The following is a 57,671-nucleotide window of genomic DNA, read 5'->3' on the forward strand; positions in this document are numbered from 1 at the left end:
CGGTAGCTGCGCGCCTGCAGCGCCGCCGACACGTCGAGCACTCGCAGCCACCCGTGGTCGTGCACCTCGGTCTTCACCGCCCGCTGATCGGCGACCAGCCACGTCAGCGGATCGTCCACCGGGCGCAGGTCGACGCTGGCGCGGTCGACGAGGTCATGCTGCACCACGAACTGCCAGAGGGCGCGCAGCGCCTCGTCCGTCGTCGCCTGCAGGGTGCGGATGCTCAGCTCGGACCGGAAAGCCCCTGGGATCTCCGAGAGCGTGTACGCGATCGCCCCGCGCACGACGCCCTCGGCGTCGAGGTATCGGATGCCACGCACAGCGGCAGCCTGCTTGTCGCCTTCGGCGAGACCGGCCATGCGCTGCCAGCGCCCTGGCCACGCGGCCACCTGTCCCGATCGCGCCGGGCGCGACTGCTCGTGCAGGGCCTCGAGATCTTCGGCGAGAGTCTGCTTGTCGACATACGCGATGCGTCCTGGCACCGGCGCGCCGACCCAGCCGGCGCGCGCCGTGTCGATCGTCAGTCGCGCTGCGGGAACGGCCGGGGCGAAGCCGTATCGGCCGTAGATGGTCGCCTCCGAGACGGTGAGCCCGGCGAGGGGGATGCCGGCGGATGCTGCGGCGCGCAGCTCGCCCTCCAGCAGCGCCCGCGCGATGCCGCGGCGACGGTGGGTGCCGGAGACGGTCACCGAGCTGATGGCCCACATGTCGATCTCGCCATCGGGCACGGTCATCGGGGTGACCCAGGAGTTGACCGTCGCGACCGGAAGCGTGCCGGCTGCGGAGTCGTAGACGCCGATGTTGCGGCGCAGCCGCATGGTCTCGCGCATCTGCGCGACACCGGCATCCGTCGGCTCGTCGTCGAGGAAGCCCCTGGCATCGGCGCGCATGAATCCGTCGGCATCCGCATCGACCGTCATGTCGGCGATGCGGTAGTCCAGACCGCTCTCGCGCAGACGGCGCTGCGAGTCGGGGTCGACGGGAACGATGGTCTCTTCCGGTGCGGTCATCCACCCAGCCTACGGGTGCGTGCGATCCGGCGGAGGTCAGTGAGACGCGCTCTGAGCGACGCGCAGCCGGGCGAAGACCTGCTCCCGCAGTTCCTCGGGTGCGGTCTCCTTGCAGGCGCGTGCGACGACCTCGGTCAGGGTCCGCGCGACCAGCGCCTCGTTCTGGCATGACGCGCAGTTGTCCAGGTGCTCGCGGATCTCGGAGTGCTCGGTCATGCAGATCTCGTTGCGGAGGTACTCCTCCAGGTCCTGGCGGGCTTTCTCGCAGCCGCAGTCGCTCATTTCCTGCTCCTAGGTTCAGCCACGGCGATTCCTCGCTCTGCGGCATAGTCAGCCAGCAGCCCCCGAAGCATTCGCCTGCCACGGTGCAGACGGCTCATCACGGTGCCGATGGGGGTCTTCATGATGTCGGCGATCTCCTGGTAGGAGAATCCCTCGACGTCGGCGAGGTAGACCGCGAGGCGGAAGTCCTCTGGCACCTCCTGCAGTGCATCCTTGACGACGGATGCCGGCATGTGGTCGATCGCCTCGGCCTCGGCCGAGCGGCTGTGCGTCGCGGTGGTCGACTCCGCGCCGCCGAGCTGCCAGTCCTCGAGCTCATCGATCGTGCCCTGGAACGGCTCGCGCTGCCGCTTGCGGTAGATGTTGATGTAGGTGTTCGTGAGGATGCGGTACAGCCACGCCTTCAGGTTCGTGCCCTGCGAGAACGAGGACCACGCCCCGTACGCCTTCACGAAGGTCTCCTGCACCAGGTCAGCCGCATCGGCGGGATTGCGCGTCATGCGCATCGCCGCCGCATAGAGCTGATCCATGTAGGGGATCGCCTGCTCCTCGAAGTCGCGTCGAGGGTCGCCAGGTGCTGTCTCGTCCATCACCGGCCAGTCTAGGCGGGCGAGATCGACGATGTCTGTGGTGTCGACGCTGTCGCGTGTCAGAATCGCCGTCATGTGTCGCACTCCTCTCCCTGTGTCGCAGGCTTCACTAGGCTAAGAACCGATGAGCACACAACGGTATTCCCCCGCCCCGGCACGAGGCTCCTACCTCGCGCCGAGTATCGACCTGCCCGTGCACGCGTCCGTCACCATTCCGGGGTCGAAGTCCCTGACCAACCGCGAGCTGATGATCGCCGCGATCGCCGACGGTCCGGGTCGGCTGATCCGCCCGCTGCACTCCGACGACTCGCGACGGATGGTCGACGCGCTGCGACTGCTCGGGATCAGCATCGAGGAAGTGCCCTCCGGCGGCGAGTTCGGTCCCGATCTGCTCGTCACCCCCGCACCGCTCGGCGGCGGGGTCACGATCGACTGCGGTCAGGCCGGCACGGTGATGCGCTTCATCGCTCCGCTGGCGGGCATCGCGCACGACGACGTGCATCTCACCGCCGACGAGAACGCACTGCACCGTCCCATGGGCGCCATCATCACCGCACTGCGCGACCTCGGCGTGGACGTCGACGACGAAGGCAACTGGTCGCTCCCCTTCACCGTGCGCGGCCGCGGCCGTGTGCGCGGAGGACGCGTTGAGATCGACGCCTCCGGCTCCAGCCAGTTCGTCTCCGGACTTCTGCTGGCCGCGCCCCGCTTCGACGTCGGGCTGCACCTGGTGCACACCGGCGCGACGCTGCCGAGCCTGCCGCACATCGACATGACCATCGAATGCCTCAGCCGGCGCGGCATCCGCATCGAGCGTCCGGCCGTGGGCGAGTGGCTCGTCGAGGCGGGCACACCGCGGGGCAAGGACGTCACGATCGAACCGGATCTCTCCAACGCGGCACCGTTCCTGGCGGCGGCACTGGTCACCGGCGGTGAGGTGACGGTCGCCGGATGGCCGCTGCACTCCACGCAGCCCGGCGCACTTCTGCCTGACATCCTGCACGCCCTCGGCGCTCACACCAGCCGGCATGCCGGCGCGCTCACCGTCAGGGCAGGCGACCGCATTCGCGGCCTCGACATCGATCTGTCCGCGGCCAGCGAGCTCACGCCGACGATCGTCGGGCTCGCAGCATTCGCCGACGGCCCCACCACCATCCGCGGTGTCGGCCACATCCGCACCCATGAGACTGACCGCATCGCCGCACTGATCGCGAACCTGCGTGCACTGGGCGGCGAGGCCGAAGAGCTGCCTGACGGTCTCCGGATCGTCCCTCGACCGCTGCACGGCGGTGTCTGGCCGGCGCACCACGACCACCGGATGGCCACCACGGGCACGCTGATCGGATTGCGGGTTCCCGGCGTCGAGGTCGATGACATCGGAACCACGGCCAAGACACTGCCCGAGTTCACCCAGCTGTGGGAGCGGATGCTGAAGGGCGCCATCGCGTGAGCTGGCTGGGCGACGATGACCTCGACGACGTCGATGACTTCGACGAGAACAGCATCCGCACTCGCCCGAACCCCAAGGCCAACCGCCCGCGCACCAAACGCCGCCCCGCCCACGAGGATGCCAGGATCGGACGGATCCTCGGCGTCGACCGTGGTCGCTACAGCGTGCTGATCGACGAGGACGGCGCGGACGAGCGCACCATCACGGCCACCCGTGCCCGCGAACTGCGCCGCACCCCGATCGTCACCGGAGATCGCGCCCGCGTGGTGGGCGACACCTCGGGCGATGAGGGCACACTCGCTCGCATCGTGGGCATCGTCGAGCGCACGTCACTGCTGCGCCGCAGCGCCGACGACACCGACCAGGTCGAGCGCGTCATCGTCGCCAACGCCGATCAGATGCTGATCGTGGTCGCCGCGGCTGATCCCGAGCCGCGCGCGCGTCTCGTGGACCGCTACCTCGTGGCGGCGCTGGACGCCGGCGTCCGACCGCTGCTGGTCGTGACGAAGACCGATCTCGCCGATCCGACCGATTTCCTCGCCCACTTCGACGGCCTCGACCTCACCGTGTTCACCAGTGCGCGGGCAGAGATGCCGACCGACGAGATCGGCGCGGCGCTGATCGGACATTCCACCGTCTTCGTCGGCCACTCGGGGGTGGGCAAGTCGACCCTCGTGAACGCGCTGGTGCCTGATGCCAGGCGCGCCACCGGACACGTCAATGAGGTCACCGGTCGAGGGCGGCACACGTCGTCCTCGACCGTGTCTCTGCGATACACCTCCCCCGCCGGTGCCGGCTGGGTGATCGACACCCCCGGGGTCCGCTCGTTCGGCCTCGGTCACGTCGATCCGGCGAACATCCTCGCCGCGTACACCGAGTTGGCCGAGATCGCCGAGGAGTGCCCACGCGGCTGCACGCACCTGGCGGATGCCGAAGACTGCGCATTGAATGAGGCCGCCGTCGCCGGCACTCTCAGCGAGGCGGGGCGCGCACGGCTGGATTCGCTGCAGCGCCTGCTTGCCACCTTCAGCGGCTGATACGAACCGGATCAGCCGCGAGAACCGGGATAGTGTGAAGGGGTGACGAACATGCGCCTGGAACCCGGTACTCCTGCCCCCGACTTCTCGCTCCTCGACCAGGACGGCAACACCGTCACGCTTGACGGGCTGCGCGGGCGCAAGGTGGTCCTGTACTTCTACCCGGCGGCCATGACACCGGGCTGCACCACTCAGGCGTGCGACTTCCGCGACAGCATCGCGTCGCTGCTGGGCGCCGGGTACACGGTCGTGGGCGTCTCCCGCGACACGCCGGAGAAGCTGCGCGAGTTCCGCGACCGCGACGAGCTCCCGTTCGAGCTGCTCAGCGACCCCGATCATGCTGTGCACACCGCGTATGGCGTGTGGGGCGAGAAGATGAACTACGGCAAGGTGATCGAGGGCGTCATCCGCTCCACCTTCGTGCTCGACGAGCAGGGCGTCATCACCCACGCGCAGTACAACGTGAAGGCGACCGGCCACGTCGCCCGGCTGCGCAAGACACTCGGCGTCGACGCCTGAGTCGCGTCAGTCGTCGGTGCCTGCCGGCTTCTCGTCGGCGGCGCTCGGCTGCAGGCGGGGATCGGATGCCCCATCGCGGCGCGTAGCCGCGATCAGCAGCACCAGCCCGAGCACTGCGATCCCGCCGACGCCGATCGTGAACAGCCAGATCTTCGGCTCGACGGTCAGAGAGGCCAGCGCGAGCGCGATTCCGAGCACCTGAACGAAGATTCCGCCGGAGCGCGCCCATGAGGCGCGGCGCAATGTGCCGAAGGCGAACGCGCACAGAGCGAACGCGGCGATGAGTGTGAGCACGATCAGCGCGATCGCACTCATCATCGACGCGGCTGCGCCTGAGCCGAGGGCGAACAGCTCCATCAGCCCCATGACGGCGACGGCGACCCCCTGCAGCGCCAGGAGGGTGGCTGCGGCGACGGCGGGCACGGAAGGACGCAAGCGAACTCCTTCTACGAGTTGTCTGGAAAACCCTTGATTTCAGATTGTTTCTGTAACAAAATAGACAAAGCCATGTGCTCCCACATCGGAGTGGGGCGGGCAATTGCCTGCATGACCAGGGTAGCTGACCCCCGATCCGCTCCCTAACTCGCCGCCGCAAATGCGGCAACCACACCGAACCCTATCTGAGGAGCCATCTATGGACTGGCGCGACAAAGCCGCCTGCCTGACTGTCGACCCCGAGCTGTTCTTCCCGGTCGGGAACACCGGCCCGGCCGTCGACCAGATCGAGAAGGCGAAGGCGGTCTGCGCCACCTGCACCGTCACCGAGATCTGTCTGCAGTACGCCCTGGAATCCGGTCAGGACTCGGGCGTCTGGGGCGGTCTCTCCGAAGACGAGCGTCGCGCTCTCAAGCGCCGCGCTGCGCGCGCCCGCCGCGCCGGCTGACACCACAGATCACGAAAGCGCCGGCTGCCACCCCATCGGGAGGCAGCCGGCGCTTCTGCATGTAAAGGCGATGATCCGCGTCAGGCGATGATCCACCGCATCGGGATGTCGATGGTCACCTGAGTGCCCTCGCCCTCGGCACCCTTCCATTCGATGGTGCCGCTGAGCTCGCCCTGGATGAGAGTCCGAACGATCTGTGTGCCGAGTCCCTGACCGACCCGCCCCTCGGGCAGGCCGTGACCGGTGTCGGTCACGGTGACGCGCAGGTGGTCCGCCGTGCGCTTCGCCTCGATGCTGACGACGCCCTCGCGACCCGACAGGCCGTGTTCGACAGCATTGGTGACCACTTCGGTCAGTGCCAGCGCGAGCGGGGTGGCGTACTCGCTCGGCAGCACGCCGAATCGTCCCTCGAGGTGTGTGCGCGCTCGTGTGTTGGGTGCGGCGGCGACCTCGGCGACGAGCTTGAGCACGCGGTCGAACACCTCGTCGAAGTCCACGGTCTGAGCCAGGCCGCTGGCCAGGGTGTCGTGTACGACGGCGATCGCCTCAACCCGTCGCATCGCCTGTGTCAGCGCGTCACGGGCCTCCTCCGAGTGCGTGCGACGAGCCTGGATCCGCAGCAGCGAGCCTACTGTCTGCAAATTGTTCTTGACGCGATGGTGGATCTCGCGGATCGTGGCGTCCTTGGTGATCAGCTCCTGCTCCTGATGCCTCAGCTCCGACACGTCGCGGCACAGCACGATCGCACCGATCCGGTTGCCGTGATCCTTCAGGGGGATCGCGCGCAGCGAGACGGTGACTCCGCGGGCTTCCATGTCCGTGCGCCACGGCGCCCGCCCCGTGACGACGACAGGGAGCGACTCGTCGACCTGGCGCGCGGGGGGCACGATCCGCGTCGTGACCTCGGCGAGGGACTCGCCCTCGAGCTCGTCCTCGAAGCCCATCCGGTTGAAAGCAGAGAGCGCGTTGGGGCTGGCGAAGGTGGTGATGCCATCGACGTCGAGTCTGATCAGGCCGTCGGATGCCCGTGGCGCGCCGCGCCGCGGTGCCGTCGGTGCCGCCAGATCGGGGAACTCCCCGCTCGAGATCATGTGGAACAGGTCGTTCGCGCACTCGTCGAAGCTGATCTGCTGCCGCGAAGGCGTACGCACCTCACCGAGGTTCGTGTGACGGGTGAGCACGCCGATGATCGCGCTCTCGCCCGACTTCTGCGCCCGCACGATCGGCACAGCCCGCACGCGCGTCGGTGTCTCCTCGAACCAGTCCGGCGAAGACGAATCGACGATCGCGCCGGAATCGAACGCGGCCTGCACCTGCGTGCGCCACTGCGGCCGCACCTTCTCGCCCACCAGGTCACGATAGAACAGGGTCGCGGCCCCACTGGGACGCGAATGCGTGACAGCGATGAACGTACCGTCCGCGGTCGCTATCCAGATGACCATGTCGGCCGAGGCGAGGTCGGCGAGCAGCTGGCCGTCTCCGGCGAGTCGATGCAGCCATTCGACATCGGCGTCGGTCAGACGCCCCTGGGCGTGGACGAGATCACTGAGTGTTGACACCTGTCCAGCCTACTGGGACGGCCTGGATCGCCTTCGGATCCACGCCCGTCACAACACGGCGAGTGAGGCCGCGCGCCAGCGTCCGTCGAGCCCTTCAAGCCGGATCGCAACCGCCCTGGTGCGACCGGGGCCGGCGACCACCACGGCCGCCTCGATGGCGTTCTCACACGGTGAGCTCTGGTGGATCGACAGGATCCGGAAGGCGGGGCGGGCTGGTGCCTGTCCACGCGCGCTGCGGGCCCGCGCCGAGAGGTTGGCGCGGGCGACCAGAACGCGGAACGCATCCTCGCTGAACCAGCGAGCCAGCTGATCGACTTCTCGGACGCCGGCGAGGACTTCGAGAACGCCCTGTGTCAGGCTGCGCAGCAATGGCTCGGGATCGGGCAGTTCAGCGGCAGAGGTGGGCTGTGGAGCGAAGTACTCACTCAACGTCGTCGTCATTCCGGGATCCCCCGATGCAGCTGGTCATCGATGCATTGATTGCGTAGCGAACTTCCTGAAAGTAGAACATGCGACCGCGGCCCGCGGAAGAAGCGTCGGCACATCTGTGGATAACTCGACTGTGCGCTGCGCTTTTGGCCTACTGTCGTTCGGGTGGAATGGCAGCATCTCTTCGACGACCTGGAAGGTCAGCTCGCGGCCGAGTGGGAGGCCGAGCGCGCCGCGCTGGATGCCGAGTCCGAACGGCTGCGGATCTCGAAGCTCACTCTGCGCGACCGCCTGCAGGCGATGGTCGGCTCGGAGAGCACTGTGCTGCTGGAGCTTCTCAGCGGCGAGCGGTGGGAGGCGCCCTTTCGGGTCGTCGGCGCCGACTGGATCGGGGTGAGCGCGAGCGGTGATGCACGGCTGCGCATCGTGCCGCTGACGGCCATCTGCTCATTCGGCGTCGACCATGGCATCCTGCTTGCCAGTCTCACCTCGGCCCCGAGCGACACCGACCTGCGCGGGCGCATGTCCTTCGGATTCGTGCTGCGCGACATCGCCCGGCGACACACACCAGTCACGATCGGCATGCAGAACGGCGACCCGCTGCAGGGGTCGATCGATCGCGCCGGCGCCGATCACCTCGACCTCGCGCTGCACGATGCGAACGAGCCGCGACGCACGCGCGGGGTGCGCGGGTTTCGCAGCATCCCCTTCACGGCCGTGTCATGGGTGCGGGTCGAGGGCGCCTCGTCGGCCGCGTGACGCGTACGTCCGCCGGAATCAGTGCTGGCAGCGCAGTCAGTCGCGGTGCAGCGGCGTGGTGCCCCACACCTCGGGGAAGCTGGCCTCATTCGCCTGGCGCCACAACGCCATCCGCCGTGCGTGTTCGGACTGCTCGGCCAAGTAGTCGGCGAGGCTCGACTCCTCAACTCGCCAGCGTGGTGGGGAGCCGAGCTGCGATCCGCGCAGGCGCCCCTCCTGCACGAGGGCGATGACTTCATCGACCTCGATGCTCAGCAGCTCGGCCACCTGCGCTGGCGCGAGGAAGCGCGGAGCCATCTCGGATGCTTCGGGCATGCTCTCATTCTCCCCGACGCTCCCCCGTCAGGACGAGGTGAACGCGGCGCTGTGGATAACTTTTCCGCCACATGCACGCAATCTGTGACGATTGCTGCATGACGCACTCTCGTGCCCGCAGGCCGGTCTTCGGCGACATCCGCTTCGTGATCGGCATCGTCTTGGTGATCGCCTCCGTCGCCGGCGTCTGGCTGCTCGTCTCGTCATCGCGGCAGACCGCGCCGGTGCTGCAGGCCACCCGCACGATCGTGCTGGGCGAGCCGATCAGCTCCGATGACCTCCAGGTAGTCGATGTCGGACTGGGTGCGTTGACCGACACCTATCTGGCGCCCCAGGATCTGGCGCCGGGCTCGATCGCGACGCGGACCCTCGCCGACGGCGAGCTGGTGCCGCGCTCGGCGGTCGGCACGACAGAGCAGGCCCGCACGACGACCGTCGTCGTGAGCAGCACCGCGACGCCCGCCGGGATGTCGGCCGGAACCGTCGTGGAAGTGTGGCACGCACCGCTGAGCAAGGACGGCCGCTCGTTCGAGGATCCGCGCATCCTCGTGGGAGACGCCGTGGTCGTGAAGGTGGCAGAGGCCGACGGAATGCTGGCGCAGACGCGCACGGATGTGGAGCTTGCGATCGATCGCGGCGACGTCGCCGATGTTCTCGCCGCGATCACGGGTGGCGACGCGATCTCGCTCGTCCCCGCGGGTGGCGGCTCATGACCTCGGTGATCCTCGCCCTCAACGCTGAGGATGCGTCGATGCTGGCATCCGACCTCGAGCTCGAAGGCGTCGATGTCCACGTCATCGCCCCTGAAGCGCTCGATGGCACCTCGCTCGCCGGTCACGACGCCGTGCTGCTCAGTCCGAGCCGCGCGGTGCTCACCCCTGACCTGGTCAGCGCGTGCGACCGTGCCGGCGTGCGGGTGATCCCAGTCGGCACAGCGGATTCGCGCATCGCGTCGCGTTTCGGACTGCCCGCCCCACTGCCGTACGACACGCCCGCCTGGCGCATCGTGCAGGCGCTGACGGAGAGCCCTTCGGTCGCGCCGGACGCTGACACCGGGCGAAGGCCCTCTCGCGTGATCGCCGTCTGGGGGCCGCACGGGGCACCAGGGCGCACGACGCTCGCGATCCAGCTGGCGGTCGAGCTGACACGCGCCGGGCGGCGCACCGCGCTCGTCGACGCCGACAGTGTCGCGCCGTCGGTGGCATTGCAGCTCGGTCTCGGCGACGAATCACCTGGGCTCGCGGCCGCGTGCCGTCGTGCGGAACTCGGCAGTCTCGATGTCGCCGAGCTCTCGCGCCTGGCAACGGCGGTGGAGACCTCCGGCGGCACGATCGATGTGCTGGGCGGCCTGAACCGTCCAGCACGATGGCCCGAGCTCACTGCCGGACGCCTGCGCACGACCCTGGCAGTCTGCCGCGACTGGCTCGATGAGACCGTCGTCGATGTCGCCGCGGCATTCGACGAGGATGACGACCCGCTCGATCCGGTCCCGACCGCCAGACATGCAGCAACGGCCGCAGCGCTGCTGGAGGCCGACGAGGTCGTGGCGGTGCTGTCGGCCGATCCGCTCGGTGTGAGCCGCTTCTTGCGCGGGCACGCCGAGCTGCGACATCTCATCGGCGGCACTCCCGTCACCGTCATCGCCAACCGAGTGCGACCAGGGCCGCTCGGAATCGACGCGCGAGGTCAGGTGCGCCGCACACTCGACCGGTTCGCCGGCATCGACGACGTCGCTTTCCTGCCGTACGATCAGCGCGCGGCGGATGCGGCGGCGCTGCACGCCAGGGCGATCGCCGACGTCGCACCCCGTTCGCAGCTCGTCTCGGCCGTGCGCCGGATCGCCTCGAGCCTCGGCACGCGCGCACAGGCGCGCGAGCAGGTCACTGCCGGTAGCTCGACAGGAAGTTCCCGAGCCGCTCGACGGCCTCGCTGAGCACCCTGGCCTCGGGCAGAGTCACGACGCGCAGGTGATCCGGGGTCGGCCAGTTGAAGCCGGTGCCCTGCACGAGCAGGATCTTCTCCGACACCAGCAGATCATAGACGAGCTTCTCGTCGTCGCGGATCTCGTGCACGTTCGGGTCGAGTTTCGGGAACGCGTACAGCGCGCCTTCGGGCTTGACACAGCTGACCCCCGGGATCGCCTCCAGACCCTTCCACGCGATGTCGCGCTGCTCATGCAGGCGCCCCGATGGCCCGATGAGCGCATCGATGGACTGAACACCACCCAGCGCCGCCTGCACGGCGTGCTGGGCGGGCACATTCGGGCACAGCCTCGTCGAGGCCAGCAGCGTGATCCCCTCGAGGAATCCCTTGGCGTGCGATTTCGGTCCGGTGATCACGAGCCAGCCGGAGCGATAGCCGGCGACTCGGTACGTCTTCGACAGTCCGTTGAAGGTGAGGCACAGCAGGTCCGGCGCGAGGGTGGCGGTGGGGATGTGCTCGGCACCGTCGAACAGGATGCGATCGTAGATCTCGTCCGAGAGCAGCAGCAGCTGATTCTCGCGCGCGATCTGCACGATGCCCTCGAGCACCTCGCGTGAGTACACCGCCCCGGTGGGGTTGTTCGGGTTGATGATGACGATGGCCTTCGTCTGCGGCGTCACCTTCGAGCGGATGTCCTCGAGGTCGGGCTGCCAGCCGTTCTCCTCGTCGCACAGGTAGTGCACAGGCGTTCCACCCGCGAGCGAGGTCATCGCCGTCCACAGCGGATAGTCCGGCGCAGGGATGAGCACCTCGTCACCCTGGTCGAGCAGCGCCTGCATGACCATGGTGATCAGCTCGGAGACGCCGTTGCCGAGATAGACGTCATCGGGATCGAAGCGCGGGAAGTCCGGGGTCTCCTCATAGCGGCTCACCACGGCGCGCCGTGCCGAGATCACGCCCTTGCTGTCGCTGTAGCCGTGGGCGCTGGGCAGCGCGGCCAGCATGTCGCGGACAATCTGGTGCGGCGCCTCGAACCCGAAGATCGCCGGGTTGCCCGTGTTCAGCTTGAGGATCTGATGACCCTCGGACTCCAGTCGCGCCGCCTCGACCAGTGCCTTGCCTCGGATCTCGTAGAGAACGTTCTTCAGCTTGGAGGACTGGTCCAGTGTGCGGCGGGTCATGCGCCAAGGATACCGGGGCGCATGGGCGCCCCGGTCCACTCGGCAGCCGGCTCAGCCCTTCTTGCGCTGCTGAGCGCGACGCTGCTGACGGTTGACCGGAGCGTCGTCCTGCGCAGCATCCGTCGGCTGTCCGAACGCGCCCCGCGTCTCGCCACCCTCGTTCGCCTTGCGCAGCCGCGCAGTGGCGGCCTGCTGCACCTGTCCGCGGTCGTTGCGCACCTCGACGTCGCCGGAGTCATTGGGAGCCGAGTACTCGAGCTTCTGCTCGGGCTGCCCGTCGACGAGCCCCTTGGCCTCGACCTGAGTCTGGTCATCGCCGGCGCGACGCACCTCGACCTCGAGGTTGTAGAGGTAGCCGACGGACTCCTCCTTGATCTGTCCCATCATCGCCTGGAACATCGCGTAGCCCTCGCGCTGATACTCGATCAGCGGGTCGCGCTGTGCCATGGCACGAAGGCCGATGCCATCCTTCAGGTAGTCCATCTCGTAGAGGTGATCACGCCAGCGGCGGTCGAGCACCTGCAGCACGACGCGACGCTCCAGCTCACGCGTCGCCGCCTCGCCGAGGGCCTCCTCGCGCTTCTCATACGCGATCAGGGCGTCCGAGAGGAGTTCGCGCTTGAGCCCCTCCGCGGTGATGCCGCCCTTGCGGTCGCCGGCTTCGGCGACGACCTCATCGATCGTGACGCCCATCGGGTAGAGCGTCTTGAGCTCGGTCCACAGTGCGTCGAAGTCCCAGCTCTCGGTGTGACCCTCAGATGTGTGGTCATCGACCACACCCCCGATGGCGTCCTCGATGAAGTGGTGCACGCGATCGGCGATGTCATCGCCGTGCAGGATCTGCCGGCGGTCGGTGTAGATGGCCTCGCGCTGACGATTGAGCACATCGTCGTACTTGAGCACGTTCTTGCGCATCTCGGCGTTGCGCGCCTCGACCTGCGACTGCGCGCTGCGGATCGCGCGGCTGACCATGCCGGATTCGATCGGGATGTCATCAGGGAAGTTCGTGCGGGACAGGATCGCCTCGGCGGCGCCGGACTGGAACAGACGCATCAGGTCGTCCGTGAGGCTGAGGTAGAAGCGGCTCTCGCCGGGGTCGCCCTGACGTCCGGAGCGTCCGCGCAGCTGGTTGTCGATGCGGCGCGACTCGTGACGCTCGGTGCCGAGCACGTACAGGCCGCCCGCCTCGGTGACCTTCACACCGTCTTCGGCGACCTTCTTCTTCATAGCCTGGTAGGTCTCATCCCACGCGGCCTCGTACTCTTCTGGCGTCTCCTCGGGATCGAGCCCCTTCGCCTTGAGGTCCTGCACGGCCAGGAACTCGGCGTTGCCGCCGAGCATGATGTCGGTACCGCGACCGGCCATGTTCGTGGCCACTGTGACTGCGCCGAGCTTGCCGGCCAAGGCCACGATCTCCGCCTCACGCGCGTGGTTCTTGGCGTTGAGCACCTCGTGCTTGACGCCCTTCTTCGCGAGCAGGCGCGACAGGTACTCGCTCTTCTCGACGCTGACCGTTCCCACCAGCACGGGCTGACCGTTGGCGTGACGCTCGGCGATGTCCTCGACGACCTGCGCGAACTTGGCCTGCTCGTTCTTGTAGACCAGGTCTGGCTGATCTTTGCGGATCATCGGGCGGTTGGTCGGGATCGGCACGACGCCGAGCTGGTACGTCGACATGAACTCGGCCGCCTCGGTCTCGGCGGTACCGGTCATGCCGGCGAGCTTCTCGTACAGGCGGAAGTAGTTCTGCAGCGTGACCGTGGCCAGGGTCTGGTTCTCGGCCTTGACCGGCACACCCTCCTTCGCCTCGATCGCCTGGTGGATGCCCTCGTTGTAGCGGCGGCCGACCAGGATGCGCCCGGTGTGCTCATCGACGATCATGACCTCGTCGTTCATCACGACGTAGTCGGTGTCCTTCTTGAACAGCGCGATCGCCTTGATGGAGTTGTTCAGGAACGAGATCAGTGGGGTGTTGGCCGACTCGTAGAGGTTGTCGATGCCGAGGTAGTCCTCGACCTTCTCGATACCGGGCTCGAGCACGCCGACCGTGCGCTTCTTCTCGTCGACCTCGTAGTCCTCGCCGACTTCGAGCGTGCGGGCGATCTTGGCGAACTCCGTGAACCACCGATTGGCCTCGCCAGACGACGGACCCGAGATGATCAGCGGCGTGCGCGCCTCGTCGATGAGGATCGAGTCGACCTCATCGACGATCGCGAAGAAGTGCTCGCGCTGAACGAGATCCTCCTGGCGCCAGGCCATGTTGTCGCGCAGGTAGTCGAAGCCGAACTCGTTGTTCGTGCCGTAGGTGATGTCGGCGGCATACTGCTGGCGACGCACCTCTGGTGTCTGGCCCGAGATGATCGTGCCCGTGGTCATGCCGAGTGCGCGGTGGATGCGGCCCATCAGCTCGGACTGATACGAGGCGAGGAAGTCGTTCACCGTGATGACATGCACGCCCTTGCCGGCGATCGCATTCAGGTACGAGGGGAACGCGGCGACCAGGGTCTTGCCCTCACCGGTCTTCATCTCGGCGATGTTGCCAAGGTGCAGGGCCGCACCACCCATGATCTGCACGTCATAGGCGCGCATGCCCAGGGTGCGCCTGGCAGCCTCGCGCACGGCGGCGAAGGCCTCGGGCATGAGCTGATCGAGGGTCTCGCCCTTTTCGAACCGGGCGCGCAGCTCGGCGGTCTCGCCGCGCAGCTCGTCATCGGTGAGCTTCTCGAAGTCGTCTTCCAGCGCGTTCACGGCTTTCGCGACCTGCTTCAGTCGCCGAAGGATGCGTCCTTCACCGGCGCGCAGCAGCTTCTCGAGAGGATTCGCCACGGATGTCTCCCTTGGGTATTCGGTCCAGCACAAGGATCTGCGCCGAAACATGCTTTGCCATGTTACCGGCCTGTGACAAGTGGATGCTGTGCACGAGCGAGTTCGACGACGCTGAGCGCGAACGGACTCGCCGATTCGAATGATCGCACCCCGGCGCATTTCCGCCTACGTGTATACATAGAAATGCAATACCGGGAAACGATCGGAGTGCTTCATGTCCGTCCGCCAGAGCCTGCTCGCCATCCTCGATCAGGGCCCGTGCTACGGCTATCAGCTGCGCGCCGAGTTCGACCGACGCACCGGATCCACCTGGCCGCTGAACGTCGGTCAGATCTACAACACGCTCGAACGACTCGAGCGCGACGGCCTGGTCGTCAAGGGCGACACCGACGACCACGGTCACGTGTATCACCAGATCACGGAAGCCGGGCGCATCGAGGTGAGGGCATGGCTGGACTCCCCCGTGCTCAGACAGTCCGGCACCCGCGATGAGCTGGCCATCAAGCTGGCCGTCGCGGCAACCCTGCCGGGGGTCGATGTCGCGTCGGTGATCCACCACCAGCGCGAGGCATCGCTCACCCAACTGCAGGAATTGAACCGCGCGAACGACGGCGGCGCCGATCCGGACGGCGCGGAGGACCTGGCCCGGTCGCTGGTGGTCGACTCGATGATCTTCGCCGTGCAGGCAGAAGTGCGCTGGCTCGATCACATCGAGCAGCGGTTGACCACCCACCCGCACCACGCCATGGGACTTGAGCTGTCCACCGAGCGACCCAAGCGCGGTCGTCCGGCGAAGGTGCACTCCTGACCGCCCTCGCCCACGGTGGCGGCAGAGCAGAGATGCGCCCGCTGTTCGCCGCAGGCGCATCGGATGCACAGCGCAGCCTGAGACTGCGACCGTAGGATCGAGGAATGGCCGGATTCTGGGGCAAACGCAAACGTGAGCAGGAAGCGCTGGCGGCGCAGGACTCGGGTCTCGCGCGCCACGCCGAGAAGGCGCTTGTCGCCGCGGATGAGCGCATCCGCACGACAGCCGATGAGCTCGCCTTCGCCCAGGCCGAGCTCGGCGAGTCGCTGACCGCCGATCTGAAGGCGGCGCTCGACGGCGTGCGCACCCACCTGCGCGAGGCGTTCCAGTTGCATCAGCTGAACCACGACGAGATCCCGGACACCGCTGAGGAGCTGCGCACCCGCAACGCGCGCATCCTGCAGCTGTGCGAGTGGGCAGAGGGCCTGCTCGACGAGAAGACCGGCGCGCTCGCAGAGGTGGTCGCGAAGGTGCGTCGCGCCCCCGAGGTCATGGCCCAGGTCCGAGCGGATGCTGAGGCGCTGGCAGCCCGCGTGCCGCAGGCACGTGCCGCGGTCGAGCGTCTCGCCTCTCGGTACTCCGAGACGGCGATGCGGCGGATCGCGTCGGCCGGCGACGAATCCGAGCAGCTGATCGCCTTCGCCACCCACGGTGCCGATGTCTCAGAACGCCGGCGTGCCGCCAAGCAGAACGAAGAGGCCAACCTGGCGCTCGAGACCGCGACCGAGGCCGTACGTCGTGCCGGAGCGATCCTCGACGCTGTCGAGGACTTCGAGATCGAGGCCCTGCGCGCCGAGTCGACCCTGGCCGATGTCGTGGCAGACTCCCGCGGCGACATCGTCGCGGCCCGCAATGCCCCGCAGGTGCCGGAGGTCGTCGCCGCGACCGCTGAGCTGGAAGCGGCGCTCCGTGAGCTGACCCCGGCCGCCGAGCGCAACGATCCGTTCACCGAGCTGAGTCGCCTGCGCGCCGCGAACACCGCCCTGGATGCGGCCATCGACAAGGCGAACTACCGAGCCCAGCATCCACTCCCCTCGCTCGAGCACGTGCAGCACGCCATCGACGACGCCGATCGTCAACTCGGCGTCGCCCGGGGTCTGATCGCCGGACACCGCGGCTGGATCGGCGCCGACGCGCGCACCCGGCTCGCCGAGGCGGAGCGGCTGCGCGTGGATCTGCCGGCGCTGCTGCCGGCGGAAGACACCCGTGAGCAGGCGCTCTCGTCCGCCCGTCGAGTGGCCCAGCTGGCATCCGAGGCTCTGCAGCTCGCGCAGCGCGACATCGACTCCTCCCGCCCGCAGGACCAGAACTGGGGTGGCGGCGGAGGACAGGGCTGGGGTCCGGGTGGACGTCGTGGCGGTGGCGGCAGCGACATCGTCAGCGGTGTGCTCGGCGGCCTCGTGATCGGCAGCATCCTCGACGGCATCTTCGACTGACATCCACACGTGAGAGGCGCCCTCCCCGTTCATTCGGGAAGGGCGCCTCTCATCGTTGTCGGGTCAGGACGCGAGCGCCTCAGCGGGCGGAGCCGCGGTCGTCAGCGAGATGACGCCGTAGTCCCAGCCCTTGCGGCGGTACACGACGCTCGGGTGGTCGCTGCGGGCGTCGACGAACAGGAAGAAGTCGTGTCCGACCAGTTCCATGCGGTCGACGGCCTCTTCGACCGTCATCCACTCCGCATCGAAGTTCTTGGTTCGGATGACCACCGGGGAGTAGTCCTCCTCGTCGTCGGTCTGCACGGGGATGGCCCCGGTGGCGACAGCCTGCAGCACGTCGGCGGATGCTGGCTGCACGTCGATTCCGGCCAGCGCTCCGCTGCCCTTCTCGAAGTGCGCACCGCGGCCCTGGTTGCGGGCGTCGATGCGCTTCTCCTTGGCTCGACGCAGCTGTTCGGCGAGCTTGTCGAGAGCCATGTCGAGGGCTGCGAACTTGTCGGGATCGATCGCCTCTGCCCTGATCACCGGCCCCTTGCCGAGCAGCGTGAGCTCGACCGTCTCGTCGGGCAATCGCCCGTTGCGATAGGCACGGTGAGTGACCTTGACCTCCAGTCGCATGGCTCGCGGTGCGAGCGTCTGGATACGGGCCGTCTTCTCCTCGACAACCGTCCGGAACCGATCGGAGATGCTCACTCCGACGCCGACGATGCTCGTTTCCATCACTGCCTCCTTGTCCCGGTCCTCCCGGCCAAGGGCGGACCGTGGTCGCCTTGTGACCCCCTACGCTAGTCGCCGAATGGGCGGATGTCACTACCTTCGGGCCGTGTCTTTCCTCAGGTACTCACAGTGACTTCGGAGGCGCCGAGATGACGCGGAGTGGCTGCGAGCGTGACGGCGCAGATCGGCTGCAGCCCGGCCGCGCGCAGCGCCCGCGCAGCCTCGTCCAGCGTCGCACCGGTCGTGAGCACATCATCGACGATCACGACTCTGGCATCCCGTGGGAGTGTGCGCCGAGCGCGCATGCTGCCTGCGACGTTGCGTGCACGCGCGTCGCGGCCGAGACCGCGCTGGTCGCCGGTGCGGCGTGCCGCGACCAGCATCCGCTGTGAGCGCTGCGCGGCCCGGCGCACGAGCAGCTCCGGCACGCGGTAACCTCGGCGCCGGAATGCCGCCCTGCTCGTCGGCACCGGCACGATGACAGCCCCTGACGCCACCTCGTCGAGGATGTCCTCCATGGCGGCGCCCAGCGGTCGGGCGAGCATCGTCGCGCCGTCCTCCTTGAGACGTCGGATGCTGCGCGCCACCACGCCCTCGTAGACGAGCGCCGCATGGACGGGAAGCCCCTGTGGGGTCGTCAGACGCTGCGGTCTCGGCGCGAACAGCATCCGACATTCGGCGCACAGCAGCGTGCCAGGGTGGTCGCAGCCAGGGCACGTCGCGGCCAGCAGGAACGCGAGCGCCTCGCGTGCGAGCCGCAGCCAGTGATCCGTGCGCATCCGTCGATCGTGCCGCACGACGCGCACCGCACAGAGGCTCGAGCCCACCATCTGTGCAGAACCTGACTTCTGCGCCTGATGTGCAGGGCGGTCAGTATCCGGCGCGCGTGCCGAGCACGACCACGTCGTCCACGGCCTTCTGCCACGAGGATCCGCGCTGCGCATAGACTGCGCCGTCGGCCGACAGCACGCGCAGCCCTGTGCTGGTGCGCGCGCCGGCGAGCGCGGTGGCATCCGTCGGCGCCGGTGACGCTGACCACGGCCCGCCGATCACGTAGGTCGTGAGGGTCGGGTCGGGGTCGGCGGACAGCACAGCCACGGAGTCCGAGCCGACCCATGAGAGGCCGCGGGCAGGGCCGTCGAGCACCGCGATCTCGGGAGTCTCCTGGCCGAGAGCTGTCGGCAGACCTTCGTCGTCGCGGATGATCGCGGCCACGACCAGCAGGTGCTGACCGCCGGACGTGACGATCGCGGCGACCCGTGCGCCATCGGCCGACACGCGCACATGGCTGATCGCGTCGGCCTCCGGCCACGCATCCGCGATCTGGTGTCCGACGACAGCCGGCGTCCACGCCTTGATCTGGGCCGGTTCGCCGGACGGCACCGACCAGATGTACCCGAACGGATCCAGCGACGGAGTGATCAGTCCCGCTCTGCCGTCCACCTGATCGCCGGCACCGTCGCTCACCGCCCAGACATGCCCGTCGGTCAACTGCACGGCGGCGAGCCGCGCATCCAGGGACATGTCGATCGACCTGATGGGTGTGGAGATCTTCGCGATCTGCTGCGTGAGGCCAGGCACCGGCGTGATCTCGCCGGCCGACGCCGTGCCGAAGGTCGCGCCGTCGTACACGAGCACGCCCGGATCGACGATCACCGGCTCGATCGCCACGGTGTCTGCGGGCAGCGGCGAGCCGTCCACGACGAATTGCACCTCGGCGACACCGGCGCCGGCCAGGCTCGCCTCCAGCTGCGTGCGCATTCGCGCCAACACAGTGGATGAGGTGGACAGCGCCGTGCGAGTGAGTGAGACCGAAGCCACCTGGGCTGGATCGATCGGCACCGCGTCGCCGACCAGCGAGACATCTGCCGGGAAGGCCGTCTGCACCGCAGGCGCGAGCCAGTCGCTCGGCACACCGGAGACCAGCGCCCTGGCGACCGTGGTGGCCATCGCGGTGCCTCGAGGGAACCAGCGCACATCGGGAACCAGGTGCGTCCAGGTCTTGTCGAAGTACTTCAGCGAGAACTTCTCGTAGACCTTGCTGAACGTGTCGATGTCGAGGGTGATGCCATCCTTCGCCTCCGAGATGCGCCACTCTCCGCCGGGATCGCGCGCAAGCCGGTACGTCGCCTTGGCGGTGCCGACGCCGGCGCTGTACTCCCCCTCGGCACTCACACCGGCGATCTGGTCGAGCTGCACCTTCACCTCGGCCCGAGTGGCCTTCTCGTCATCCGCGTCGACGCTGGGGTCGAAATCGCGATCCAGCACCGAGGAGTCGATCGCGACTCCGACATCCGGATCCCAGTCGTGCGAGAAGTCCTCGGTGAGGAACTTGCGCGCGATCTCCCAGTTGTTCGCCGGTGTCATCGATGCTTCCAGGAAACCGGCGACGATCGCCTCGGGTCCGGCGCCGGGTTCTGGGTCCCTGGCGATCGGGGTGAAGTCAGGCAGCTCGATGTCGCCGCCGATGGGCAGGCCCGCCTGCGGCGGGCCAGAGGTGGGCAGGCCTGTGCATCCCGCCAGCAGCAGCGCTGCCGCGGCGAGGGCGAGAACGCGGATGCCCGCACGCAGCTTCATGAGCGCTCCCCCTGCTCGTGACCGGCTGCCAGGTCGGTGTACACCGTGATCGGCTGGGTGACATCTCCGAGATCGATCAGGGTCTCCTGCGGCTCGAGCGGCACCGGACCCTGACCCTGCGGCATGGAATCGACGCGAGGAATGGTGAGCACGAAGTTCGTGCCGACCCCGAGCTCTGACCACACCTCGAGTGTGCCGCCGTGCAGCCGCGCGTCGCCCAGAGCGATCGACAGGCCGAGGCCGGTGCCGCCGATGGTCCGCTTGCGGGACGGATCGGCGCGCCAGAACCGGTCGAAGACCCGTTCGGCGTCTTCTGGGCGCATGCCGAGACCGAAATCGCGCACGCCGACCGCGACAGCGAACTGATTGCTGTCGACAGTGATGACGACCGGCTTGCTCTCACCGTGTTCGATCGCGTTGCCGACCAGGTTGCGCAGCACCCTTCGGACCCGGCGGGGGTCCATGTCCACCGGCGAGTACCCGCCAGGTGCGACCAACCGCAGTTCTGCATCGCGCGTGGTGGCAAGCGGGCGCAGTTCGTCGACGATGTCTTCTGCGAGCTGGGCGAGACTGGTCGCCTCGATCTCGAGCTGCACCGATCCGGCGTCGTAGCGGCTGATCTCGAGCAGATCCGAGAGCAGCAGTTCGAACCGCTGCACCTGGGTGTGCAGCAACTCGGCGGTGCGTGCGGTGGTCGGGTCGAATTCGTCCTTCTGGTCGTTGATCATCTCGGCGGCCAGGCGGATGGTCGTCAGCGGCGTCCGCAGCTCGTGTGAGACATCCGAGACGAAGCGCTGCTGCACGAGTGAGAGCTCGGCGAGTTCGCCGATCTGCGCCTCGATGCTGTCGGCCATCGCGTTGAACGACCGGCCGAGGGTGGCCAGCTCGTCCTCTCCGTGCACCGGCAGACGCACTTCCAGGTCGCCCGCTGCAAGCCTCGCACTGGTCTCGGCCGCCTCGATGATCGGGGTCGACACAGAGCGCAGGACCAGCCACGAGATGCCCGCGATCAGCGCCACCAGTGTGATGCCGGCGAACCAGAGGGTGCGCTGCACGAACAGCAGGGTCTCGTCGGCATCCGCCAGGTCGTAGGCGATGTACACGTCGTACTCTGCGACGTCGCGGAATGTCAGCGGCTGCCCCACGACGATGCCGGCCGTCGTCGATCCGTCCTCCTGAGGCAGAGCGATCGACTGCCAGGCCTGGCGCCCCTGCACCTCGCGCACGCGGGTCTGCAGCTTGGTGCTGATCTGTGCGGCGCTGAGATTCTGGCTGCCGAAGCCCACCGGCGTGTACCCGTCGCCCTGGGTCTCGGCGAGGAAGCCGACGATGCGGTCAGAGGAGGCGGATCGTCCGAGCACGTTCTGCGCCTCGAGCCACACCGACTGGATCTGGGCACGGTCATCGCCGACCTGCGCGGAGTCGAGCAGGATCTGCGCCTGTGACACGGCCGCGCGGGCGTTGTGCAGGGCCTCGTCCTTGCGGGATTCGAAGAGGTCGCTGCGGATCACGAGCGCCATCACGACGCAGATGATGAAGATGGCGAGCGAGGTGAGGAGCAGTGTGATCGCGGTGGCCCTGAAGCGCATCGAATGCCGCCACACCGACCCGAGGGAGTCGGGCCACTGGCGCGCAGAGCGCCAGATGGACGACTGCACGCGCGTGGGATTCGTCGCGGTCACGCAGAAGCCCCTAGCTGATGCTCCCGGCCCGGTAGCCCACACCGCGCACCGTCATGACGATCCTGGGGTTGTCCGGGTCGAGCTCGACCTTGGCGCGCAGGCGCTGCACGTGCACGTTCACCAGGCGGGTGTCGGCCTTGTAGTGATAGCCCCACACCTGCTCGAGCAGCATCTCGCGGGAGAACACCTGCTGAGGCTTCGACGCCAGCGCGACCAGCAGCTGGAACTCCAGCGGGGTCAGGGCGATGGGCGCCGTGCCGCGGCGCACTTCGTGCGCATCGACATCGATGGTGAGGTCGCCGACGCGCAGCACGTCGGATGCGGCCTCGGTGACCGGCCGAAGGCGTGTGCGGATGCGGGCGACGAGCTCCTTGGGGTTGAAGGGCTTGACGATGTAGTCGTCAGCACCGACCTCGAGTCCTCGCACCACGTCGGCGGTGTCGCTGCGCGCGGTGAGCATGATGATCGGCACACCGGACTCGGCGCGGATGCGAGAGCAGATCTCGATGCCGTCCATTCCAGGCAGCATCAGGTCGAGCAGGACGAGATCCGGGCGCGAGGCACGCCACTCGTCGACCGCTCGAGCACCGTCGGAGCAGAAGGTCACATCGAACCCCTCTGTGCGCAGCACGATGCCGATCATCTCGGCCAGGGCCGTGTCGTCATCGACCACGAGGATTCGAGAGGTCATCTTCTGCCCAGCCTCCGCTTTCTCTTCATCTGCGGACGGCGAAATCTCCCCATGCGGCCGCAATGCGGTTCAGCCTACTTGAGAAACCTATGTCGGGCCCAGAGGTGCGCGAGCATGGTCAGAGGCGTGTGTTGTGTCACGATGGGAGGGCCCAGCACCACGGGTGGCACAGGGAGGGAGTGCGAATGAGCGGTCAGACCTGGACCCCCGCACCGAAGAAGAGCGCGATTCCGCTGCATCCGATGACCTTCGGCATGATCCTCGGCCGGGCGTTCGCCGCGCTGAGACACAACCCGAAGGTGCTGTTCGGCTTCGCTGTGGCCGTGCAGTTCGGTATCACGCTCATCGCGGTCGTCGTGATGCTGCTGGTGAGCGGCTTCACCGCCGCCCGCATCGCCAGCGTCCCGCCGGGGTCTCCCGACCTCGGGCCGATCGTGGCGGGCTCGGTCGCCCTCGCAGTCGTCGTCGGCATCGTGATCGCGCTGGCGAGTGTCGCCTTCACCGCCATCGTGCAGGGCCTGGTCGCCGCTGATGTCTCGTTCGCCGCACTCGGGCGCAAAGCGCCCCTTCGGCAGCTCTGGCACCGCATGCGCCCGGCGTTCTGGAGACTGTTCGCATACTCGCTGCTGCAGGGCGCAGCGGTTCTCGTCTGGCTGCTGGTGGTCGGCGGCGTCGTGATCGGCGTCATGGCCGCGTCCGGGTTCGAAGCCGGCGGGGTCGGTCTCGGCGCCATCCTCGGCGTGTTCCTGGTGCTCGGCAGCATCCCCCTGCTGGTGTGGCTGAGCACGAAGCTGCTCGTCGTCCCGGCCGTGCTCGTCCTCGAGCACGCGACGATCGGCGCCGCGCTGGTGCGCTCGTGGCGGCTGATCCGCGGCCGGTTCTGGCCGGCACTCGGCGTGATGTTCCTGATCGGCGCGATCATGGGACTCGCAGCGCAGGTCGTCAGTATTCCCGGCTCGATCATCAGCGCAGTCCTGGGCGGAGTGCTCGCACCAACCGGCTCCGAAGACGCCTCGGCGGTCGTCGCGGTCATGGCTGCCACGATCCTGCCCCAGATCCTGGTTCTCGCCGTGCAGGCCATCACCCTGGTGGTGCAGGGCACCGGTGCCACTCTCATCTATCTGGACAGTCGCATGCGCTATGAGGGACTGGATCAGACGCTCATCCGCCACGTCGAGCGCGCCGCGCTCGGCACACCTGACGACCAGCTGGGCGATCCGTATGCCCTTGACCCGGCACGCGCCGTGGGCAAGACGCCGCCGCCGGCGCAGACGCCGCCGGCGCCCGGCTACACGACGTATCCGGGCGCACATCCGACACCGTCCGGGTACCCGGCGCCCGGCTACCCGGCACAGCCGTCGTACGCAGCGCAGCCCGGCCAGTACCCCGCGCAGCCCGGGCACCCTGCCCAGCCGTCCTACCCGGCACAGCCCGGCACGTACCAGGTGCAGCCCGGCTACCCGACCAGCGCGCCTCAGGAGCACTCGTTCCCGCCGCCGCCTCCACCCGCTGCACAGGCGTCCTCCGCACAGGGACCGCCGCCGCCTGCATCCGACTCCCCCGCCACCGGTCCTGACGCCGCTGCCCCGAACACCTGGACTGCGCCAGGCGGATCCGCGTGATCGCACTGCTCGCTGCCGCCGACGTCTTCATCCCCGACGGTGACGAAGCACGCCAGTGGGCCGAGGATGAGCTGGCCAAGGCCCAGTACCAGGCGGCGAAGCCGAACTGGTTCGACCAGCTCGCCGCCGACATCTTCGAGTGGATGATGGGTCTGCTGCGTGGCGACGGTCCGGCCGGAGCGACGCCGATCGCGATGACGGTCATCGTGGTCGTCATCATCGCGGCGCTGGTGGTCGCGCTGCTGGTGTGGGGACGTCCTCGGGCGTCGCGCACCGTGCGCAGACGCACCGATCTGCTCGGCGAGCGTGACGACCGCTCTGCCGCACAGCTCCGCGCCGAGGCAGAACGCAGGGCGAAGGCGCAGGACTGGGACGGCGCTGTCGTGCTGCGCTTCCGCGCGCTCGCCCGCGGCATGCTCGAGCGCGACTTGATCGATCCAGCTCCCGGCGCGACAGCGCAGGGCATCGCGCGTGAGGCCGCCGTGGCTTTTCCCGGATTCCGCGATCGGCTGCACGATGCCGCCACGTCATTCGACGCCGTGCGCTACCTCGGCAGTCCTGCGGACGCCGAGGACTACCGGCTACTCGCGGCCACCGACGACGCCGTGCGCACCGCCGCACCGGCGACTGCCGCCGCTGCAGGCCAGGCGGTGCCCGCATGAGCACCACTGCGCAGGGGGACTCCGCGATGGCATCCGAGGGCGTCACAGCACCACCCACCGCCGCGCCGTCGACCGCCGCGCCGTCGACCGCATCGCCGCGTCCTCGCGGCCGAGGCGGCCGCGTGCTGGGCTGGATCCTCGTGATCGCACTGGTCGTCGTCCTCGCTCTGCTGTCGCTGCGACTGATGCCGACCGAGCTCGATCTGGGCGGCGCGCTCAATCCCGAGAGTCCAGGTCCCAACGGGGCGGGTGCGATCGCCGAGCTGACCAGGCAGCAGGGGGTGCAGATCGACGTGACGCGCAGCCACACATCAGCCACCGCACAGCTGGATCCCGGCGCCACACTCGTGCTCACCGACCCTCCTGCTCTGAGCGACTCGGCCGTCATGGATCTGGTTCACAGCGCGGATCGCGTCGTGCTGCTCAGCAGCAGCTCACGAATGCTGCGTCTGCTCGACCTGGGCGAGAGCACCTTCGCCGCGGGAAGCGTGCAGGCAGAGTGCGACCTGCCGGAGTTCTCGCGTGTCGGCACGGTGGATGCTGAGCGGATGTTCGTCCCCGGCGCCGGTGTCACCGCATGCTTCATCGACGACGAGGGGCACGCGGCGGTGCTGCGCGGTGTCGACGGCGACACGACCATCACCCTGCTCGACGCGACGAAGCTGCTGTCGAACCAGCATCTGGCCGAGAACGGCAATGCCGCGCTCGGGCTCGCGCTGCTCGCGCAGACCGATGACGTCGTCTGGTACGTGCCGTCCTTCGCCGACAGCGACCTCGAAGATGGCGAACCCGCCAGCCTCGGCGAACTGACTCCGAACTGGGTAACCCCGGTCATCCTGCTGCTGCTCCTTGCCGGGCTCGCCGCCATCTGGTGGCGGGGCCGTCGTTTCGGCCCGCTGGTGACCGAATCACTGCCGGTCACGGTGCGCGCGTCCGAGACCATGCACGGTCGGGCCCGACTCACGGCCAAAGCGGCGGATGCCGCTCACGCGGCCGCCGCGATCCGCACCGGCACGCGAACGCGACTCGCATCCCGACTCGCCCTGAGCCCGCGTGCGAGCTCCCAAGAGGTTGCGGACGCCGTTTCCGATCGCCTGCGCGTGCCGCGCGGCTCGCTGTACGAGCTGCTCGACGGTGCCACGCCGCAGAGCGATCACGACCTGATAGACCTCGCCCGCAGCCTCGCTGAACTAGAGACGGCCGTCGACGCCGCCGTCCACACCGAAAGGAACCGCCCGTGAGCGACGAGAGCACGATTTCCGCCAGCACGATGACCCCTGACGAGGCGCTGCGCCAGGCGATGCATCGTGTGCGCACCGAGGTCGACAAGGCCGTCATCGGCCAGGCCGGCACCGTCACCGGCCTGCTGGTCGCCCTGCTCGCCAGGGGGCACGTGCTGCTGGAAGGCGTGCCAGGAGTCGCGAAGACCCTGGTCGTGCGCAGCTTCGCCCGAGCGGTCGGGCTCGACACCAAGCGCGTGCAGTTCACCCCCGACCTGATGCCGGGCGACGTCACCGGCTCGCTGGTGTACGACGCCCGCACCGGTGAGTTCGAGTTCCGCCAGGGGCCGGTGTTCACGAACATCCTGCTCGCCGACGAGATCAACCGCACGCCTCCCAAGACCCAGGCAGCTCTGCTGGAGGCCATGGAGGAGCGCCAGGTGTCGGCCGACGGCGAGAGCCGCCCGCTGCCTGATCCGTTCCTGGTCGCTGCGACCCAGAACCCGATCGAGCACGAGGGCACGTACACGCTGCCAGAGGCACAGCTGGACCGTTTCCTGATGAAGCTGGTGGTGGGGATGCCAGAGCGCGACGCCGAGGTGTCGGTGCTGCGCCTGCACGCCGACGGGTTCTCGCCACGACTGCTGACCGGCATCAGCGCTGTCGTCAGCGCTGACGAGATCCGCGCGGCACAGGAGGCCGCCGCCCGCGTGCAGGTCAACGACGATGTGCTCGGCTACGTCGTCGACCTGGCTCGAGCCACGCGGATGTCGCCGTCGGTCGAGCTCGGCGCAAGCCCCCGGGCATCGACCGCGCTGCTGGCGGCCGCGAAGGCCTGGGCGTGGCTGAACAGCTCCGCAGCTGTCACCCCGGACCACGTGCAGACCATGCTGATGCCGGTGTGGCGTCATCGTGTGCAACTGCGGCCGGATGCGCAGATGGAGGGCGTGACGCCCGACGCCGTGCTGCAGTCGGTCGTGCAGCAGACCCGGGTGCCGATCTGACATGTTCGTGACTGGTCTGCTCGCGCCCCTCGTCGCGCTTGGCGTCGTCCCGATCGTGCTCATGAGCTCGGTCGGGGTTCCGGCGTGGGCGAGCTTCGGCGGATGGATGCTGCTGTGCATCGTGCTCGTCCTGCTGGACGTGCTGCTGGCGGCGGACCCGCGTGCGGTTTCCGTTACCCGCCGGGTGCCGGCGCGCGCCAGGCTCGGCGAGCCCGTGATGACCAGCGTGGCGGTGCAGAACATCGGCACGCGCACGCTGCGGGGGTGGCTGCGGGATGCCTGGCAGCCGACGGCGGGAGCCCCTCTGACTCGTGAATCGCTCAGCATCCCGCCCGGCGAGCGCCGGCGCATGCAGATCCCGCTGCTCCCCCGCAGGCGGGGCGAGCTGGCGAGTGAATTCGTGGTGCTGCGATCACGAGGGCCGCTCGGCATCGCCGGACGGCAGGCGCAGCACGACGCGCGCGGCGCGCTGCGTGTGCTGCCGGCGTTCACCTCGCGCAAGCACCTGCCCTCGCGCCTGGCACGTCTGCGCGAGCTCGACGGCAACACCTCGATCCAAGTCCGAGGACAGGGCACCGAGTTCGACTCGCTGCGCGAGTACGTGCGCGGCGACGACATCCGCTCGATCGACTGGCGCGCGACGGCCCGCGCCGGCACCACGATGCTGCGCACCTGGCGACCGGAGCGCGACCGGCAGGTGGTGATCGTCATCGACACCGGCCGCACCGCGGCCGCCCGAGTCGGCGACAGCACGCGATTGGATGCTGCGCTGGAGGCATCCCTGCTGCTGGCGGCACTCGCGACGCGCGCCGGGGATCACGTGCACCTGCTGATGTACGACCGGGTAGCCAGGGCCCGCGTGACCGGCGTCGACGGGGCCGCTCTGCTGCCCGCGCTGACGGACGCGATGGCGCCGGTGCACGCCCGCCTGGTTGACACCGACTGGGCAGGAGCATTCGCCGCCGTGCGCTCGCTGACCACGCGGCCATCCCTGGTGGTGGTGCTCACCGCACAGGATGCCGCCGAATCCGCCCGCGGGTTCCTCGGCGCGTTCCCGGATGCCTCTCGTGCGACCACGGTGCTGGTCGGATCGGTCACGGACGAGGCGATCGGCGAGCTGGCGAAGAAGCGCGATTCCCGTGCCGACGTGTACCTGGCGGCTGCCGCCGAGCAGACGCTGCGGGACGCGCAGGTCGTGGCTGATGCCATCCGCCGAGCCGGCGGCGAAGCGATCGCCGCGGACCCGGAGAGCCTTCCGCCGCGGATCGCCGACCGCTACCTGGAGCTGAAGGCGGCAGGGCGCCTGTGACGGGCATCCGGCGACCGGACACCGCGCCTGTCCTGACTCAATCGTTTATCTGAATCAGTCAGAATAAGCTAGTCTGGAGTCATGACCCCCGACACGATCGCCGACTTCCCCGCGCAGCTGCGCGGGGCAGGGCTTCGTGTCACGACGCAGCGCGTCCACGTGCTCGACGCCCTGCGCCGGCATCCGCATGCTTCCGCCGACACCGTCTTCGCGGGCATCCGCGACAGCCTCCCCGGCATCGCACCCGCCACTGTGCACGGCATCTTGGGCGACCTCACAGGTGCCGGCATCGTGCGCCGCGTGAGTCTCCCCGACATCGGCAGCGCGCTGTACGAGCTGCACAGCGACGACAATCACCACCATCTCCAGTGCATCGACTGCGGCCGCGTCGAGGACGTCGCCTGCGCGATCGGCGCTGCCCCCTGTCTGCATCCTTCTCATGACCACGGCATGCGAATCCTCGAAGCCGCAGTCACCTACCGAGCCCTCTGTCCCGAATGTGAAAGGAATGGCAATGGCTGACAAGCCCGCAACCACCACCCAGACAGGAATCCCGGTCGCCAGCGACGCGCACTCGCTGACCGTCGGCGCCGACGGCGTCACGGTGCTGCACGACCGCTACCTGCTCGAGAAGCTCGCCTCGTTCAACCGCGAGCGCGTGCCCGAGCGCAACCCGCACGCCAAGGGCGGCGGCGCATTCGGTGAGCTCGAGATCACTGAGGACGTCTCGGCGTACACCCGTGCCGCTGTGTTCCAGCCGGGCGCGAAGAGCGAGACGCTGCTGCGCTTCTCGTCGGTCGCCGGCGAGCAGGGCTCCCCCGACACCTGGCGCGACGTGCGCGGCTTCTCGCTGCGCTTCTACACGACCGAGGGCAACCTCGACATCGTCGGCAACAACACCCCGACGTTCTTCCTGCGCGACGCGATCAAGTTCCCCGACTTCATCCACTCGCAGAAGCGCCTCGGCGGCTCTGCGCTGCGCAACGCCGACATGCAGTGGGACTTCTGGACCCTCTCGCCCGAGTCGGCCCACCAGGTCACCTACGTCATGGGCGACCGCGGCATCTCGCGCTCATGGCGCCACGTCAACGGCTACGGCTCGCACACCTACCAGTGGGTCAACGCCGCAGGCGAGCGCTTCTGGGTGAAGTACCACTTCCTCTCCCAGCAGGGTGTCGAGCCGATGTTCGCCGATGAGGCCGAGCGCGTCGCCGGCGAGGACGCCGACTTCTACCGTCGCGACCTGTACGAGGCCATCGAGCGCGGCGACTACCCCAAGTGGGACGTCTACGTGCAGATCATGCCCTACGAAGAGGCGAAGACCTATCGCTTCAACCCGTTCGACCTGACCAAGACATGGTCGAAGAAGGACTACCCGCGCATCAAGGTCGGCACGTTCACGCTGAACCGCAACCCGGAGAACTTCTTCGCGCAGATCGAGCAGGCGGCCTTCTCGCCTGGCAACCAGGTTCCTGGCACCGGCATCTCGCCCGACAAGATGCTGATGGCCCGCGTGTTCTCGTACAACGACGCGCAGCGCTACCGCATCGGTGCCAACTTCAACCAGCTGCCGGTGAACCAGCCGCATGCGGCCAAGGTGAACAACTACATGCACGAAGGCCAGATGCAGTACCACTTCAACCCGGCCGAGCACCGCGTGTACACGCCGAACTCGTACGGCGCCGCCGGCGGCCCTGAGGCCGACCCGCTGCTGGGCGTCGAGGCCAGCTGGGAGTCGGACGGCGAACTGGTGCGCTCGGCCGCCACGCTCCGTGAGGACGACGGCGACTTCGTGCAGCCCGGCATCCTGTACCGCGAGGTCTTCGACGACGAGCAGCGCGCCCGTTTCGTCGAGACGCTGCTCGGACAGTACAACGCCCTGACCGTCCCCGCCATCCAGGAGCGCTTCTTCTGGTACTGGGGTCAGGTCGACGCGCAGCTCGGCGCCACGCTCCGCGAGCGCGCAGGTGCTCCGGTCGGCGAGGCTGAGCCGGTCGGCGTCGGCGAGTAGTCTCGCCCCCTAAGGCGCCCTCCGTCCGCAGTCGCGGGCGGGGGGCGTTTCGGCGTGTCGACCTGGGAGAATCCTCAATGCTGCGGGATCCTGACTTCGCGTGGCAATCGTCGCGCATCGACCGGAAGGACACCTTGAGATGTCTGAGTCACCCACTGAAGCTGTCGCTCAGCCGACGCTCGGCGCCAAGCTCGCCGCCGAGGGCTTCGGCACATTCCTACTCGTCTTCGGCGGTGTCGGCACCGCCGTCTTCGCCTCGAACCACTTCACCGAGCCCGGCACCGAGTCGGCCGTGTACGTCGCGATCGCACTCGCATTCGGTCTGACCGTGCTGGTCGGCGTGTACGCCTTCGGCCCGATCTCGGGCGGTCACTTCAACCCCGCCGTCACGTTGGGCGCGGCTGCCGCCGGTCGCACGCCATGGCGCGACGTCGGGCCGTACATCATCGCGCAGGTGGTCGGCGGCGTGATCGCATCGACCGGGCTGGTGCTGATCGGCATGTTCGGCCCCCAGGGATGGCTCACCGGCGCCCAGGACGCGGGCTTCGCCAGCAACGGCTGGGACGAGCTCTCCCCGAGCGGGTTCGCGATGCCTGCGGCCATGATCATCGAGGTGATCCTGACCGGATTCTTCCTGCTCGTGATCCTCGGTTCGACGCACCCGAAGCGCGGCTCGCTCTTCGCCGGCGTCGCGATCGGTCTCACCCTCACCCTGATCCACCTGATCTCCATCCCGGTCGACAACACGTCGGTGAACCCGGCCCGCTCGATCGCCGCGGCGATCTACGGGGGCCCCGAGGCACTCGGACAGCTCTGGGTCTTCCTGGTGTTCCCCGTCATCGGCGCGATGATCGCCGGCTACGCCTACCGGGCGCTGTTCGACGGCGAGGGCAAGGAGCCCATCGTCTGATCCGCGCTGACGGCGATCGACAGGAGAGGGAGCGGCTGCGGCCGCTCCCTCTCTTCATCTATCGCCCACTCAGCCGGCGGTGAGGGTGGGTGTGCCGGCCTCGTACTCGACGAGGTCGCCGCTCTCCCCCGCGCGCACCGCACGTCGTCCGATCACGAGCATGTAGAACAGGAAGACTCCGAGAGCCAGAGCGCCGATGCCGATCTTGACCGACCACGGGAGCGCTGCCCCGGTGACGAAGCCCTCGACGAGGCCGGAGAGCAGCAGCACGAAGATGAGTCCGATGGCGACGGTTGCCAGGGCCCTCCCCTCAGACGCCAGCGCCTCGCCTCGGGTGCGGCGCCCCGGCACGACCCAGGCCCAGAACACGTGCAGACCGGCCGCGGCGGCCACGAAGATCGCCGTGAGCTCGAGCAGGCCGTGCGGCAGGATATGCAGGATCATGGTGTCGAGGTGCCCGTACGCCGCCATCACCGCGGTCGACACGCCCAATCCGACGGCGTTCTGCATCAGCATCCACACCGGCCAGATGCCCGTCACGCCGAACAGGACGCACTGCATCGCGATCCAGGCGTTGTTGAACCACACCATGCCCGCGAACGAGGCCATTGGCTCGTAGTAGCCGACGAAGTCCTCTTCGGCGTACTGCTGCAGCACCTCGGGAGTGCCGAGCGCCGCAACGCGAGTGGGATCGGCGGCGATCCAGGCCGCCGTGATGGCCACAGTGAGCACGAACAGCGCGGCGATCACGGCCGTCGTCCACCTGATGCGGTACAGCGCGGCCGGGAACTGCAGGGTGAAGAAGCGTGCGGCCTGCGCCAGGATGTTGTCGCTGGCTCCGGTGAATCGCAGCCGGGCGGTGGCGAGGATCGTCGACAGGTAGGCACCCTGCGGCGAATCACCGACGGACGTCTTCAATTCTGCGAGGTCGGCGGACGCCGCGCGATAGCGCACGATGAGCTCGTCGACCTCGGCACCGTCGAGGTGTCGTCGTCGGCTCAGATCATCCAGCCGTTCCCACTCGGGTCGGCGTGCGTCGGCGAGGGCATCGGCATCCACCTGATTTACTGTACTCATGTCTGCTGAGATCACGGATGAACAGGAGATCCTCTCCGGTGAGGCCGTCGCGATCGATGTGCAGCCGGTGGGTTTCGTACTGCGCGCGGCTGGCGCGCTGATCGACATGCTGATCGGCTTCGCCGTGTTCATCGCGTTCATGCTGCTGCAGACGTGGCTGATGTCGCAGGGGCTGATGGATGAGCATCTGTTCCGGATCCTCACGATCTGGGCGTCGGTGCTGAGCTTTCTGGTGCTGCCGATCACCATCGAGATGGCAACGCGCGGTCGCAGCGTCGGCAAGCTCGCCGTCGGAGGGCGCATCGTCCGCCTCGACGGCGGCGCGATCACGTTCCGCCACACGTTCATCCGCGCACTGCTCGGAGTGCTCGAGATCTACCTCACTCTCGGCGGCATCGCGGTGATCACCGGCGCACTGACCGCCCGCTCGCAGCGTCTCGGCGACCTCGTCGCCGGCACATACTCCCAGCGCGTGCGCACACCGCGCCTGCAGCCCCACGTTCCGATCCTGCCGCCGTCGCTGGCGGGATGGGCGTCGATCGCCGACGTCGCCCGGATGCCGGACAGACTCGCCCGTCGCATCTCGCAGTTCCTCGCGAACGCAGAGCGCCTCTCGCCCGCGGCGCGCGTGAGCGTGGGCCGCGACCTCGCCGCAGAGGCCGCGCCGTTCGTCTCGCCACTGCCCGAGGTCTCGCCCGAGGAGCTGCTGCGCGGCATCACCGTGCTGCGCCGACAGCGCGAACAGCGCGCGCTCGTGCTCGCCGACGACCGCGCCGAGCGACTCAGCGGGCAGCGCATCCGCGTCTGAGCTCGCTGATTCGGGACTGGTTCGACCTCAGAATCGGATTGCGTCGATCACCTTCACCCGCAGCGCCACCAGCGCGGGGACGAAGCCGGCGAGGGCGCCGACGATAACCGCGGCGATCAGGCCGGTGAGGGCTGCGCGCATCGGGAACGGCGGCACGTCGACGAGTCCCTGGAACATCCACTCGATCAGCAGCGGTGAGCGCAGCAGGGCGACCACCACGGCGATGCCGATGATCCCGGCGACCGTGGTCGCCACCAGGCTCTCCAGCAGCACCGACGTGAACACCCGCCCTGCGGTCGCTCCGAAGGCCCGTCGCACGCCGATCTCGCGCACGCGCTGACGCATCGCGACGAGTTGGATGTTGATCAGGCTGAGAGCACCGAGTGCCAGGATCAGCACCGCGATCCCGCCGATGATCAGCTCGAACATCCGCTGGGACTCCAGGTAGCCCGGCTGCGCCCCCTGGTCGCTGCGACCGACCGACACGTCCTGCCCGGCGGGAAGGCCCGCACGCAGATCCATCGCCAGCACCGGCCCGATGGCATCCGCGTCGTTCTGCGCCACCCAGATGTCGTAGCGGGGCACGACGCCCTCGGGCAGAGCATCGACGCGCGCCGCGTACGCGTCATACAGCAGGTCGATGCGCACCTCTTCGTCCCATGGGCCCTCCTTCGGGCGCACGCCGACGATCTGGTGGATGCCGCCGGCGTCGCCGCCGATGGTGAGGAGCGGATGCTGCGCGACGGGCACACGGCCGAGGCGATCCCACAGCGTCTCGGAGATGATCACCGGCGGTGCCAGCGCCAGTGCATCGTCGGCGCGGAACTCGCGACCGTCGATCAGCTTCTCGCGGTGCATGGACGCGTACAGCGGGTCGATGAGGCGCGTCGTCGTGCCATGCACGCCGTCCGATGCCTGCACCGGCGCCTGGAGCCCCTCCGCGATGCGGGCGACATGACTGAACTCGTACCGTTCCGCGACACGGCGGAAGTGCTCGTCGAAGGCGGCCGGTTCCACAGGAGCACCGTCATCCGACATGGCGCTGACTGCGATCGTGGCCAGGCGGCCTCCCCAGCGGTCGGCTTGCTCTGCCTGCGACTGCATCTGGTACTCGGAGATGGCGATGACCGCAGTGAGCGCGGCCACTGAGACGGCGATTCCGATCAGGCTGAGCAGAACGCGCAGCTTGTGCACGCGGATCTCGGCCCAGGCGTCGGCGATGGCTCCGATGATCCCGCTCACGGCGCGACCTCCTGCAACGTTGCCTCGTCCTGCGGCGTCGGGGCGTCCTGCAGCGTCGACGCCTCGAATGCGCGGCGCAGGTCGGCCGGGACGAGCACTCCGCCGTCCAGTCGGTAGTGTCGCCGGGCGCGGGCCGCTACGTGCAGGTCGTGGGTGATGGTCACCAGTGCCGCATCCGTCTCGGTGGCCACCTGGTCCAGCAGCGCCATGACGGTGGCACCCGTGTCGATGTCGAGGGCGCCGGTGGGCTCATCGGCCAGGATCAGCACCGGGCGGCGCACCAGAGCGCGAGCGATGGCGACGCGCTGCTGCTCACCACCGGAGAGGCGGTCGGCGACCTGCTCGATGCGATGTCCGAGTCCAACGCGCTCGAGCATGTCGGCGGCGATGCGGCGACGTCGCCAGAACATCGACCCGCCGGCGTGCCCAAGCGGCATCATCACGTTGTCGAGCGCCGTGCGCCCGGGAAGCAGGTTGAACTGCTGGAACACGAACCCCACGTTCGCGCCGCGCAGGCGGTCGAGTCGGCCCGTGCGCATTCGTCGCACCTCGCGCCCCTCGAACGCGACGCTGCCGCTCGTGGGCGCATCGAGCATGCCGAGGATGTTCAGCAGCGTCGACTTTCCGGATCCCGAGCGACCGACGATCGAGACGTGGTCGCCTGCAGCGACTTCGAGCGTGACGCCCCGCAGGATCTCCAGCATCGAGTCGTCCGGCAGACGCACGCTCTTGGCGACATCCTGCAGGGTGACAAGAGTCACCAGCTCGCCCCGGTCTCGCAGATCTCGTTGCCCGTGCCATCGTCATAGCAGAACTCCTCTGCCGGCGCGGCGAACCCGGGCACGAACTGGCGGATCGCGTCACCCTCGACGAGCCCCTCCACCACTTCGACGTTCTCGCCATCGTTCACCCCGAGGGTGATCTTGCGCTCCTCCGGATCGCTGCCGTCACCGGCATCCACCCACACGATCCCGCTGCCGGCGCCACCCTTGACTGCGGTGACCGGCACGATAAGGGCGTCATCGACCTTGCCGAGGGCGAGGTCGATCGTGGCGGGCAGACCGGCGAAGACCTTCTGGTCGGCTGGTATCGCGCAGCGCACGCTGGCTGTGCCGTCCTCGGCGATCTCGACCCGCACCCCTGTGCAGGTGAACGGCGCTGGTCCGCCGGTGATCGTCACCGTGCCCTCCGCCGGGGCGTTCACGAGGCGGTAGAGCTGGGTGGCCTGCACGGTGGCCTGCAGGTGGTGACGCGTGGGAGTCAGCGTGAGCGCCTCACCGCCGATGCTGGCCATCTGACCCTTGACCAGACCGATCAGCGACACATTCCCCGCCTCGGGGGCGCGCACCTCGATGGTCTTCGCCGGATACTCCTGTTTGATCGTGAACAGCAGCTGGTCCTTGGCTACAGCGGCCCCGTCTGCGACGTGCACCGCCGTGACAGTGCCGTCGGTCTCCGTGCGCACGATGTAGGCCGCATCCCGGGCGATGTTGCCCTGAAGTGTCAGCTCGTTCACGACAGCGCCGCGTTCGACGGCGATGACCGGATCAGCGATGCCCGCGGTGGGCTGCTCCTGGGCCACGTCCGCCGCGGCAGGGAAGAAGGCGAGCTTGACCAGCGCGGCAGCGCCCGCTGCGAGCACGAGGATGAAGATGACCGGGACTACGATGCGACGCCAGACGAGCACTGCTGCCTTTCCGGAGCGCCGCCTTGACGTCCCCCAGATCACCGTAGCGGGCGCGGTGCGCCCGACCGATCAGGGTTTCCCCCGATTCCTGGGTGATGCCCCTCAATCAGCTGCGCAGCGTGGCGTGGCGTACGACCAGCCAGCCCGCAGGGACCGAGAGCCGATCCGCGTGCTGCGCACACAGATCGTGCGCGTGAGGGTCGTCGCCTGGACCGAGCGGGCCGAGTGCCGCCATCTGATCGCCGTAGTCGTAGGTCAGCGTCGCGACGGCCTCGCGCGCGCAGGCCACCTTCGAGCACAGTCGCTCTTCCACACCGAGTCGTTCGTCCATCGTGCCCAGAGTATGCCGACCTCGTGCCGCTGACCCGCTGGCGCGCGGCAGCGCCTAGACTTTCGGCATGCCCCGCACCAGCCGCACCCCTGTTCGCCGTGGGGCGCGCCACGGCCGCCACGGCCGACTCGGCCGGAGTGAAGTCGTTCGTCCCCCGCTGCCGCCGCTCGACGGGCGCCTCGACCGCTTCGAGATCACCGTGGGCAGTGCCGTCGAGTACCTGCGCGGGTCCTGGGAACAGCTGCGCGAAGTGCGCTTCGAGATGGCTTCGATGCCTGCTCACGATCGCGGCGACGGCATCCCGCTGTGGCGCGTCGATCATCTCGCCCAGCGCGTGACGCTCTACCGGGTTCCGATCGAGCGGCTGTTGCCCAAGGGGCACGATGATGCGCTGCACCGGCGGATCGCCATCGAGAGCGCAGTCTTCCACGCAGCTGCCGAGTACGTCGGGCGCGAACCATGGGAGCTGGGACCCGACGGCCGGGATCACTGACCGATCAGGCGTGCATTCCCTGAGGAATCAGGGGTGCACGACGATCGGGCGCTGAGTCGCTGCGGGCGGCCACAACGGCCAACCGGCGATCGCCGGAGTACCCGACGTGTTCAGCATGCCGACCGCGGCATGCACTGGTGATTCCGACTCCAGGGTGTAGGCGCCGGCGCGCAGACGCACAGTCGCCGAGTCGGAGGCCTGCAGCTCGACGGTGCGCTGATCAGCCCCGTCGAGTGTGACGGTCACGGGACTGTCCTGTGTGTTGCGCAGGTACAGTGTGGCCGGCGCACCACTGGGAACGGAGAACATCACTGTGCCCTGCAGTGCGGGCGCCGGCAGCATCCAGGAGAAGTCCTGCTTCCCGCCGTCGCGCTGCGTCTGCCGCGCCGCCGCCACGATCGGAGCCGTCGCCTCGACCTCGATATCGTAGGCGCCCTGCGCCAGCCCTGGCAGCGAGATCTCGCTCGGGATCATCGCCGCCAGCTCGAATGTGTACTCATCCAGCACTCTCAGCGATCCCTCTTCGCGCACGCGGATCGTCGCCTGCGCTTCTGCATCGGGAGCCAGCATCCGCAGGACGATGCCCGTCGCATCGTCACCGGCTGAAGCAGGGTCTGACTGCACGCCCAGCAGCATCAGCTGATTCTGTGCTCCGCCGATGCCGTCCTGCAGGTCGATCCCGACGGCGTCGAGCGTGCGCGTGAAGGCGGACTGCAGAGTGGCTCGCACCGGCGCGCCGGACGAGGTGACCTCCACGACGGGACGCTGCTCCCCAGCGGCAACGGATGCCAGCGGCAGCCCGATCTGGGTGCGCGGCGGCACGATCGTCGTCGACGCGGCACGCTGCAGACCGTACACCGTCAGATCGACAGTGGCGGGGACACTGCCCGGATTGGACAGCACGATGATGTCGGAGGCACCAGTGGAGACGTCTCCCCCGACCAGCCAGGAGTGCATGCTCGCCTCACGGCAGGGCGCAGCGGCGAAACCGCGCAGATCCTCGTCGAACAGTCGGATGGATTCGGATGCCGCAATCAGCGGCACCGTGCGATCCTGCACATGCGCGGTGATCGTCTGGGCGCCGTCGCCCCCGGTGACATCCGGCATGGAGAGCGGCTCCGTGACAGCCGAGTCCTGTTCGGCCTCGACGCGCAGTCTCGGCACGCCGGCCGAGACCATCAGGTCGGCCTGGCTCGAATCGCGCCCCAGGGCTCGGAAGGAGCCGTTGCAGATCAGCGTCGTGTCACCGGGAACAGGCGTGACGACCGTGGTCGCGGGCTCGTTCTGCACCTGCGGCCAGGGGGCTGCGACCGCAGCCGCGACGCCGAGCACGCACGCAGCGGCGACGACAGCTCCGGTGGCGATGCGCGCGCCAGTGGCCGCGAGACGGATGGTTCGCTGCTTCATCGTTCCCCCTCCGAATCGATGTGCTCTTGCGCGGCGTCTGGGCTGCGCTCTGCGCTCTCCACCGCGTTCTCAGGGGCGTCCGCAGTCAACTCAGGGGCGTCCACCTCTGTGGCACCTGAGGTCGCCTGCGGATCGACCCGCGACGAGTCGTCGGCACCGGACGCCGATGGCTCCTCCGTGCCCTGCCGCGGCGGCAGCACGATCGGCTCATCCGGAGCCCTTCCGACGATCCTCGATCTCGCCCTCGCTGCACGGCGCGAGGCCCGCGTGGGTATCGCGAGCAGCAGCGCCGCGAGCACGACGATCAACTGCACCGTCTCGACCACTCTGCCGATGCTCTGCTGTCCTGCTGAGGCCGGCGCCCGGTCGGCGATCGGCACGTCCACACCCCACAGGATCCCGTGCTCAGTTGCGCCGGCCTTCACGAAGCCGGCGCGACTGTCGATCGCGGTGACCGTCTCCTCCCGCATGGCGCGGGCGAGATCCGTCTCGTCCGATATCTGCACGACCAGCACGAAGCTGATGCCCTGATCGGCGAGAGTCTCTGCCGCGTCGAAGTCCCGCGCCGAGAGCAGGTCGACGGCGTCGTGCGCGATGGGGTCACCGACGGGCTTGGTCGCGGTGCTGAGCATGGTGGACTGCGCACCGAGGGTGTCACTCGCCCCCCAGATCACCTGCGTCGAGAGCGATCCATCGGCGGACGGCGTCATCACCAGGGTCGCACGGTCGGGCTCGCTGGCGGCCTGGGCCATCACGAGAGCCGGCAGTGTGCTGGTGGAAGCATTGCGCACCTCGGCGTGACCGGTGTTCACCGCCAGAAGCGCTGGCAGCGCGCAGACAGCCACGGCCAAGCCCGCCAACGCCGCTGCCCCGACTCGAAGCGGGGTCAGGGCGACGACGGTGTCCAGCGTCACGAGGGCGGCTCCCACCGCGCCGAGCCAGGCCAGGCTGAGCCCGGTGCCTGGCCACAGCGCCACGCCGGCGCCCTGCACGAACGACACGACGATTCCGGCGGACATCATCGCTGTGGCGATGCCGAGCACCGAGGTCAAAAGCAGGGCGAATCCGGCGCGCCAGCGCGGCGAGAGCGCCGAAGCGAGCGCCAGCAGCGCCAGCGGCGCGAGCAGAAGCGGCGCCCAGGACGCGACGGCGGATCCGGCGAACCACTCCCAGCCCGCCCTGTCCGGTGAGGGGAACCCACCGGCGATGATGCTGCGTCCGGCTGCATCATCGCTGACCTGGTCGAGCACCCGGACGACGGCCGGATCGGCCAGCAGAGCCCACGGGTCGCCGTGACGCACCTGCCAGATGATCAGCGGCGCGAACAGCACGGCGGCAGGGATCAGCAGCCAAAGCACCCGCACAGCAGAGCGCACTCTGCCTGCGGCGAGCATGAGCACGATCGTCAGCGCCCACAGCAGAACGAAGGCAGGGCTGAGCGACGGCGCACACGCCAGTGCGGCAGCGATCAGCAGTGACGCCGCTCCGGCAGCACCCCAGGACCTGTGGGCGACGACCGCTGAGTGGAACACCCATGGCAGCAGCAGGTGCAGGATCACGGCCGAGGGGCGCCCCTGCACAAGCGCGGTGAGGAAGGTCGGCGCCAGGGCCCACAGCACGCCGCCGAGCACGCGCAACGCCGAACGGTCAGTGACGCGCGTCGCGGCGAACCATCCGCCGAGCACGGCCAGCGGCAGCGCGGCCAGCCATAGCAGCACGAGGGCATATGAGGGTGAGCCTGGCCACGACGAGCCGAGCAGCGCGATCACCATCGAGAACGGGTCCGCCGGGCCGACGACGTTCAGCCCGAGATCCCGCAGGCCCCACGCGGCATCAGCCCACAGCGCGGTCACCGTGTCATGCAGCGGCAGCAGCCCCCCGCCGCCGATCGACGGCCACGCGAGCATCGGCAGGAAGACGGCGACGCTGACGACGAGGGCGGCCAGCACCGCCCACGCTCCCCCACCGAAGAAGTGCAGTTCGCTGACGGCGCCGCGCTCGCTGCCGTGGCCATCGTCCAGACGTTCGCGAAGCTGGTCTCTGGAGACGCGCAGCGGGGCAATGGTCGCCCAGGACGCATGACGGAACGAGCGGATCGCAGCGCGGGAGCGTGCGAGAGCGCGCAATCGCAGCATCGTCGCGATGGCTGCGCCCCACTCCGGAGCGACCTCGGCGGGGCGTTTGCCGATCAGATGGGTGATCGAGCGCCACAGGGCCAGCGGCAACAGGCTGAGCCAGTGCAGGGGCACCACGGCTGCCGGAGCATACGCCAGGCGCCGGTGCAGCTGGGCCCGCCTGGTCACCCATGCTCTCGTGACGGGGCGCCGCGGCAGCGCGGCGGGGCCATTCGGGGTGACTCCGATGCGCGCCTTCGGCACGAGCACCACGCGAGCTCCGCCGAGGCGCGCGCGCACGCCGAGGTCGAGGCCCTCGTCCGCGCCGCCGAGCGCGACGTCTGGGCGCAGCACCTTCGGCGCCACGTCTCTGATGAGCATGCCGCGCACATCTGCACCGAGCGCATCTTCGGTCGCGTCGTGCTGACCCTGGTCGAGCTCGCCGGCCGCGAGCTCGACTGAACGCCCGAACTTGGTCATGCTGACACCCAGCGATTGGATCTCGCGATCGTCGTCCTGACGGACGAGCTTGGGCGCGGCCACCGCCGCTGACGGCGAGCGCTCCAGCGCCCCGGCGAGCAGCTGCAGGGCGTCGCGGCGCGGCACGGTGTCCTGTGCGAGCAGCCACACGGCGCTGCCGTCGGGTATGCGGGGACCTGCGAGGGCGATGGCCTCGGCGTAGGTCGTGGTGGAGCGCGCCTCGATGACGCTTTCGACAATGTCGCCGAGACCTGTCGAACCGCGAACGTGCGTGCCGTCACCGAGGACGACGACGGTCACCGCCGCGGGGCGTGGGGACTGGGTGCGAACCGCATCGAGGGTTCGCAGAAGCTGGGCACTGGCGTTTTCACCGGCGCGTGCAACGACGACGGCATGAACTCGGGCTGGCATGACACAGCCAGCCTAGGCAAGGTGACGCGTGACGCCGGTCAGTGAGTCCGGCGCGCCTCTGAAGCGATCAGCTGGCTCGACGCTTGAGCTTGCGACGTTCGCGCTCGCTGAGCCCGCCCCAGATCCCGAAGCGCTCATCGTTGTTCAGTGCGTACTCCAGGCATTCACCGCGCACATCGCACGTGGTGCAGATGCGCTTGGCATCCCGAGTGGATCCGCCCTTCTCTGGGAAGAACGCCTCCGGGTCCGTCTGTGCGCACAGCGCGTCCGCCTGCCAGGCGAGCGCACCGTCGTCATCCTGGTCGACTCGTCGTACCCCTGGTACTCCGAGGTGAACCGGATCCACGAACCAATTCTCGGGAACGTCTGAGCGATAACTCGACATCTCGATCTCCCAACCCTGCTTACTGCCCCCCACGGGCCGTTCTTCCCCTAATTACACCCGTGTCATTCACTGGGGTCAAGTCGCAGATCGTAAACCCTCAAGAGTGCGTTTAAGGTTCTTGGGCCTTATCCGGCGTGTCGCAGCGGCGGCGCGCCCGGGCGCGTGTCAGGGGCGACCGGGCTCCGCGACGAAGACCTCGCCGAGGCCGCGCAGGGTGAGGGAGCGCTCATCGGCGGACGCGAACACCGCCGCGCCGACGGCGATCGGAAGCCGTTCGCCTGCTGCCGAGGCGACGCCGACCTGTCCGGAGGTGGCGAGCACCATGGCGGGGCCCGCGACATCGAGCGACACCTCGCCGTCGACCTGCACGCGCCGCAGCGCGAAGTCCTCGACGGGGATCTCGTAGGCGGTGAGCGCCCCGGTCGCCGACTGCACTGGCACCTGCGCCGGCTCCGTGTCGACGATGGCGAGCAGTTCGTCGACGTCGATGTGCTTCGGAGTGAGCCCGCCACGCAGCACGTTGTCACTGGCCGCCATGATCTCGACCCCGAGGCCTGCGACGTAGGCGTGCAGCAGGCCGGCCCGCAGGAAGATCGCCTCACCTGGACGAAGCACCACGAAGTTCATCAGCAGGGCGACGACGACACCGGCATCCCCCTGGTTGCGCTCTGCGATCGCGTGCACCGCGTCGAGGGCATCGGCGAACTCGTCGGAGTGGGCCGCATCGAGCGCGGCGATGATGTCGTCCACCTCGGTCTGAGCGCTGCCGGAGAGCAGCCAGGCGATGGTGCCGCGCAGGGCGTCGGCAGGGGCGCCGACGGCCAGGCGCGCGCGCAGCGCGGTGACGCCGGGCGTTTCGGGGAACGACGCCAGCAGTCGCAGCGTGTCCTCGACCGGGCGCAGTCCGCTGAGCGCCTCGAAGCGGTCGCTCAGCGCGACGATGAGCTCGGGCTTGTGGTTGTCGTCGCGATAGTTGCGCGTCGGGTCGCCGGCATCCATCCCGGCTTCACGAGCGAACCCCTCACGTGCCTGCTCGCGCGTCGGATGCACCTGGATCGACAGCGGGTCGGCCGCCGCGAGGAGCTTCAACAGGTACGGCAGTGTGCCACCGGTCACCGCGTCCAGGGTGCCACCCGTCGCGACGTCGGCAGGATCGCCGGAATGATCGCCGAACCACACCTCGGCCTCGGGCGCGCCGGAGGGTGCGCGCCCCTCCAGACCGGCGATCAGTGTCGTCGAGCCCCAGGCGTAGTCGCGCGGTTCATTCGTGATGGTGAGCAGCATGCTCCCATCGTAGGAGCCTCGCGCGCGATAACCTGATCCCGATGGCCGTCTACACCAAGCATCCCGTCGCGGCGCCGCCCGCGGCTCCCGCCCGCGAGACGACGCGGCACCTGATGGTGCGCGCCTTCTGCGTCCTCTCGCTGTTCGCGGTCTTCGGACACACGGCGGTGTACAACCTCGTCGGCCCCATCGGCGCGGTGATCGTCATCGGCGTGGTCACGGCGGCATCGCTCGCCATCTGGATCCCCGCCATCGTGCAGGGCAGGCCCAGCCGGTTCCGCTGGCGGCGCCTGCCGTGGGTGGCGCTGGGCTACGGTGCGCTCGCGCTGGTGTCGACGCTGTGGTCGCGGTGGCCAGGGGCGACGCTGCTGACCTGGGTGCTGCTGGCCGCCGTCACCGTGACTGCGCTGCTGGTCGCGACGATGCTGACGTGGGATGAGATCGTGCGCGCCCTGTCGACCACGATGAAGCTCATCCTCGGACTCTCCCTGCTCATCGAGCTCTGGGTGGTGTGGATCCGCCAGGAGCCGCTGCTGCCGAACTTCGTCGATGCTCCGGAGGGGAAGATCGACCCGCACCTGTACTGGGTGCGCGGCAACCTCTTCAATGACGGACGCATCCAGGGCGTCGTGGGCAACGCGCACACGCTCGCCGTGATGTGCCTCTTCTCTCTCATCGTCTTCGCCGTGCTGTGGTTCGCCCACGCGCGGCGGCGTGGGATGCTCGTGGCCTGGGCCGTGCTGGCGATCGCCCTGCTGGTGAAGGCCGCGTCCGCCACCGTGTATCTGAGCATCGCCGTGGTGCTGGCCGTGCTCCTCGCCGCACTGATCGCACGGTCAGCGACTCGCCCCGGACAGCGACGCGTCATGTATCTGACCTTCACCGCGATCGCGGTGATCGGCGTCAGCACGGCAGTGCTGCTGCGTGATCAGGTGCTCGGGCTGTTCGGCAAGAGCGCCGACCTCACCGGACGTCTGGAGATCTGGCAGGCGGTGTGGGAGCGCGCCATCACCCGTCCCGTCTTCGGCAACGGGTTCTCATCCCCCTGGGTCCCCTGGGATCCCGGCTTCGACGGCTGGATCATGGATCACGGGCTGACCGTGTTCCACGCGCACAACATGTGGCTGGATGTGTTCCTGCAACTCGGCATCGTCGGCGTGGTGATCATGGCCATCGCCTGGCTCGCCGTCACCTGGCGGGCCTGGTTCTTCGCAGTCGACCGTCCGCGCTTCGACCTCGATGCGAGCCGCGCCTACTCGCCGCTGGCGCTGCTGCCGCTGCTGGTGGTGACGGTGCTTCTGGTGGAGGGACTGGCCGAGTCGGCGCCCATCATGCTGTGGGGTTGGCTGCTGCTGATCCTGCTGTCGTTCAAGATGAAGACCACTCCGCTGATCGGCGTGGGCGAGCACGCGCCGGAGACATCGGCGTCTGCCCCGACGCGGCGGGTGCCGTGACGACGCGACGACAGCTGGTCGCGTTGCTCGCCTCGGCCGAGTTCGCCAGGGCATACACGCTCACGGCTCTGGCCGCGGCGTTCATGTCGTTCCTCATCGAACAGCTGATGTCACGCGTGACGCTGGCGACCATCATCACAGCCCTCGCGGCCGCAGGGGTCGCGATGCTGCTCGCCCGCCGCGAGGAGCTCTCGCTGCTGAGGCTTGCCCCGACGTCGCTGCTCGGCTTCCTGGTGCTCGCGCTGATCAGCGTGCTGTGGACCTCGGACCGATCAGACACGCTCACCAGCTGGCTGACTCTGCTGGGCTACTCGATCATCGCGATCACGATCGGGCATGTGCGCGACACTCTGCAGACCGTGCGCGCCATCGGCGACACGCTCCGCTGGCTGCTCGCCCTCTCTCTCGCGCTGGAGATCATGTCGGGCATCCTGCTCGACATGCCGTTCAAGGCACTCGGCATCGAGGGCAATCTCGCCGTCGGAGGGCCCATCCAGGGCATCTTCGGCACGCGCAACATGCTCGGCTTCATCGCGGTGATCGCCATGATCACGTTCGTCATCGAATGGCGCACGCAGTCGATCGGCCGGCTGGTCGGTGCGCTGTCGGTCTCACTCGGCGCGTTCCTCGCGCTGTTCTCGGCGTCGCCGACCGTGCTCGTCCTCGCCGCCGCCGTCGGCGTGGTGACAACCGCCCTGACGATCGTCCGCCATGCCCCACCCGCGCGACGCAACACCGTGCAGTGGATGCTCGGCGCGCTCGTGGCCGGGGCCCTCGGCCTCGCCTTCGCCCTTCGACACCAGATCATCCGCCTCCTCGACGCGGGTTCGGACTTCTCGACCCGCGCCGATCTGTGGAACATGATCCTCGACTTCGTCGCCCAGCGGCCGGTGACCGGCTACGGCTGGTTCGGTCCGTGGGCGCGCGGCGAGTTCCCGTTCACGTACATCAACTTCCTGCTGGCCGACCACCACCAGTCGGCGCTGAACGCCTACTTCGACGTCCTCCTGCAGCTGGGGTGGATCGGACTCGTGCTCTTCCTGGTCATGGGCGGTGTGGCCATCGTGCGCTCGTGGCTGGTGGCGAGCGTCCGCCGTTCGGTCGTGTACGCGTGGACGCCGCTGGTGCTGATCACGCTCGCGGTCGACTCGATGTTCGAGAGCTTCACGCTCACCGGCGCCGGCTGGGTGCTGCTCGTGCTGTGCGTGCTGCGCGCCGGCCAGAGCAGGTCGTGGCGCGAGAACATCGACGCCGCCCAGACGGGGACGATCCCCACGCTGCGGCCAGGCAGAGACGAGGGCTGACGCGCACAGCGGGCGGCACCCCGTGACGCCGCCCTGCAGGGTTCTCAAGGTCTCGGCAGGTAGGCTTGGCACTCGTGACCCACGTGCTGCAGAACGTCGTCTTCCCGCTCGACAGAGACCCCGACCTGCTGCCGCTCTACGCCGATCCCGAGACCTGGTCCGTGATCGATGAGGAGCCGGTCAGGATGTCAAATCGAGCCCACCTCGGCAACATTCTCGGCCGCACCCGCGCCCGGATCGTATCCGGCCGGCGCGTGTCGCTCGGGACGTACTTCAACGCCTTCCCCGCATCGTACTGGCAGCACTGGACCAGCGTGCGCGAGGTGCGCCTCACGGTGCGCACGACGGGGCCCGCGACGATCCTCGTCTACCGCTCCAATGGCTCCGGACTGCGCCAGCGCGTCGATGATCGCGAGGTCAGCGGTGACTCCAGCACCTCATTCGACCTGTCGCTGACGGAGTACAGCGACGGCGGTTGGATCTGGTTCGATGTCGTCGCCGACGAGAAGAGCGCCGTCCTCGAGAGCGCCGTGTGGACGACCGAACAGGAACCCGCCCGCGCCGGCAAGGCATCGCTGGGCATCACCACGTACAACAAGCCCGACTACTGCGTCGAGACGCTGCGTGCACTGGCGGAGGCACCGGAGGCACTGGAGGTCATCGACCGCATCTTCCTCGTCGACCAGGGCACGCAGCTGGTCGCCGACCAGGACGGCTTCGATCAGGTCGCCGGCGAGCTCGGCGAGACCCTGCAGGTGATCCGACAGCCGAATCTCGGCGGGTCCGGCGGATTCGCCCGCTCGATGCACGAGACGCTGCAGCGCCCCGAGAGCGACTTCGTGCAACTGCTCGACGATGACGTGCTCATCGAGCCGGAATCGCTGCGTCGTTCTGTGGTGTTCGGCCGGTACGCCACCACTCCGATGCTCGTCGGCGGTCACATGTTCGATCTGCTGGACCGCCCGAAGCTGCACGGCTGGGCCGAGGTCGTTGACGAGCATCCGTTCATGTGGCGCAACCTGTACCAGGAGAAGATGCCGCACGACTTCGGCGCGGCCAACCTGCGCCAGTCGCCACTGCTGCACATGCGGATGGATGCTGATTACAACGGCTGGTGGATGTGCCTCATCCCGCTTGACGCGATCCGCAAGGTCGGGCTGTCCCTGCCGGCGTTCATCAAGTGGGACGACGCGGAGTTCTGCCTCCGCGCCGGCGAGGCAGGCTTCCCGACCGTGTCCCTGCCAGGCGTCGCTCTGTGGCACGTCTCCTGGGTGAACAAGGACGACACCATCGACTGGCAGGCGTACTTCCACGCCCGCAACCGCATCGTCGCCGCGCTGCTGCACTCGAACGCACCGCGTGGCGGACGGCTCTTGAAGCACAGCCTGCGAGTGGACCTCAAGCATCTGATGATGATGCAGTACTACCCCGTTGCCCTGCGCGCCAGGGCACTGCAGGACGTGCTCTCGGGTCCCGGCCACATGCTCGGCAATCTCGCCACCGCGATGCCGGCAGCCCGGGCGCTGGCCGCCGAGTACCCCGAGACCGTCGTGCACCGCGACCCCAGCCGTGTACTGCACTCGCGGAACGGGCGGCGCGTGTACAAGCAGAGCAAACTGCACGAGTTCGACAGCCCGAAGGGACTGCGGCTGCGCTGGTTCACCCTGCGCGCTCTCGTGGCACACTGGATGCGCACGCCTGATCCCGCGAACGTCTCGCAGCCCGAGGTGGAGTTCGGCAAGAGCGACGCGATGTGGTGGCGTGTTCCGTACTACGACAGCGCGCTGGTGAGCTCGGCCGATGGCTCGGGCAAGAACGTCTACACCCGCGATCGCGCCCGATACCGTCGGATGCTGCGCGACACGATGAAGCTGCACGGCCGGCTGCGTCGAAACTGGCCGAAACTGCAGGCCGAGTACCGCAAGGCACTCCCCGAGCTCGTCTCGGATGCGTCCTGGCAGCAGACCTTCAAGGAGACCCCATGACGACGGCCGAATTCGATCCGGCGACCGCGTCGATCGTCATCGTGACGTACAACCGCTCACACCTGCTGAGCGGCCTGCTCACCAGCATTCGATCGATGGACCCCAAGCCGGGCCGCGTCGTGATCATCGACAACGCCTCCGCTGACGACACGACAGAGGTCGTGGAGTCCTTCCGCGCCGACATCGGCATCGAGATCGTCTACCGCCGCCTCGAGACGAACACCGGAGGCTCGGGCGGTTTCAGTGAGGGCATGCGCACGGCGTACGACCTCGGCTCCGAGTGGATCTGGCTGATGGATGACGACGTCGAGGTCCTTCCAGACGGGCTGGACAAGATGGGGCGCTGGTCACACCGTTTCAAGAGCATCCAGGGCCGCCGCTACGACTACGACGGCAGCGAGTTCTACTGGCAGTACCGCATCGCCGAGCGCATGGGCATCCCGATCCCGTTCGCGCCGTCGAAGTTCGACGCAGCCGGGTACCGCGAGATGAACAGCGGCTGCTTCGAGGGCATGTTCATCCACCGCTCGATCGTCAAGCAGGTCGGACTGCCCGACGCCCGGTTCTTCATCTACTGGGACGATCAGGTGTACGGCTGGCTGGCCTCACGCGTGACCACGGCCGTGATCGTGGACGAATTCGTGCTGCGACGCACGCGCGAGATCAAGCAGTGGGACCTGGGCATTCGTCATCTGAACGCCTCCAGCAATGCCTACCGCTACTACATCATGCGCAACCGCGCCTTCATCAAGCAGTACTACCGCGTGCACGGCACGTACAACCCGGTGGCGTTCGGCCTCGGCACGACGGCCACGTTCTTCAAGGAGCTGATCCGGCTGGTGTTCGTCGAGCGCACTGTGCGCGGCACGAGCAACCTGTTCCGCGGCATCCGCGACGGCGGCAGAGCAGGGCGGGATCGCACCTGGCAGCCGATGCCGGCGTTGGAGAGTTGATGAGCGAGCCTCAGCAGCCCGAGTACGTCTGGGCGTTCCCTCCTGAGAAGCCGCGCGGAGGGCGGGGCTGGCTTGTCGGCATTCTCATCGTCGTCGCGGTGGCGATCGCAGCCGCCATGCTGCTGCTGTTCTTGCGCCCCTGGGCGACGGCGGATCCGGCTCCGACGCCGTCAGCGTCGGCTTCGCCGTCGGCCACGCCCTCAGCATCCGACACACCCACACCGACACCGACACCGACACCGAGCGCGTCGGCCACCGCGACAGCCACGCCGTCGCCGCCGGCGACTGCCACTCCCTCGGCACCTGCCGACCCGGCGCTGCCGGTGTTCCGTGGCAAGGTTCAGCCGCTGCTCGATGACGCCGTCACAGGTCTGACCTACGCGCGCGACTCCGACGCGCAGGAAGGCGTGCAGCTGATGGATCAGCTGCAGGGCGACGCAGGGCGGATGTCGGATGCTGTGGCACCCAGTTCCATCGCGAAGGCGTGGGGAACACGGGTCAGCACCTACGGCACTGCGCTGGATCGCCTGCGAACCGCATTCGAGACAGGGGCTGCCACGGCGGGCCCGCTGTCATCCGCCCAGTCCGCGCTTGCTCAGCTTCAGGACCTCGTCGACGGGTGACTTCCGACGCTCAGGTGTGGTCGGCGTTGTAGCGGTCCAGGACCTCGCCGATCGGTGCGTCGAGCACGAGCTCGCCCCTGTCGAGGTAGAGCCCTCGCTCGCAGAACCTCCGCAGATCACGTTCGCTGTGGCTGACGAAGAAAAGCGTGCGCCCGGCGGCGAGCATCTCGTCGATGCGCTTGTAGCACTTGTCGCGGAACGCCTTGTCGCCGACGGCGAGAACCTCGTCCACGAGCATGATGGGCTCATCGAGCTGCGAGACGACCGAGAACGCGAGGCGCACCTTCATGCCGTTGGACAGGTGCTTGTACGGCGTGTCCTGGAAGTCCTCCAACTCCGCGAACCCGATCATCTCGTCGTACCGAGAGGACACCTCAGCCTTCGACATACCGTGCAGGCCAGCTGTGAGACGCACGTTCTCACGCACCGTCAGGTCTCCGACGAACCCGCCGGTGAGCTCGATCAGCGGCGCGACTCCGCCATTGACCTCCACGCCGCCCTCGTCCGGGAGCAGCACGCCGGCGACGAGCCGCAACAGAGTCGACTTGCCTTGACCATTGCGTCCCACGACGCCGATCGACTCGCCAGGCGCGACGGTGAACGAGACGTTCCGCAGCGCCCAGAACTCGCCGGGACGCGACCTGCGGCTCACCCCGGAGAAGAGGTCCTTGAACGTGCGGCTGCCGCGTCGGTTGCGGCGAAAACGGACGCCGAGTCCGCTGACCTCGATCGCAGCACTCATCACAGCTCCTTCAGGACGGGGCGCTCAAGCGTGCGGAACACCCAGATGCCGAGCACGAGGATGATCAGGCTCATAGCCACGCTGATGAGCACAGCCTGGGGCTGCCACTGGTCGGGGAAGAACGCCATCCGGTACAGCGTCATGATGCCGGCGAGCGGGTTGAACATGCCGATCGTCTGGAAGAGCCCTGGCAGATCCTGCACGTTGTAGATGATCGGCGTCGCGTAGAACATCGCACGCAGAATGAGCGCCGTTGTGCGCTCCAGATCTGTGTACAGAGCGCACAGCGGTGCGACGAGCAGCCCGAGTCCGACCAGCAGCAACGCCTGCAGCAGCACCGCGACCGGAAGCCAGAGGATACCCCAGCCGATGTGTGCGACCTTGGTCGGATCGGACTCCGTCATCATGTTCACGACGACGAAGATCGCGATCACCGGCAGTGAGAACAGGAACTCGATGCCCTTGCTGAGGACGATCCGGTTCACCCAGATCGTTCGGGGAATGGCCGTTGACCGCACGAGCCGCGCGTCCTTCTTGAACGCCCTGGTGAAGTCTCCGACCGCGGAGTTGAACCACACCCAAGGCAGCAGCGCGCTGATCAGGAAGATGATGTACGGCTGCTCCCCGACGGTGCGCTGGAAGACCTGAGTGAAGACGAACCAGTAGATGGCGCTCATCACCAGCGGGTCGAGCACCGACCAGAGATACCCCAGCGCGCTGGTCGAGTAGCGCACCTTCAGATCGCGAGCCGACAGCAGCCACAGCGAATGGAAGTAACGCCGCGGCGTCCCCGGCGCGCCGACCGTTGTCACCACGTCAGTCGCTCTCACCGGAGAACTGGTTGCGCCACATCGACAGGGCCGAGCCGATGGCCATGTGCATGTCGAGGTACTGGTACGTGCCGAGGCGTCCGCCGAAGTGCACGTCCGCCTCGCCCTTGGCCAGATCGCGGTACGCCAGCAGGCCATCGCGATCGGCGGGGGTGTTGACCGGGTAGTACGGCTCGTCGTCGCGGTTCGCGAACCGTGAGAACTCCCGCATGATGACGGTCTTGTCGGAGTTGAAGATCTCCTTGCGCTCCGGGTGGAAGTGCTTGAACTCGTGGATGCGGGTGTACGGCGCGTCCAGGTCGGGGTAGTTCATCACGCTCGTGCCCTGGAAGTCGCCGATGTTGAGCACTTCCTGCTCGAAGTCGAGGGTGCGCCAGCTGAGTGCGCCCTCGGTGTAGTCGAAGTACCGGTCGACAGGACCCGTGTAGACGACAGGCAGCTGTCCGACGGTTGCGCGCTTGTTCAGCGGCTGCGACTCGTCGAAGTAGTCGACGCCCAGCTTCACCTCGATGTTGGGGTGATCCGCCATCCGCTCCAGCCACGCCGTGTAACCGTCGGTGGGCAGCCCCTCCCAGGTGTCATTGAAGTACCGGTTGTCGTACGTGTAGCGCACGGGCAGGCGGCTGACGATGTCTCCGGAGAGCTTGTGCGGATCGGTCTGCCACTGCTTGGCCGTGTAGTCGCGGAAGAAGGCCTCGAACAGCGGCCGCCCCACCAGCGCGATGCCCTTCTCCTCGAAGTTCTGCGCCGTCTTGACGTCGAACTCCCCCGCCTGCTCCTTCACCAGCGCTCGCGCCTGGTCAGGGGTGTAGGCGGCCTGGAAGAACTGGTTGATCGTGCCGAGGTTCACCGGCATCGGGAACACCACGCCCTTGTGCGTGGTGTAGACGCGGTGCACGTAGTTCGTGAACGTCGTGAAGCGGTTCACGTACTCCCACACCGTCGGGTTCGACGTGTGGAACAAGTGCGCACCATACCGGTGCACCTCGATGCCCGTCTCGGGCTCGGCCTCACTGTAGGCATTGCCGCCGATGTGCGAGCGGCGGTCGATGACGGTCACCTTGCGACCGGCCGCAGCCGCGCGCTCAGCGATGGTGAGGCCGAAGAAACCCGAGCCTACGACGAGAAGATCCATGTGAACAATCGTATCGGCGTGAGGCTGGGAGTCTTGGCCGCGCGGATGATCGATTCCACGACCATCCGCGCGCATGCCCAAGGCCTCCGTGCGGTGGGACCGGGGGCGGTCGAAGGGGCGGCCGCACGGAGACCTCGGCATTCACACTGACTAGGGCGTGATCGGAGTCACTGGTCCGACGACCGCGGTGACGACGCGTTCGTCGGCTCCTCCCATGTCTGTGTACTCGATGACGACGCGGATGAAGTGAGCTTCATCATCAGACGTCACGAGGTATGCGGTGTTCTGTGTCGGATCAGAGCCGGGCGCCTTGGTCGTCACCCAATCCGCTTCCAGAGCATCGGCGGTTGCCGCGCGCTGCCACGTGTAGGTGAACTCCACCTCCTCGGTGCCGTCCTCATCACTGGGGACGCCGATCGACAGAGTGGAATCGACCTGTGGCGTCCCGCCGATGACCGGTGCGACCCCGACGTCGTTCACGTTCTGGACGACATTGGCGGTGGCTGCGGAGGTCACTACGTGGACGACCCCGTCGATCTCGAAACTCACGCGAGCCTCAAGGTACTGGTCGACCGCGCTGTCGTTCGGTACGAACGTGCTCCGGTTCGGCGCTCCAGCATCGGGGTTGACGCCGCCCAGGATGAGTTCCTCACGCTCGGTGATCTCCTCAGGGCTGGCACCCTCACCTCCGACCCAGAAGAACCGTACGTTCTGCGCGGCCGAGAGGTCGTACGCGACTCCCTCCAGATCGAACAGCTCGGCTACGACCTCATCTCCTTCCATGAGCGGGTCAGGGGCGGTGATGCGCAGTTCGCCGACGTTGATGCAGTCCTCGGGTGCGGCTGCTCCCGGGGTCAGCACCAGGCAGGTGTCCACGAATCGGATGACTTCGAAACCTCGAATGATGTCGACTCCATCGGATTCCTCAGCCTCGACTGCGCCGGTGTGCTCGACCTGCCAGTAGTCGCCGATCGGCGTGACCTCGTAGGCGGCGCGCACGTCGGCGTACTCGGCAACGTCGACTGCGCCACTGGTGGCGGCGTCGTAGCGGACCTCGCGGATGATCCGCAGATCACCCGGGTTGATCTCACCCGTCAGCATCCGTGCACGGTATGCACTCGCGCTCGCGTGCTGTTCGATGACCTCTCCGTTCGCGTTGACGAGGCCGAGTTCCACCGCCAGGTAGGCGTCGCCGTCGAGATAGTCGTTGCCTGCACGACCCTCGATCAGGTCGCTTCCCTCACCACCGAGGATGATGCTCGGGAAGCCGTCCGAGTCGATGATCGGCCCGTTGCGCATGAACTGCTGTCCGAAGTTCATGCCCGCGGGGTGCAGCATCTCACGCAATCCGTCAACCAGATCCAGAGTGGACTCGGTCATCTTGTGCAGGACCTCCTCGTCTCCGAGAAACTCGCCCTCCACTGCGACGGTCGGTCCTCGCAGGATGTCGTTGCCGGAACCGCCCGAGAGGCCCTCGAGCTGATCGAAGCGGTCACGCACCGCAGTCGTGTCGGGACGCTGGAGCAGAGTGAACCTGAAGTCTGCATCCACCGGCTCCGTCTCGCCGAAGTACGTCACCCAGTCCCAGCCCATGTTGCCGAGGTGCCGGTCTGTGCCGAACTTCTCTGCGACCAGGATGTCGTCGCCACCCTCGCCCTCGATGTCATCGTCGCCGCCACGTCCGAGTACGACGTCGTCACCGCCGATCACATCGTTCTGGAACTGGTTGGCGTTGTCACCCTGGGCGAGGTCAGCGTGGGATCCACCCTCGACCCAATCGTCGCCCTCACCGCCGAAGATGTTCGCCCGGCCAGTGCCTCCGAGATAGGTGTCGTTGCCGTCACCGAGGAAGACGTCTCCTATATCGCCACCTCTGGTGACGAAGTCATGACCGCCTCCACCGAGCAGCAGGTCGAAGCCAGGACCACCGTTCACGACGTCGTTGCCCAGGCCGGCGCGGATCTCATCGTCGCCGAACAGATCGGTGATGATGTCGTCGCCGACGCCGCCGTGGATGAGGTCGTTTCCGGAACCTCCTTCGATGGTGTCGTTGCCTTCGCGACCCCAGAGCGAATCGTCACCCTGGTCGGCACGCATGCGATCGTCACCGGCTGTGCCGTGCATCTCGACATGCTCCTCGCCGACGAATCGATACTCGCCGTTCGCCAGCTGCGTGAAGCCGTGAGGCAGCGGCGACGGATTGTCGAGATCGAACTCGATCTGATTCACGTGGAAGATTCCCGCCGGGATGTTCTCCGCATCGGTGTTGCGCTCGATCAGCGAGGCGAACGAGTTGCCCTCGAGTCCCGCGAACAGCTGGTTGCCCTGGTTTCGGAACAGGTAATAGAACCGGTCGCCGAACTGCAGATCTTCCAGCGTGTTCTCGAACACGAAGTTGAACGTCGTCCCGAGCATCCCACCGAACGGGTTCAGCCGCTCCGCGAGACCACCGGTCCAGAAGTCCACCAGGTCCAGTCCTGTGCTGCGAGTGCTCCAGCTTCCTGTGGATGCCATGAAGTCATGGCGATCTGCAGGGGCAGGCGTGGCGACTGGTGCGTAGGCCGCGAGTTGCGTCTCGACACCGGCATCCACCGCCCCCAAGCCACCAAGGATGACGATCCGAGTCACGCCGAGGCGTGCGATCTCATTCTTGACGACCTGCGGGATCGTTCCAGTCGTCGGAACCAGCAGCATCGGAGCGTCAGCCCGACCCGCAACCGGTGCGGCCGCAAGTGCATCTGGGAAGTTTCGCCCAGTAGCCACGTACAGCGTGTCGCTGCCAGTCGGGTATGCCGCACGGCTGATGCTGACGGCAGTCGACCAGCGATCGATTCCCGCCTGGCGCGTCACGGCTCCCGTGGTGAACGGATCGAGTGCGCGCATGATCCTGTCAGGCACGACCCCGGCTCCGCCAAGCACAACGATCTGCTTCGGCTTCAGACGCCGCAACTCGGCAACTGTCTCCGGCGGGATATCGCCGGACCTCGTGAGCAGGATGGGCGCGCCAGCGCGTCCCAACCCGCCGTCACCGCTCTTGGATGCGACCGCTCCGCCGACGAGAGCGTCGGGGAAGTTCGTGCCGACGGCGATGTACGCACGATCGACACCGGCCGGGAAGGTCGAGCTGCTCACGCGAGCAGCTGTCTCATACCGGTTCGCGCCCGCGATGCGGGTGACCGGTGCGATGCCCTCGAGGGTGCGGACGACGTTCGCGCTGACGACGCCGGTTCCGCCGAGGACGACGATCCGACTCGGCTGGAGCCGCTGCAGCTCAGCTGAAGTCGAGACTGGGACGAATCCCGGCCTGGTCAGCAGAATCGGTCCGCCGTTCTGCGCAGCCACTGGCCCACCGACAAGTGCGTCGGGGAAGTTCGCACCGGACGCCACGTATGCGACACTCGCACCCGTGGCGAAGGCGTTGCGACTCAGCAGCGCAGCCGTCTCGTATCGATCGATGCCACCGAAGCGCTGGATGAACTCGCGACCGGCGGGTGCACCGTTCACCAGGTACGACGCAGCAAGGCGCTTCTGCGCGATCGTCTGCGCCGCGACCACGGTCGGGTGCGTTCCATAAGCGGCCACGAAGTTCACCAGCGAGGCGTTGAGTCCACCGCGTCCGAAGATGTTGCCGTTCTTGAGCCCGTTGCCGAAGTCCGTCCAGTTGGCGTACGGACGCAGACTCACATCGCCGGTCTGCCCGTAGAACAGCTCACGAGCTGCCTGAAGGCTGGGCGTGCCGGTGTCACGTGCGCGCATCAGGTTGATCGTCGCCAGGTCGAGAGGCAGCCCGAGCAGGTTGTTGCGCAGGGTGTCGACCACGAACTCGTCGATCTGGCTGCTCGCCTGATCTGTGGTGCCCATGATCAGCGATCCTGCGGCCTGGTCGGGAGTCAGCGTCCCATCCTGATCGTAGGCCCGCGGATTGATGAAGCCGTCGAGAAGGGCCACATCCGAGGTGCCGAATCCGGCGCGCCCGATGTCGTCCGTGAGCATCGAGTGCCCGAAGCGGTACACGGAGTGTGCGAACTCGGCGGGGACGTCGACGTTGACGTTCGGGTTGTAGCTGTTCTCGTTGAAGACGACCGCATCGATAGCCGGCTGCACGCTACGAGCGAACTCCTCGAAGACCAGGTGCTGGTACTCCATCTCCGTCACGAACCGTGCTGCTTGGAAGAGCCGCTGACCGTAGCTCCAGTCGTCAGCCTCCGGTCCGGGAAGCACGTCCTGAGGCCGTTCATTCGGCCAGGCGTGAGCCTCACCGCGGAACGCCTTGTCAAGCTCCGGGTTGGCGGCCAGGACCGTCTCGATCTGGACGGTCATGTTGTTGTGCTCGGAGTGGAACACGTGGTGCACGGCCGTCAGGCCGATGTTCTCATTTCCACGCCCGTCGCCGGTGATGAAGTGCTCATCGAGGGTGACGTTGTCATATCCGGTCAGTTCACCGCGAACAGGTGCTCCCCCCGCGTCGCAGACGGCAACTGTCGGTGGAATCGGTTCACCTTGCTCGTCATACTCCTGCGGAACGAGAGCACCTGTTGCGCAATCGAACAGCGGGGTGGCTCCGTGCGCGATGTCATCCAGGAACGCGTGATTCGTGTGCAGCGCCGAAGCCGTGTCGACGGGCGATCCGCGGTTGGCCGGGATCGTGCCGTCGGCTGTCACCAGCAGCGGCAGTCCGTTGTCGCCGGGCACGAAGTTGCCGTAGAGGTCCGTGGCGATCATCGGGACGTTGAGCACGTCATCGTCCGCCAGATCGATGCCGAGCATCTCACGCGCCTGCGCCTTGACGTCCGCCCAGGTCGGTATTCCGTCCGCTGCCGAGTTCAGCAGCCCTCCGGTCACCACCGGGACGCCGTCGACGAGTTCGTACTCACGCAGGAAGACCTGGTGCGACGGGTGCGACGTGTACGTCTGGTTCTGATCGACGTAGGGCGTGGTCTGGTTGTTGTGTGTGTCATCGACCGTTCCCACGACCCCATCAGGACCGGCGCCGCGCTCAGCCCTCGTGAGGGTGAGGAAGTTCGTGTTCGATGTCGGATCGTACAGCGGGTCATCAGGCTGCAGAGGCACCACGATCGTGCCGTTTCCGCCCTTGTTCACCAGGTCGAGTCCGTGGTCGAAGAACTGACCGAAGAACGCGAAGAACGTGTTCGTCGGCGCCGACAGCCCCTCGTCGGTTGCGGTGTTCGGGATGAACGCGGTTCCGTCCGCATTGATCATCCCGCCGACAGTGGCCTCGGCTGCGTTGACGGCAGCGGGGTTGGAGGAGGTCTGATCGACGATCAGATTGCTGATGGTGCGCGGCGCCGTGTCGTAGACGAAGTGACCCGCCGCGGACTGCTCATAGCAAGTGGGTGTCAGCGTTGCTGGTGTCCCTGCCGGCAGCGGGTCGCACATTGAGACGTCCTGGCCGGCACCGGGTGCCTGCGGGACGTTCGGCCGGGCGGTGCCCTGCTTGTAATCAGGTTCGACCAGGCGATCGAATGGCTGGTCCGCCGCACCCCAGTTCGTGCG

The 57,671-nt window shown here is 67.9% G+C and carries 51 protein-coding genes (2 of these 51 only partly in view); 24 read left to right on the forward strand and 27 right to left on the reverse strand.

Going from position 1 to position 57,671, the window contains the following annotated elements; genetic code table 11:
- The 3 genes in view from MNR00_RS10840 to MNR00_RS10850 are tightly spaced (at most 36 nt apart) and all read right to left on the reverse strand, a layout consistent with a single transcriptional unit that may run on beyond the window.
- Positions 1–1,010, reverse strand: partial view of a GNAT family N-acetyltransferase gene (locus MNR00_RS10840; protein WP_241925940.1) — the 5' portion only. 283 nt of this gene lie to the left of the window's left edge; 1,010 of the gene's 1,293 nt are visible here — the first part of the coding sequence; its start codon is at positions 1,008–1,010; the stop codon falls past the left edge of the window.
- Between the two features lie 36 nt (positions 1,011–1,046).
- A complete protein-coding gene (locus MNR00_RS10845; RefSeq protein WP_241925941.1) occupies positions 1,047–1,292 on the reverse strand; it encodes a zf-HC2 domain-containing protein in 246 nt (81 codons plus the stop codon).
- On the reverse strand, positions 1,289–1,882 hold the full coding sequence (locus tag MNR00_RS10850) for a sigma-70 family RNA polymerase sigma factor (RefSeq protein WP_241928824.1): 594 nt from the start codon (positions 1,880–1,882) through the stop codon (positions 1,289–1,291). Before MNR00_RS10850 ends, MNR00_RS10845 begins: the two co-directional genes overlap by 4 nt.
- A 124-nt stretch (positions 1,883–2,006) precedes the next feature.
- Here MNR00_RS10850 and aroA point away from each other — a divergent pair, with 124 nt between their 5' ends.
- Genes aroA through bcp form a run of 3 tightly spaced genes read left to right on the forward strand, consistent with a single transcriptional unit; the run spans position 2,007 to position 4,888 of the window.
- Positions 2,007–3,332 carry a 3-phosphoshikimate 1-carboxyvinyltransferase gene (gene aroA, locus MNR00_RS10855; protein WP_241925942.1) on the forward strand — a complete coding sequence of 442 codons (1,326 nt, stop codon included), beginning with the start codon at positions 2,007–2,009 and terminating at the stop codon, positions 3,330–3,332.
- The gene (rsgA, locus tag MNR00_RS10860; protein WP_241925943.1) at positions 3,329–4,369 is read left to right on the forward strand and encodes a ribosome small subunit-dependent GTPase A; all 1,041 of its coding nucleotides are present in this window, start codon (positions 3,329–3,331) and stop codon (positions 4,367–4,369) included. Before aroA ends, rsgA begins: the two co-directional genes overlap by 4 nt.
- A 51-nt stretch (positions 4,370–4,420) precedes the next feature.
- Positions 4,421–4,888 carry a thioredoxin-dependent thiol peroxidase gene (gene bcp, locus MNR00_RS10865; protein WP_241928825.1) on the forward strand — a complete coding sequence of 156 codons (468 nt, stop codon included), beginning with the start codon at positions 4,421–4,423 and terminating at the stop codon, positions 4,886–4,888.
- 6 nt (positions 4,889–4,894) lie between these two features.
- Here the strand turns inward: bcp and MNR00_RS10870 are convergent, their stop codons facing one another.
- Positions 4,895–5,323 (reverse strand): hypothetical protein, encoded by a 429-nt coding sequence (locus MNR00_RS10870; RefSeq protein WP_241925944.1) that lies wholly within the window; start codon positions 5,321–5,323, stop codon positions 4,895–4,897.
- 199 nt (positions 5,324–5,522) lie between these two features.
- Here MNR00_RS10870 and MNR00_RS10875 point away from each other — a divergent pair, with 199 nt between their 5' ends.
- Positions 5,523–5,771, forward strand: coding sequence for a WhiB family transcriptional regulator (locus MNR00_RS10875; RefSeq protein ID WP_071641453.1), 249 nt, complete (start codon positions 5,523–5,525; stop codon positions 5,769–5,771).
- An 80-nt stretch (positions 5,772–5,851) separates the two neighbouring features.
- Here MNR00_RS10875 and MNR00_RS10880 read toward each other — a convergent pair whose 3' ends face one another.
- Both MNR00_RS10880 and MNR00_RS10885 read right to left on the reverse strand, forming a co-directional pair.
- Positions 5,852–7,330, reverse strand: coding sequence for a PAS domain-containing sensor histidine kinase (locus tag MNR00_RS10880; protein ID WP_241925945.1), 1,479 nt, complete (start codon positions 7,328–7,330; stop codon positions 5,852–5,854).
- 48 nt (positions 7,331–7,378) lie between these two features.
- Positions 7,379–7,771 (reverse strand): Rv3235 family protein, encoded by a 393-nt coding sequence (locus MNR00_RS10885; protein WP_241925946.1) that lies wholly within the window; start codon positions 7,769–7,771, stop codon positions 7,379–7,381.
- 153 nt (positions 7,772–7,924) lie between these two features.
- On the opposite strand from MNR00_RS10885, the gene MNR00_RS10890 reads away from it, so the two are divergent.
- Positions 7,925–8,518 carry a hypothetical protein gene (locus MNR00_RS10890; RefSeq protein ID WP_241925947.1) on the forward strand — a complete coding sequence of 198 codons (594 nt, stop codon included), beginning with the start codon at positions 7,925–7,927 and terminating at the stop codon, positions 8,516–8,518.
- 36 nt (positions 8,519–8,554) lie between these two features.
- On the opposite strand, the gene MNR00_RS10895 is transcribed toward MNR00_RS10890, so the two are convergent.
- Complete coding sequence (locus tag MNR00_RS10895; RefSeq protein ID WP_241925948.1) at positions 8,555–8,833, reverse strand: helix-turn-helix domain-containing protein; 279 nt, start codon at positions 8,831–8,833, stop codon at positions 8,555–8,557.
- Between the two features lie 98 nt (positions 8,834–8,931).
- Here MNR00_RS10895 and MNR00_RS10900 point away from each other — a divergent pair, with 98 nt between their 5' ends.
- Together MNR00_RS10900 and MNR00_RS10905 are read left to right on the forward strand one after the other, a co-directional pair.
- A complete protein-coding gene (locus MNR00_RS10900; RefSeq protein WP_241925949.1) occupies positions 8,932–9,546 on the forward strand; it encodes an SAF domain-containing protein in 615 nt (204 codons plus the stop codon).
- Positions 9,543–10,766, forward strand: coding sequence for a hypothetical protein (locus MNR00_RS10905; protein WP_241925950.1), 1,224 nt, complete (start codon positions 9,543–9,545; stop codon positions 10,764–10,766). Before MNR00_RS10900 ends, MNR00_RS10905 begins: the two co-directional genes overlap by 4 nt.
- Here the strand turns inward: MNR00_RS10905 and MNR00_RS10910 are convergent.
- Entirely contained in the window at positions 10,714–11,937 is a 1,224-nt protein-coding gene (locus MNR00_RS10910; protein ID WP_241925951.1) for a pyridoxal phosphate-dependent aminotransferase, read from the reverse strand. The two genes, MNR00_RS10905 and MNR00_RS10910, sit on opposite strands and share 53 nt — an antisense overlap.
- A gap of 51 nt (positions 11,938–11,988) precedes the next feature.
- On the reverse strand, positions 11,989–14,763 hold the full coding sequence (gene secA / locus MNR00_RS10915) for a preprotein translocase subunit SecA (protein ID WP_241925952.1): 2,775 nt from the start codon (positions 14,761–14,763) through the stop codon (positions 11,989–11,991).
- Positions 14,764–14,977: 214 nt separating this feature from the next.
- Here secA and MNR00_RS10920 point away from each other — a divergent pair, with 214 nt between their 5' ends.
- Positions 14,978–15,571: a PadR family transcriptional regulator gene (locus MNR00_RS10920; RefSeq protein WP_241925953.1), complete on the forward strand. Its 594-nt coding sequence runs from the start codon at positions 14,978–14,980 to the stop codon at positions 15,569–15,571.
- 104 nt (positions 15,572–15,675) lie between these two features.
- The gene (locus tag MNR00_RS10925) at positions 15,676–17,007 is read left to right on the forward strand and encodes a hypothetical protein (RefSeq protein WP_241925954.1); all 1,332 of its coding nucleotides are present in this window, start codon (positions 15,676–15,678) and stop codon (positions 17,005–17,007) included.
- Positions 17,008–17,070: 63 nt separating this feature from the next.
- On the opposite strand, the gene raiA is transcribed toward MNR00_RS10925, so the two are convergent.
- The 5 genes from raiA to mtrA all read right to left on the reverse strand — a co-directional run bounded on the left by raiA (position 17,071) and on the right by mtrA (position 22,674).
- Entirely contained in the window at positions 17,071–17,727 is a 657-nt protein-coding gene (gene raiA / locus MNR00_RS10930) for a ribosome-associated translation inhibitor RaiA (RefSeq protein ID WP_241925955.1), read from the reverse strand.
- A 113-nt stretch (positions 17,728–17,840) separates the two neighbouring features.
- Complete coding sequence (locus MNR00_RS10935; protein WP_241925956.1) at positions 17,841–18,503, reverse strand: phosphoribosyltransferase family protein; 663 nt, start codon at positions 18,501–18,503, stop codon at positions 17,841–17,843.
- A 91-nt stretch (positions 18,504–18,594) separates the two neighbouring features.
- Positions 18,595–20,301 carry an LpqB family beta-propeller domain-containing protein gene (locus tag MNR00_RS10940; RefSeq protein ID WP_241925957.1) on the reverse strand — a complete coding sequence of 569 codons (1,707 nt, stop codon included), beginning with the start codon at positions 20,299–20,301 and terminating at the stop codon, positions 18,595–18,597.
- Entirely contained in the window at positions 20,298–21,947 is a 1,650-nt protein-coding gene (mtrB, locus tag MNR00_RS10945) for an MtrAB system histidine kinase MtrB (protein ID WP_241928826.1), read from the reverse strand. Before mtrB ends, MNR00_RS10940 begins: the two co-directional genes overlap by 4 nt.
- 46 nt (positions 21,948–21,993) lie before the next feature.
- Entirely contained in the window at positions 21,994–22,674 is a 681-nt protein-coding gene (gene mtrA, locus MNR00_RS10950) for an MtrAB system response regulator MtrA (RefSeq protein ID WP_241925958.1), read from the reverse strand.
- A gap of 185 nt (positions 22,675–22,859) precedes the next feature.
- On the opposite strand from mtrA, the gene MNR00_RS10955 reads away from it, so the two are divergent.
- From MNR00_RS10955 to aqpZ, 8 genes are all read left to right on the forward strand, one after another.
- A complete protein-coding gene (locus MNR00_RS10955) occupies positions 22,860–24,296 on the forward strand; it encodes a hypothetical protein (RefSeq protein WP_241928894.1) in 1,437 nt (478 codons plus the stop codon).
- A complete protein-coding gene (locus tag MNR00_RS10960) occupies positions 24,293–24,958 on the forward strand; it encodes a DUF4129 domain-containing protein (RefSeq protein ID WP_241925959.1) in 666 nt (221 codons plus the stop codon). Before MNR00_RS10955 ends, MNR00_RS10960 begins: the two co-directional genes overlap by 4 nt.
- Positions 24,955–26,199: a DUF4350 domain-containing protein gene (locus MNR00_RS10965; RefSeq protein ID WP_241925960.1), complete on the forward strand. Its 1,245-nt coding sequence runs from the start codon at positions 24,955–24,957 to the stop codon at positions 26,197–26,199. Before MNR00_RS10960 ends, MNR00_RS10965 begins: the two co-directional genes overlap by 4 nt.
- Positions 26,200–26,228: 29 nt before the next feature.
- Positions 26,229–27,182: a MoxR family ATPase gene (locus MNR00_RS10970; RefSeq protein ID WP_241928827.1), complete on the forward strand. Its 954-nt coding sequence runs from the start codon at positions 26,229–26,231 to the stop codon at positions 27,180–27,182.
- A 1-nt stretch (position 27,183) separates the two neighbouring features.
- Entirely contained in the window at positions 27,184–28,491 is a 1,308-nt protein-coding gene (locus tag MNR00_RS10975; RefSeq protein ID WP_241925961.1) for a DUF58 domain-containing protein, read from the forward strand.
- A gap of 81 nt (positions 28,492–28,572) precedes the next feature.
- On the forward strand, positions 28,573–29,013 hold the full coding sequence (locus MNR00_RS10980) for a Fur family transcriptional regulator (RefSeq protein WP_241925962.1): 441 nt from the start codon (positions 28,573–28,575) through the stop codon (positions 29,011–29,013).
- Positions 29,006–30,502: a catalase gene (locus tag MNR00_RS10985; protein WP_241925963.1), complete on the forward strand. Its 1,497-nt coding sequence runs from the start codon at positions 29,006–29,008 to the stop codon at positions 30,500–30,502. The genes MNR00_RS10980 and MNR00_RS10985 overlap by 8 nt, the downstream gene beginning before the upstream one ends.
- A gap of 139 nt (positions 30,503–30,641) precedes the next feature.
- Positions 30,642–31,412: an aquaporin Z gene (gene aqpZ / locus MNR00_RS10990; protein ID WP_241925964.1), complete on the forward strand. Its 771-nt coding sequence runs from the start codon at positions 30,642–30,644 to the stop codon at positions 31,410–31,412.
- A 69-nt stretch (positions 31,413–31,481) separates the two neighbouring features.
- On the opposite strand, the gene MNR00_RS10995 is transcribed toward aqpZ, so the two are convergent.
- Positions 31,482–32,471 (reverse strand): stage II sporulation protein M, encoded by a 990-nt coding sequence (locus MNR00_RS10995; RefSeq protein ID WP_241925965.1) that lies wholly within the window; start codon positions 32,469–32,471, stop codon positions 31,482–31,484.
- A gap of 16 nt (positions 32,472–32,487) precedes the next feature.
- Between MNR00_RS10995 and MNR00_RS11000 the strand changes: the two genes are divergently transcribed.
- On the forward strand, positions 32,488–33,297 hold the full coding sequence (locus MNR00_RS11000) for an RDD family protein (RefSeq protein ID WP_241925966.1): 810 nt from the start codon (positions 32,488–32,490) through the stop codon (positions 33,295–33,297).
- A gap of 27 nt (positions 33,298–33,324) precedes the next feature.
- On the opposite strand, the gene MNR00_RS11005 is transcribed toward MNR00_RS11000, so the two are convergent.
- The 4 genes from MNR00_RS11005 to MNR00_RS11020 form a co-directional block, all read right to left on the reverse strand.
- The gene (locus tag MNR00_RS11005; RefSeq protein WP_241925967.1) at positions 33,325–34,539 is read right to left on the reverse strand and encodes an ABC transporter permease; all 1,215 of its coding nucleotides are present in this window, start codon (positions 34,537–34,539) and stop codon (positions 33,325–33,327) included.
- Positions 34,536–35,300, reverse strand: coding sequence for an ABC transporter ATP-binding protein (locus MNR00_RS11010; RefSeq protein ID WP_241925968.1), 765 nt, complete (start codon positions 35,298–35,300; stop codon positions 34,536–34,538). The genes MNR00_RS11005 and MNR00_RS11010 overlap by 4 nt, the downstream gene beginning before the upstream one ends.
- On the reverse strand, positions 35,297–36,226 hold the full coding sequence (locus tag MNR00_RS11015; RefSeq protein WP_241925969.1) for an efflux RND transporter periplasmic adaptor subunit: 930 nt from the start codon (positions 36,224–36,226) through the stop codon (positions 35,297–35,299). Before MNR00_RS11015 ends, MNR00_RS11010 begins: the two co-directional genes overlap by 4 nt.
- A 106-nt stretch (positions 36,227–36,332) precedes the next feature.
- Positions 36,333–36,539, reverse strand: coding sequence for a DUF3499 family protein (locus MNR00_RS11020; RefSeq protein WP_241928828.1), 207 nt, complete (start codon positions 36,537–36,539; stop codon positions 36,333–36,335).
- Between the two features lie 85 nt (positions 36,540–36,624).
- On the opposite strand from MNR00_RS11020, the gene MNR00_RS11025 reads away from it, so the two are divergent.
- Complete coding sequence (locus MNR00_RS11025) at positions 36,625–37,050, forward strand: hypothetical protein (protein ID WP_241925970.1); 426 nt, start codon at positions 36,625–36,627, stop codon at positions 37,048–37,050.
- A 27-nt stretch (positions 37,051–37,077) separates the two neighbouring features.
- Here the strand turns inward: MNR00_RS11025 and MNR00_RS11030 are convergent, their stop codons facing one another.
- The 4 genes from MNR00_RS11030 to manA form a co-directional block, all read right to left on the reverse strand.
- Entirely contained in the window at positions 37,078–38,457 is a 1,380-nt protein-coding gene (locus MNR00_RS11030) for a DUF5719 family protein (RefSeq protein WP_241925971.1), read from the reverse strand.
- Complete coding sequence (locus MNR00_RS11035) at positions 38,454–41,351, reverse strand: glycosyl transferase (RefSeq protein WP_241925972.1); 2,898 nt, start codon at positions 41,349–41,351, stop codon at positions 38,454–38,456. The genes MNR00_RS11030 and MNR00_RS11035 overlap by 4 nt, the downstream gene beginning before the upstream one ends.
- Positions 41,352–41,529: 178 nt before the next feature.
- Positions 41,530–41,847 (reverse strand): WhiB family transcriptional regulator, encoded by a 318-nt coding sequence (locus tag MNR00_RS17210; RefSeq protein ID WP_277884357.1) that lies wholly within the window; start codon positions 41,845–41,847, stop codon positions 41,530–41,532.
- Positions 41,848–42,012: 165 nt separating this feature from the next.
- The gene (gene manA / locus MNR00_RS11045; protein WP_241925973.1) at positions 42,013–43,131 is read right to left on the reverse strand and encodes a mannose-6-phosphate isomerase, class I; all 1,119 of its coding nucleotides are present in this window, start codon (positions 43,129–43,131) and stop codon (positions 42,013–42,015) included.
- Between the two features lie 41 nt (positions 43,132–43,172).
- Here manA and MNR00_RS11050 point away from each other — a divergent pair, with 41 nt between their 5' ends.
- The 5 genes from MNR00_RS11050 (at position 43,173) to MNR00_RS11070 (ending at position 49,450) form a co-directional block, all read left to right on the forward strand.
- Complete coding sequence (locus MNR00_RS11050) at positions 43,173–44,585, forward strand: O-antigen ligase family protein (RefSeq protein WP_241925974.1); 1,413 nt, start codon at positions 43,173–43,175, stop codon at positions 44,583–44,585.
- The gene (locus MNR00_RS11055; protein WP_241925975.1) at positions 44,582–45,889 is read left to right on the forward strand and encodes an O-antigen ligase family protein; all 1,308 of its coding nucleotides are present in this window, start codon (positions 44,582–44,584) and stop codon (positions 45,887–45,889) included. The genes MNR00_RS11050 and MNR00_RS11055 overlap by 4 nt, the downstream gene beginning before the upstream one ends.
- Before the next feature lie 74 nt (positions 45,890–45,963).
- Complete coding sequence (locus tag MNR00_RS11060) at positions 45,964–47,874, forward strand: glycosyltransferase (protein WP_241925976.1); 1,911 nt, start codon at positions 45,964–45,966, stop codon at positions 47,872–47,874.
- Positions 47,871–48,827 carry a glycosyltransferase gene (locus tag MNR00_RS11065; RefSeq protein ID WP_241925977.1) on the forward strand — a complete coding sequence of 319 codons (957 nt, stop codon included), beginning with the start codon at positions 47,871–47,873 and terminating at the stop codon, positions 48,825–48,827. Before MNR00_RS11060 ends, MNR00_RS11065 begins: the two co-directional genes overlap by 4 nt.
- Entirely contained in the window at positions 48,827–49,450 is a 624-nt protein-coding gene (locus tag MNR00_RS11070) for a hypothetical protein (RefSeq protein WP_241925978.1), read from the forward strand. Before MNR00_RS11065 ends, MNR00_RS11070 begins: the two co-directional genes overlap by 1 nt.
- A 10-nt stretch (positions 49,451–49,460) precedes the next feature.
- Here MNR00_RS11070 and MNR00_RS11075 read toward each other — a convergent pair whose 3' ends face one another.
- The 4 genes from MNR00_RS11075 to MNR00_RS11090 all read right to left on the reverse strand — a co-directional run.
- Complete coding sequence (locus tag MNR00_RS11075) at positions 49,461–50,192, reverse strand: ABC transporter ATP-binding protein (RefSeq protein WP_241925979.1); 732 nt, start codon at positions 50,190–50,192, stop codon at positions 49,461–49,463.
- Complete coding sequence (locus MNR00_RS11080) at positions 50,192–51,004, reverse strand: ABC transporter permease (RefSeq protein ID WP_241925980.1); 813 nt, start codon at positions 51,002–51,004, stop codon at positions 50,192–50,194. The genes MNR00_RS11075 and MNR00_RS11080 overlap by 1 nt, the downstream gene beginning before the upstream one ends.
- A gap of 4 nt (positions 51,005–51,008) precedes the next feature.
- On the reverse strand, positions 51,009–52,157 hold the full coding sequence (gene glf, locus MNR00_RS11085) for a UDP-galactopyranose mutase (RefSeq protein ID WP_241925981.1): 1,149 nt from the start codon (positions 52,155–52,157) through the stop codon (positions 51,009–51,011).
- Positions 52,158–52,307: 150 nt separating this feature from the next.
- Positions 52,308–57,671, reverse strand: the 3' portion of a protein-coding gene (locus MNR00_RS11090) for a peroxidase family protein (RefSeq protein ID WP_241925982.1). 258 nt of this gene lie beyond the right edge of the window; only the last 5,364 of its 5,622 coding nucleotides appear in the window; its start codon lies off the right edge, out of view; its stop codon occupies positions 52,308–52,310.

The sequence above is a fragment of the Microbacterium sp. H1-D42 genome, from assembly GCF_022637555.1.
Lineage (GTDB): Bacteria > Actinomycetota > Actinomycetes > Actinomycetales > Microbacteriaceae > Microbacterium.

What these genes read in the sequence shown, in the direction of transcription:
- raiA (WP_241925955.1), bottom strand. Translation starts at nt 17,727, where the DNA reads ATGGAAACGAGCATCGTCGGCGTCGGAGTGAGCATCTCCGATCGGTTC.
- MNR00_RS10985 (WP_241925963.1), top strand. Translation starts at nt 29,006, where the DNA reads ATGGCTGACAAGCCCGCAACCACCACCCAGACAGGAATCCCGGTCGCC.
- mtrA (WP_241925958.1), bottom strand. Translation starts at nt 22,674, where the DNA reads ATGACCTCTCGAATCCTCGTGGTCGATGACGACACGGCCCTGGCCGAG.
- MNR00_RS10875 (WP_071641453.1), top strand. Translation starts at nt 5,523, where the DNA reads ATGGACTGGCGCGACAAAGCCGCCTGCCTGACTGTCGACCCCGAGCTG.
- MNR00_RS10925 (WP_241925954.1), top strand. Translation starts at nt 15,676, where the DNA reads ATGGCCGGATTCTGGGGCAAACGCAAACGTGAGCAGGAAGCGCTGGCG.
- aroA (WP_241925942.1), top strand. Translation starts at nt 2,007, where the DNA reads ATGAGCACACAACGGTATTCCCCCGCCCCGGCACGAGGCTCCTACCTC.
- MNR00_RS10900 (WP_241925949.1), top strand. Translation starts at nt 8,932, where the DNA reads ATGACGCACTCTCGTGCCCGCAGGCCGGTCTTCGGCGACATCCGCTTC.
- MNR00_RS11000 (WP_241925966.1), top strand. Translation starts at nt 32,488, where the DNA reads ATGTCTGCTGAGATCACGGATGAACAGGAGATCCTCTCCGGTGAGGCC.
- MNR00_RS10970 (WP_241928827.1), top strand. Translation starts at nt 26,229, where the DNA reads ATGACCCCTGACGAGGCGCTGCGCCAGGCGATGCATCGTGTGCGCACC.
- manA (WP_241925973.1), bottom strand. Translation starts at nt 43,131, where the DNA reads ATGCTGCTCACCATCACGAATGAACCGCGCGACTACGCCTGGGGCTCG.
- MNR00_RS10845 (WP_241925941.1), bottom strand. Translation starts at nt 1,292, where the DNA reads ATGAGCGACTGCGGCTGCGAGAAAGCCCGCCAGGACCTGGAGGAGTAC.
- MNR00_RS11050 (WP_241925974.1), top strand. Translation starts at nt 43,173, where the DNA reads ATGGCCGTCTACACCAAGCATCCCGTCGCGGCGCCGCCCGCGGCTCCC.
- MNR00_RS10975 (WP_241925961.1), top strand. Translation starts at nt 27,184, where the DNA reads ATGTTCGTGACTGGTCTGCTCGCGCCCCTCGTCGCGCTTGGCGTCGTC.
- MNR00_RS10980 (WP_241925962.1), top strand. Translation starts at nt 28,573, where the DNA reads ATGACCCCCGACACGATCGCCGACTTCCCCGCGCAGCTGCGCGGGGCA.
- MNR00_RS10965 (WP_241925960.1), top strand. Translation starts at nt 24,955, where the DNA reads ATGAGCACCACTGCGCAGGGGGACTCCGCGATGGCATCCGAGGGCGTC.
- MNR00_RS10850 (WP_241928824.1), bottom strand. Translation starts at nt 1,882, where the DNA reads ATGGACGAGACAGCACCTGGCGACCCTCGACGCGACTTCGAGGAGCAG.
- MNR00_RS11070 (WP_241925978.1), top strand. Translation starts at nt 48,827, where the DNA reads ATGAGCGAGCCTCAGCAGCCCGAGTACGTCTGGGCGTTCCCTCCTGAG.
- MNR00_RS10940 (WP_241925957.1), bottom strand. Translation starts at nt 20,301, where the DNA reads ATGAAGCTGCGTGCGGGCATCCGCGTTCTCGCCCTCGCCGCGGCAGCG.
- MNR00_RS10895 (WP_241925948.1), bottom strand. Translation starts at nt 8,833, where the DNA reads ATGCCCGAAGCATCCGAGATGGCTCCGCGCTTCCTCGCGCCAGCGCAG.
- MNR00_RS10920 (WP_241925953.1), top strand. Translation starts at nt 14,978, where the DNA reads ATGTCCGTCCGCCAGAGCCTGCTCGCCATCCTCGATCAGGGCCCGTGC.
- MNR00_RS10935 (WP_241925956.1), bottom strand. Translation starts at nt 18,503, where the DNA reads ATGCGCACGGATCACTGGCTGCGGCTCGCACGCGAGGCGCTCGCGTTC.
- MNR00_RS10910 (WP_241925951.1), bottom strand. Translation starts at nt 11,937, where the DNA reads ATGACCCGCCGCACACTGGACCAGTCCTCCAAGCTGAAGAACGTTCTC.
- MNR00_RS10885 (WP_241925946.1), bottom strand. Translation starts at nt 7,771, where the DNA reads ATGACGACGACGTTGAGTGAGTACTTCGCTCCACAGCCCACCTCTGCC.
- glf (WP_241925981.1), bottom strand. Translation starts at nt 52,157, where the DNA reads ATGGATCTTCTCGTCGTAGGCTCGGGTTTCTTCGGCCTCACCATCGCT.
- bcp (WP_241928825.1), top strand. Translation starts at nt 4,421, where the DNA reads ATGCGCCTGGAACCCGGTACTCCTGCCCCCGACTTCTCGCTCCTCGAC.
- MNR00_RS17210 (WP_277884357.1), bottom strand. Translation starts at nt 41,847, where the DNA reads ATGTCGAGTTATCGCTCAGACGTTCCCGAGAATTGGTTCGTGGATCCG.
- MNR00_RS11030 (WP_241925971.1), bottom strand. Translation starts at nt 38,457, where the DNA reads ATGAAGCAGCGAACCATCCGTCTCGCGGCCACTGGCGCGCGCATCGCC.
- MNR00_RS10955 (WP_241928894.1), top strand. Translation starts at nt 22,860, where the DNA reads ATGAGCGGTCAGACCTGGACCCCCGCACCGAAGAAGAGCGCGATTCCG.
- MNR00_RS11025 (WP_241925970.1), top strand. Translation starts at nt 36,625, where the DNA reads ATGCCCCGCACCAGCCGCACCCCTGTTCGCCGTGGGGCGCGCCACGGC.
- MNR00_RS10905 (WP_241925950.1), top strand. Translation starts at nt 9,543, where the DNA reads ATGACCTCGGTGATCCTCGCCCTCAACGCTGAGGATGCGTCGATGCTG.
- MNR00_RS11065 (WP_241925977.1), top strand. Translation starts at nt 47,871, where the DNA reads ATGACGACGGCCGAATTCGATCCGGCGACCGCGTCGATCGTCATCGTG.
- aqpZ (WP_241925964.1), top strand. Translation starts at nt 30,642, where the DNA reads ATGTCTGAGTCACCCACTGAAGCTGTCGCTCAGCCGACGCTCGGCGCC.
- MNR00_RS11075 (WP_241925979.1), bottom strand. Translation starts at nt 50,192, where the DNA reads ATGAGTGCTGCGATCGAGGTCAGCGGACTCGGCGTCCGTTTTCGCCGC.